At 39.2% G+C, this 57,330-nt stretch carries 59 protein-coding genes, 1 tRNA gene, 1 other RNA gene and 1 pseudogene (1 of these 62 cut by a window edge); 13 read left to right on the top strand and 49 right to left on the bottom strand.

The features are described from left to right. The first annotated feature begins 80 nt into the window (after nucleotides 1-80). Complete coding sequence (locus LAV82_RS22320; protein WP_013085357.1) at nucleotides 81-254, top strand: YozQ family protein; 174 nt, start codon at nucleotides 81-83, stop codon at nucleotides 252-254. Between the two features lie 33 nt (nucleotides 255-287). Here LAV82_RS22320 and LAV82_RS22315 read toward each other — a convergent pair whose 3' ends face one another. Then, on the bottom strand, nucleotides 288-425 hold the full coding sequence (locus LAV82_RS22315; protein ID WP_014457868.1) for a hypothetical protein: 138 nt from the start codon (nucleotides 423-425) through the stop codon (nucleotides 288-290). Between the two features lie 36 nt (nucleotides 426-461). Continuing rightward, on the bottom strand, nucleotides 462-3,572 hold the full coding sequence (locus tag LAV82_RS22310; RefSeq protein ID WP_013059669.1) for an efflux RND transporter permease subunit: 3,111 nt from the start codon (nucleotides 3,570-3,572) through the stop codon (nucleotides 462-464). A 269-nt stretch (nucleotides 3,573-3,841) separates the two neighbouring features. Here LAV82_RS22310 and LAV82_RS22305 point away from each other — a divergent pair, with 269 nt between their 5' ends. Beyond that, nucleotides 3,842-4,714, top strand: a complete 873-nt coding sequence (locus LAV82_RS22305; protein ID WP_029319268.1) for a TetR/AcrR family transcriptional regulator — start codon at nucleotides 3,842-3,844, stop codon at nucleotides 4,712-4,714. Nucleotides 4,715-4,738: 24 nt separating this feature from the next. Here LAV82_RS22305 and LAV82_RS22300 read toward each other — a convergent pair whose 3' ends face one another. Then, complete coding sequence (locus LAV82_RS22300; protein WP_328254193.1) at nucleotides 4,739-5,323, bottom strand: DUF502 domain-containing protein; 585 nt, start codon at nucleotides 5,321-5,323, stop codon at nucleotides 4,739-4,741. Between the two features lie 344 nt (nucleotides 5,324-5,667). Here LAV82_RS22300 and LAV82_RS22295 point away from each other — a divergent pair. Together LAV82_RS22295 and LAV82_RS22290 are read left to right on the top strand one after the other, a co-directional pair. Continuing rightward, a pseudogene (locus tag LAV82_RS22295) lies at nucleotides 5,668-5,826 on the top strand (SDR family oxidoreductase); the annotation flags it as partial. A 129-nt stretch (nucleotides 5,827-5,955) separates the two neighbouring features. Next, complete coding sequence (locus tag LAV82_RS22290) at nucleotides 5,956-7,158, top strand: MFS transporter (RefSeq protein ID WP_499716901.1); 1,203 nt, start codon at nucleotides 5,956-5,958, stop codon at nucleotides 7,156-7,158. A 191-nt stretch (nucleotides 7,159-7,349) separates the two neighbouring features. Here LAV82_RS22290 and LAV82_RS22285 read toward each other — a convergent pair whose 3' ends face one another. From LAV82_RS22285 to LAV82_RS22270, 4 genes are all read right to left on the bottom strand, one after another. Further along, complete coding sequence (locus LAV82_RS22285; RefSeq protein WP_013059674.1) at nucleotides 7,350-7,976, bottom strand: FMN-dependent NADH-azoreductase; 627 nt, start codon at nucleotides 7,974-7,976, stop codon at nucleotides 7,350-7,352. Between the two features lie 142 nt (nucleotides 7,977-8,118). Continuing rightward, nucleotides 8,119-9,474 carry a sensor histidine kinase gene (locus LAV82_RS22280; RefSeq protein ID WP_013059675.1) on the bottom strand — a complete coding sequence of 452 codons (1,356 nt, stop codon included), beginning with the start codon at nucleotides 9,472-9,474 and terminating at the stop codon, nucleotides 8,119-8,121. Further along, nucleotides 9,452-10,177 carry a response regulator transcription factor gene (locus LAV82_RS22275; protein ID WP_013059676.1) on the bottom strand — a complete coding sequence of 242 codons (726 nt, stop codon included), beginning with the start codon at nucleotides 10,175-10,177 and terminating at the stop codon, nucleotides 9,452-9,454. Before LAV82_RS22275 ends, LAV82_RS22280 begins: the two co-directional genes overlap by 23 nt. A gap of 158 nt (nucleotides 10,178-10,335) precedes the next feature. Continuing rightward, on the bottom strand, nucleotides 10,336-11,472 hold the full coding sequence (locus LAV82_RS22270; protein ID WP_223269017.1) for an MGDG synthase family glycosyltransferase: 1,137 nt from the start codon (nucleotides 11,470-11,472) through the stop codon (nucleotides 10,336-10,338). A gap of 153 nt (nucleotides 11,473-11,625) precedes the next feature. On the opposite strand from LAV82_RS22270, the gene LAV82_RS22265 reads away from it, so the two are divergent. The 3 genes from LAV82_RS22265 to LAV82_RS22255 all read left to right on the top strand — a co-directional run bounded on the left by LAV82_RS22265 (nucleotide 11,626) and on the right by LAV82_RS22255 (nucleotide 13,686). Beyond that, entirely contained in the window at nucleotides 11,626-12,252 is a 627-nt protein-coding gene (locus tag LAV82_RS22265) for an undecaprenyl-diphosphatase (protein ID WP_029319284.1), read from the top strand. Between the two features lie 327 nt (nucleotides 12,253-12,579). Continuing rightward, nucleotides 12,580-13,017, top strand: a complete 438-nt coding sequence (locus tag LAV82_RS22260; protein WP_013085370.1) for a MarR family winged helix-turn-helix transcriptional regulator — start codon at nucleotides 12,580-12,582, stop codon at nucleotides 13,015-13,017. A 27-nt stretch (nucleotides 13,018-13,044) separates the two neighbouring features. Next, on the top strand, nucleotides 13,045-13,686 hold the full coding sequence (locus LAV82_RS22255) for a nitroreductase family protein (RefSeq protein ID WP_034648443.1): 642 nt from the start codon (nucleotides 13,045-13,047) through the stop codon (nucleotides 13,684-13,686). Between the two features lie 32 nt (nucleotides 13,687-13,718). On the opposite strand, the gene moaD is transcribed toward LAV82_RS22255, so the two are convergent. Genes moaD through LAV82_RS22230 form a run of 5 tightly spaced genes read right to left on the bottom strand, consistent with a single transcriptional unit; the run spans nucleotide 13,719 to nucleotide 17,230 of the window. Continuing rightward, on the bottom strand, nucleotides 13,719-13,952 hold the full coding sequence (moaD, locus tag LAV82_RS22250) for a molybdopterin converting factor subunit 1 (RefSeq protein ID WP_013085372.1): 234 nt from the start codon (nucleotides 13,950-13,952) through the stop codon (nucleotides 13,719-13,721). A 2-nt stretch (nucleotides 13,953-13,954) separates the two neighbouring features. Next, entirely contained in the window at nucleotides 13,955-14,419 is a 465-nt protein-coding gene (locus LAV82_RS22245; protein ID WP_499716900.1) for a molybdenum cofactor biosynthesis protein MoaE, read from the bottom strand. Beyond that, the gene (mobB, locus tag LAV82_RS22240) at nucleotides 14,416-14,943 is read right to left on the bottom strand and encodes a molybdopterin-guanine dinucleotide biosynthesis protein B (protein ID WP_274157000.1); all 528 of its coding nucleotides are present in this window, start codon (nucleotides 14,941-14,943) and stop codon (nucleotides 14,416-14,418) included. Before mobB ends, LAV82_RS22245 begins: the two co-directional genes overlap by 4 nt. Next, complete coding sequence (locus LAV82_RS22235) at nucleotides 14,931-16,196, bottom strand: molybdopterin molybdotransferase MoeA (protein ID WP_499716899.1); 1,266 nt, start codon at nucleotides 16,194-16,196, stop codon at nucleotides 14,931-14,933. The genes mobB and LAV82_RS22235 overlap by 13 nt, the downstream gene beginning before the upstream one ends. A gap of 17 nt (nucleotides 16,197-16,213) precedes the next feature. After that, nucleotides 16,214-17,230, bottom strand: coding sequence for a molybdopterin-synthase adenylyltransferase MoeB (locus LAV82_RS22230; RefSeq protein WP_274157002.1), 1,017 nt, complete (start codon nucleotides 17,228-17,230; stop codon nucleotides 16,214-16,216). Between the two features lie 161 nt (nucleotides 17,231-17,391). Here LAV82_RS22230 and mobA point away from each other — a divergent pair, with 161 nt between their 5' ends. Continuing rightward, nucleotides 17,392-17,961: a molybdenum cofactor guanylyltransferase gene (gene mobA, locus LAV82_RS22225; RefSeq protein ID WP_211078570.1), complete on the top strand. Its 570-nt coding sequence runs from the start codon at nucleotides 17,392-17,394 to the stop codon at nucleotides 17,959-17,961. A 12-nt stretch (nucleotides 17,962-17,973) separates the two neighbouring features. Here the strand turns inward: mobA and moaA are convergent, their stop codons facing one another. The 3 genes from moaA to LAV82_RS22210 form a co-directional block, all read right to left on the bottom strand. Beyond that, nucleotides 17,974-18,990: a GTP 3',8-cyclase MoaA gene (moaA, locus tag LAV82_RS22220; RefSeq protein WP_499716898.1), complete on the bottom strand. Its 1,017-nt coding sequence runs from the start codon at nucleotides 18,988-18,990 to the stop codon at nucleotides 17,974-17,976. Nucleotides 18,991-19,036: 46 nt separating this feature from the next. Then, entirely contained in the window at nucleotides 19,037-19,783 is a 747-nt protein-coding gene (gene fdhD / locus LAV82_RS22215) for a formate dehydrogenase accessory sulfurtransferase FdhD (RefSeq protein WP_370506938.1), read from the bottom strand. Between the two features lie 66 nt (nucleotides 19,784-19,849). Beyond that, a complete protein-coding gene (locus LAV82_RS22210) occupies nucleotides 19,850-20,194 on the bottom strand; it encodes a Na-translocating system protein MpsC family protein (protein ID WP_013085380.1) in 345 nt (114 codons plus the stop codon). A gap of 367 nt (nucleotides 20,195-20,561) precedes the next feature. Here LAV82_RS22210 and fdhF point away from each other — a divergent pair, with 367 nt between their 5' ends. The 4 genes from fdhF to modB all read left to right on the top strand — a co-directional run bounded on the left by fdhF (nucleotide 20,562) and on the right by modB (nucleotide 25,579). Continuing rightward, a complete protein-coding gene (gene fdhF / locus LAV82_RS22205; RefSeq protein ID WP_499716897.1) occupies nucleotides 20,562-23,501 on the top strand; it encodes a formate dehydrogenase subunit alpha in 2,940 nt (979 codons plus the stop codon). An 11-nt stretch (nucleotides 23,502-23,512) separates the two neighbouring features. Continuing rightward, on the top strand, nucleotides 23,513-23,992 hold the full coding sequence (locus LAV82_RS22200) for a helical membrane plugin domain-containing protein (RefSeq protein WP_013085382.1): 480 nt from the start codon (nucleotides 23,513-23,515) through the stop codon (nucleotides 23,990-23,992). Between the two features lie 125 nt (nucleotides 23,993-24,117). Further along, on the top strand, nucleotides 24,118-24,915 hold the full coding sequence (gene modA, locus LAV82_RS22195) for a molybdate ABC transporter substrate-binding protein (protein ID WP_499716896.1): 798 nt from the start codon (nucleotides 24,118-24,120) through the stop codon (nucleotides 24,913-24,915). Nucleotides 24,916-24,922: 7 nt separating this feature from the next. Further along, the gene (gene modB, locus LAV82_RS22190; protein ID WP_211078574.1) at nucleotides 24,923-25,579 is read left to right on the top strand and encodes a molybdate ABC transporter permease subunit; all 657 of its coding nucleotides are present in this window, start codon (nucleotides 24,923-24,925) and stop codon (nucleotides 25,577-25,579) included. A gap of 155 nt (nucleotides 25,580-25,734) precedes the next feature. Here the strand turns inward: modB and ssrA are convergent. The 15 genes from ssrA to LAV82_RS22115 all read right to left on the bottom strand — a co-directional run bounded on the left by ssrA (nucleotide 25,735) and on the right by LAV82_RS22115 (nucleotide 40,982). Then, nucleotides 25,735-26,096, bottom strand: a transfer-messenger RNA (tmRNA) gene (gene ssrA / locus LAV82_RS22185). Nucleotides 26,097-26,233: 137 nt separating this feature from the next. Then, nucleotides 26,234-26,701 (bottom strand): SsrA-binding protein SmpB, encoded by a 468-nt coding sequence (gene smpB, locus LAV82_RS22180; protein WP_013059694.1) that lies wholly within the window; start codon nucleotides 26,699-26,701, stop codon nucleotides 26,234-26,236. Nucleotides 26,702-26,852: 151 nt separating this feature from the next. Then, the gene (gene rnr, locus LAV82_RS22175) at nucleotides 26,853-29,150 is read right to left on the bottom strand and encodes a ribonuclease R (protein ID WP_155660738.1); all 2,298 of its coding nucleotides are present in this window, start codon (nucleotides 29,148-29,150) and stop codon (nucleotides 26,853-26,855) included. 83 nt (nucleotides 29,151-29,233) lie between these two features. Next, nucleotides 29,234-29,974 (bottom strand): alpha/beta hydrolase, encoded by a 741-nt coding sequence (locus LAV82_RS22170; RefSeq protein ID WP_013059696.1) that lies wholly within the window; start codon nucleotides 29,972-29,974, stop codon nucleotides 29,234-29,236. Nucleotides 29,975-30,241: 267 nt separating this feature from the next. Beyond that, nucleotides 30,242-30,475: a preprotein translocase subunit SecG gene (secG, locus tag LAV82_RS22165; RefSeq protein WP_013059697.1), complete on the bottom strand. Its 234-nt coding sequence runs from the start codon at nucleotides 30,473-30,475 to the stop codon at nucleotides 30,242-30,244. A gap of 208 nt (nucleotides 30,476-30,683) precedes the next feature. Further along, complete coding sequence (gene eno / locus LAV82_RS22160) at nucleotides 30,684-31,979, bottom strand: phosphopyruvate hydratase (RefSeq protein WP_013059698.1); 1,296 nt, start codon at nucleotides 31,977-31,979, stop codon at nucleotides 30,684-30,686. Nucleotides 31,980-32,003: 24 nt separating this feature from the next. Further along, nucleotides 32,004-33,536 (bottom strand): 2,3-bisphosphoglycerate-independent phosphoglycerate mutase, encoded by a 1,533-nt coding sequence (gene gpmI, locus LAV82_RS22155; protein ID WP_013085384.1) that lies wholly within the window; start codon nucleotides 33,534-33,536, stop codon nucleotides 32,004-32,006. Then, nucleotides 33,536-34,291 (bottom strand): triose-phosphate isomerase, encoded by a 756-nt coding sequence (tpiA, locus tag LAV82_RS22150; RefSeq protein WP_211078576.1) that lies wholly within the window; start codon nucleotides 34,289-34,291, stop codon nucleotides 33,536-33,538. Before tpiA ends, gpmI begins: the two co-directional genes overlap by 1 nt. Before the next feature lie 175 nt (nucleotides 34,292-34,466). After that, entirely contained in the window at nucleotides 34,467-35,651 is a 1,185-nt protein-coding gene (locus LAV82_RS22145) for a phosphoglycerate kinase (RefSeq protein ID WP_013059701.1), read from the bottom strand. Between the two features lie 309 nt (nucleotides 35,652-35,960). Then, nucleotides 35,961-36,968, bottom strand: a complete 1,008-nt coding sequence (gap, locus tag LAV82_RS22140; RefSeq protein ID WP_013059702.1) for a type I glyceraldehyde-3-phosphate dehydrogenase — start codon at nucleotides 36,966-36,968, stop codon at nucleotides 35,961-35,963. A gap of 46 nt (nucleotides 36,969-37,014) precedes the next feature. Next, the gene (locus LAV82_RS22135) at nucleotides 37,015-38,043 is read right to left on the bottom strand and encodes a sugar-binding transcriptional regulator (protein WP_013085386.1); all 1,029 of its coding nucleotides are present in this window, start codon (nucleotides 38,041-38,043) and stop codon (nucleotides 37,015-37,017) included. 133 nt (nucleotides 38,044-38,176) lie between these two features. Continuing rightward, nucleotides 38,177-38,425, bottom strand: a complete 249-nt coding sequence (locus LAV82_RS22130) for a glutaredoxin family protein (RefSeq protein ID WP_274157010.1) — start codon at nucleotides 38,423-38,425, stop codon at nucleotides 38,177-38,179. A gap of 12 nt (nucleotides 38,426-38,437) precedes the next feature. Continuing rightward, nucleotides 38,438-39,748 (bottom strand): RNA polymerase factor sigma-54, encoded by a 1,311-nt coding sequence (gene rpoN / locus LAV82_RS22125; RefSeq protein ID WP_013059705.1) that lies wholly within the window; start codon nucleotides 39,746-39,748, stop codon nucleotides 38,438-38,440. A gap of 286 nt (nucleotides 39,749-40,034) precedes the next feature. Further along, the gene (locus LAV82_RS22120; protein WP_499716895.1) at nucleotides 40,035-40,709 is read right to left on the bottom strand and encodes a DUF8580 domain-containing lipoprotein; all 675 of its coding nucleotides are present in this window, start codon (nucleotides 40,707-40,709) and stop codon (nucleotides 40,035-40,037) included. A 201-nt stretch (nucleotides 40,710-40,910) separates the two neighbouring features. Then, nucleotides 40,911-40,982, bottom strand: a tRNA-Arg gene (locus LAV82_RS22115). A 220-nt stretch (nucleotides 40,983-41,202) separates the two neighbouring features. Between LAV82_RS22115 and clpP the strand changes: the two genes are divergently transcribed. Further along, nucleotides 41,203-41,790 carry an ATP-dependent Clp endopeptidase proteolytic subunit ClpP gene (clpP, locus tag LAV82_RS22110; protein WP_013059707.1) on the top strand — a complete coding sequence of 196 codons (588 nt, stop codon included), beginning with the start codon at nucleotides 41,203-41,205 and terminating at the stop codon, nucleotides 41,788-41,790. Between the two features lie 34 nt (nucleotides 41,791-41,824). On the opposite strand, the gene LAV82_RS22105 is transcribed toward clpP, so the two are convergent. From LAV82_RS22105 to hprK, 19 genes are all read right to left on the bottom strand, one after another. Then, nucleotides 41,825-42,079, bottom strand: a complete 255-nt coding sequence (locus LAV82_RS22105) for an HPr family phosphocarrier protein (protein WP_013059708.1) — start codon at nucleotides 42,077-42,079, stop codon at nucleotides 41,825-41,827. Nucleotides 42,080-42,107: 28 nt separating this feature from the next. Further along, nucleotides 42,108-43,052 (bottom strand): DNA-binding protein WhiA, encoded by a 945-nt coding sequence (gene whiA / locus LAV82_RS22100; protein ID WP_406899595.1) that lies wholly within the window; start codon nucleotides 43,050-43,052, stop codon nucleotides 42,108-42,110. A gap of 33 nt (nucleotides 43,053-43,085) precedes the next feature. Then, nucleotides 43,086-44,072 carry a gluconeogenesis morphogenetic factor MgfK gene (gene mgfK, locus LAV82_RS22095; RefSeq protein WP_013059710.1) on the bottom strand — a complete coding sequence of 329 codons (987 nt, stop codon included), beginning with the start codon at nucleotides 44,070-44,072 and terminating at the stop codon, nucleotides 43,086-43,088. After that, nucleotides 44,069-44,962 (bottom strand): RNase adapter RapZ, encoded by an 894-nt coding sequence (gene rapZ, locus LAV82_RS22090; RefSeq protein ID WP_013059711.1) that lies wholly within the window; start codon nucleotides 44,960-44,962, stop codon nucleotides 44,069-44,071. The genes mgfK and rapZ overlap by 4 nt, the downstream gene beginning before the upstream one ends. Nucleotides 44,963-45,003: 41 nt before the next feature. Continuing rightward, a complete protein-coding gene (locus LAV82_RS22085) occupies nucleotides 45,004-45,462 on the bottom strand; it encodes an 8-oxo-dGTP diphosphatase (protein ID WP_013059712.1) in 459 nt (152 codons plus the stop codon). 303 nt (nucleotides 45,463-45,765) lie between these two features. Then, nucleotides 45,766-46,719 (bottom strand): thioredoxin-disulfide reductase, encoded by a 954-nt coding sequence (trxB, locus tag LAV82_RS22080; protein ID WP_211078582.1) that lies wholly within the window; start codon nucleotides 46,717-46,719, stop codon nucleotides 45,766-45,768. A gap of 111 nt (nucleotides 46,720-46,830) precedes the next feature. Then, the gene (locus LAV82_RS22075) at nucleotides 46,831-48,333 is read right to left on the bottom strand and encodes a tetratricopeptide repeat protein (protein ID WP_025601653.1); all 1,503 of its coding nucleotides are present in this window, start codon (nucleotides 48,331-48,333) and stop codon (nucleotides 46,831-46,833) included. A 181-nt stretch (nucleotides 48,334-48,514) separates the two neighbouring features. Then, entirely contained in the window at nucleotides 48,515-49,138 is a 624-nt protein-coding gene (hisIE, locus tag LAV82_RS22070) for a bifunctional phosphoribosyl-AMP cyclohydrolase/phosphoribosyl-ATP diphosphatase HisIE (RefSeq protein ID WP_499716894.1), read from the bottom strand. Continuing rightward, on the bottom strand, nucleotides 49,135-49,893 hold the full coding sequence (gene hisF / locus LAV82_RS22065) for an imidazole glycerol phosphate synthase subunit HisF (RefSeq protein WP_013059716.1): 759 nt from the start codon (nucleotides 49,891-49,893) through the stop codon (nucleotides 49,135-49,137). Before hisF ends, hisIE begins: the two co-directional genes overlap by 4 nt. Next, nucleotides 49,893-50,627 (bottom strand): 1-(5-phosphoribosyl)-5-[(5-phosphoribosylamino)methylideneamino]imidazole-4-carboxamide isomerase, encoded by a 735-nt coding sequence (gene hisA / locus LAV82_RS22060; RefSeq protein ID WP_013059717.1) that lies wholly within the window; start codon nucleotides 50,625-50,627, stop codon nucleotides 49,893-49,895. The genes hisF and hisA overlap by 1 nt, the downstream gene beginning before the upstream one ends. After that, nucleotides 50,614-51,261 carry an imidazole glycerol phosphate synthase subunit HisH gene (gene hisH / locus LAV82_RS22055; protein ID WP_013059718.1) on the bottom strand — a complete coding sequence of 216 codons (648 nt, stop codon included), beginning with the start codon at nucleotides 51,259-51,261 and terminating at the stop codon, nucleotides 50,614-50,616. The genes hisA and hisH overlap by 14 nt, the downstream gene beginning before the upstream one ends. Then, entirely contained in the window at nucleotides 51,262-51,846 is a 585-nt protein-coding gene (hisB, locus tag LAV82_RS22050) for an imidazoleglycerol-phosphate dehydratase HisB (protein ID WP_211078584.1), read from the bottom strand. It abuts the gene before it with no gap. 75 nt (nucleotides 51,847-51,921) lie between these two features. Further along, nucleotides 51,922-53,190 carry a histidinol dehydrogenase gene (hisD, locus tag LAV82_RS22045; protein WP_499716893.1) on the bottom strand — a complete coding sequence of 423 codons (1,269 nt, stop codon included), beginning with the start codon at nucleotides 53,188-53,190 and terminating at the stop codon, nucleotides 51,922-51,924. A 15-nt stretch (nucleotides 53,191-53,205) separates the two neighbouring features. Further along, on the bottom strand, nucleotides 53,206-53,838 hold the full coding sequence (gene hisG / locus LAV82_RS22040) for an ATP phosphoribosyltransferase (protein WP_013059721.1): 633 nt from the start codon (nucleotides 53,836-53,838) through the stop codon (nucleotides 53,206-53,208). Further along, complete coding sequence (locus LAV82_RS22035) at nucleotides 53,838-55,019, bottom strand: ATP phosphoribosyltransferase regulatory subunit (RefSeq protein WP_013059722.1); 1,182 nt, start codon at nucleotides 55,017-55,019, stop codon at nucleotides 53,838-53,840. Before LAV82_RS22035 ends, hisG begins: the two co-directional genes overlap by 1 nt. 183 nt (nucleotides 55,020-55,202) lie before the next feature. After that, nucleotides 55,203-55,730: an acyltransferase gene (locus LAV82_RS22030; RefSeq protein ID WP_499716892.1), complete on the bottom strand. Its 528-nt coding sequence runs from the start codon at nucleotides 55,728-55,730 to the stop codon at nucleotides 55,203-55,205. Continuing rightward, the gene (gene ppaX / locus LAV82_RS22025; RefSeq protein WP_013059724.1) at nucleotides 55,727-56,374 is read right to left on the bottom strand and encodes a pyrophosphatase PpaX; all 648 of its coding nucleotides are present in this window, start codon (nucleotides 56,372-56,374) and stop codon (nucleotides 55,727-55,729) included. Before ppaX ends, LAV82_RS22030 begins: the two co-directional genes overlap by 4 nt. A 60-nt stretch (nucleotides 56,375-56,434) precedes the next feature. Then, the gene (lgt, locus tag LAV82_RS22020) at nucleotides 56,435-57,268 is read right to left on the bottom strand and encodes a prolipoprotein diacylglyceryl transferase (RefSeq protein WP_211078586.1); all 834 of its coding nucleotides are present in this window, start codon (nucleotides 57,266-57,268) and stop codon (nucleotides 56,435-56,437) included. Between the two features lie 16 nt (nucleotides 57,269-57,284). After that, nucleotides 57,285-57,330, bottom strand: partial view of an HPr(Ser) kinase/phosphatase gene (gene hprK, locus LAV82_RS22015; RefSeq protein WP_013059726.1) — the 3' end only. It continues 890 nt past the right edge of the window; the window shows 46 of its 936 coding nt (coding positions 891-936); its start codon lies beyond the right edge, outside the window; the stop codon is at nucleotides 57,285-57,287.

Below are 57,330 nucleotides of genomic sequence, written 5' to 3'. Positions count from 1 at the left end.
AGCTCTTTTTGCATGTATAATGTATTTCCTTTCATCGCACACTAACCGTGGTCTCACTTTATTAAATAGGAGTGGTGAAAATGAATTCAAAAAAACAGCCTAAAAAGCAGCCTGATACAAATGAAATGGCTGACCGTCAGTTCGAAACAGAAGATTATAACCGACAAGATGCACTCTCACAAGGTCTAGCAGAAACACATGAGCAAGTAAGCGATGCCTATCAAGAAGGATCATTTGAAGATACAGATCGTTAATAAAAAAAGAGCTGACTCTAAGTCAGCTCTTTTTTATTTTGAATGCTGCCATGCCGTTTTAGGCAGTGACATGGACATCCACTGCTGGCGCTTTGATTTATCAATCGTTACTTTCTTTGCTTTAATTCCTTGTTGAATCAGCTGTTTCATTAGTTTATCAATTGACTTCATCGCTATTCACCTCAAAAGCGGAAATTTGTTTCACTTCTATTTTTTTACTTTTTTGCGCTTAAACTTCATAAAAAACTCATAGACAATTGGAACGATAATGAGCGTAAGCAGCGTAGAACTTGTTAGTCCTCCGATTACCGTAACCCCTAGCCCTTTTGAAATAAGGCCTCCACCTTCAAATCCAAAAGCTAATGGAAGCAGTGCACCAATCGTTGCAATAGCTGTCATTAAGATCGGGCGAAGACGTGTCATTCCAGCTTCTAGTAACGCTTCACGCGTCGACAGACCCTCTTGCTCTTTATGAATCACGCGGTCAATCAGCACAATTGCATTTGTTACCACAATTCCAATCAGCATAAGAGCTCCAATCATCGAAGATATGCTGATCGTTTCTCCAGAGATTAAAAGCGCCACTAGTGCACCGATGAGTGTAAATGGAAGTGAGAATAAGATAGCAAATGGTGCTAGCCCTCCACCAAATGTCAGTACTAGTACGAAGTACACGATACCGATGGCTGCGAGCATAGCAATTCCTAATTGACTAAATGAGTCATTAATTTGCTCTGATGCTCCGCCAAAGTTAATATCCATATCACTTGGCAAATCAATTTTCTTCACTTCTTTTTGGACGTTAGAAGAAACGCCGCCTACATCGTCACTCTTAATATCGGCACTTACCTCTGCATAAATTTTATTATCACGGCGAGTTACCGTATTCGATGTTTTACCTTTTTTAATATCGACAACTTCATTTAATGTAACTTCCTGTCCAGTTTGAGAGGTCACTTTTGTGCTTGAAAGTTCGGCAAAAGTAGAGAAATCCTCTTTTTCTTTTGGAAGGTATACGTTAATTTCGTTTCCGTCTTTTTGGATAGTCGTTAATACTTCACGCTGTCCAAGGTTCGAAATTTGCATGCCGATTTGACTAGCAGACAAGCCCAGTTCAGCGGCTTTCTTTTGATTCGGTACTAGCGTATATTCATCAAACGTATCTGAAAGCGTAGAATCGACATTTTTCAGTTCTTTATGCTTTTCTAAAACATGCTGAACTTTATCAGCATAAGGTTTGATTTCATCTAAGCTATCTCCGTAAATAAGGACGTTTAATGAATTATTGCTGCCGCTAGACGCCGTATTCATTGAGCCCCATTCACCTTGATTCGCTTGTTTATTAAGAGCTTTTAATACTTTATCCTGCTCTTTATCAAAGTTTTGTGTATCCTCGTCATATTGCACAAATGTTAAAACGTTATTTTTGCTTCCCGGATTAAAAGAGTTACCTTCACCGAACGAATACTGAACCGTTTTGACACCATCTCGCTTCATCAAGTACGCTTCTGCGCGATTTGCTGCTTTTTCTACGTCGCTTTGAGACTGTCCGGCTTTCGGTGTATACGTAAGCGTCAGCGTTTTTTCTTGATCGGATGATAAGAAGCTCACGCCAATAGAAGGAACTAAGAATAAACTTCCTACTAACAGTAGTACGGCTAACCCAAAGGAAATAAGCTTATGGTTTAGCGTCCAGTTCAAAATTCGCTTATATCCGTGCGCTAGTTTGCTTGGTTTTTCTTCTTTTACTTTTACATTTGTTTTAAATAACGAATGAGCAAGCATTGGCACGAGTGTTACCGCTACTAGCAGTGATGCTAACAGTGCAAAAACAACGGTTAACGCAAACGGTAAGAATAGCTCTCCTACCGGTCCTTCTACTAGACCTAACGGTAAGAATACGGCCACGGTTACGATTGTAGAAGAGAAAATTGGAACAAACATCTCTTTCGTCGCCGCGACAATTAAATCTTTTCCTTTAAGCTTTTCTTCCTGATAAGCCATGCGGCGGTAAATATTTTCAATAACGACAATGGAATCATCTACAACCCTTCCGATGGCTACAGTCATCGCTCCAAGCGTCATAATATTTAAAGAGATATCCATTGATTTGAGCGCCAAAATGGCGATTAATAACGAAAGCGGAATCGAAATAACGGCAATAATCGTTGAACGAATATCACGTAAAAATAAAAGAATAATAATAACCGCAAAGACCGCACCGATAATAGCTTTATTTAGCATCGTATGAACAGAATCTTCAATCGGTTTACCTTGATCAAAAATATTGTCAACGTGAAGGTCTTTATTTTTCTTTTCTAGGCTATTCATTTTTTCTTTAATATCATTTACAACATTTACTGTGTTCGCATCCTTCGCTTTGACAACTTGTACAGCAATTGAAGGTTTTCCGTTCGTGCGAGAAATAGATTCTGCTTTCCCCGTCACTTTAATATCCGCAATTTCTTTTAATTTCACAGTTGGAATAGAAGCTGCGGACGGCGCCTGCTGCACGGCTCCTTGTGTCTGCTGCTGGCTCATTCCTTGTTGCTGATCTTGAGCAGCTCCTTGACTAGGAACAGCTGGAATCTCTAAGTTTTCCAAATCTTTTTCTGCTGTCATCTTTCCGTCTACCACAACAGATTTTTGAGATCCATCCATCGTATACGTACCAGCCGGCACTTTTGCATCAGATGCTTGGATAAGCTTTTTCACCGTATCTTCATCGAGTCCCAGCTGCTTGAGCTTGTCTTGTTTGAATACAAGTTCTGCTTCTTCAACTTGTTCTCCTGACACACTGACCGAAGAAATCCCTTGCACTTTTTCAACTTGTGGAACAACGGTATTTTTTACATACTTCGTTAATTCTTCTAATGATTTTTTATCATCTGAAACGCTTAATGAAATAATCGGAAAATCACTAATGCTTTGTCTTGAAACATTTGGTTCCTCTACATCATCTGGCAGATCTACGTTTGAAAGAGCTCGTCTAACTTCGTCTTCTGCCTTCTCCATATCTTTACTAAAGCTATATTCAACTTGAATAGTAGCCATATTTTCATAAGAAGATGAGCTAACTGTCTCAACGCCGCTCAGTCCCTGAAGCTTTTGTTCAATCGGCTTACTCACCTTATCTGCCACTTGTTCCGGAGTGGCTCCCGGATAAGTTGCAGTGACTGTTACAACAGGCGTTGAAATATCAGGAATGGTCTCTAGTTTCATATTAAACCCTGAATACAGCCCTGCAATAATGACAAAGAGTGTTAACAGCCATACTGCAAATTTATTTTTCAATGAAAATTTAATAAACTTCCCCAATGCATATCCTCCTTCAAATATATGTATACTAATAAAATTGACTGATTGGTCACAACAACTTAAAATATAAATGACTAACCGGTCAGTGTCAACCCTAAGCAGGCTCTCTCCTAACATGTTCATAATAAAGACATATTTACGATAAATCGTTTTTTAAAGGAACTGACTCCCGGTTTTAACTTTGATATATACCTTTATCTTTTTTAGTGTATGATACTATTATCTAACGAAATGAATGGCTAAATTGTTCAATAAAGGAGGTAGAATACATGAAAGAAAAAGAAAAGAGAATAATTGAAGCTTCGATTAAGCTTTTTGCCAAAAAAGGATTTAATGCTACCTCTGTGCAAGAAATTGTAGATGAATGCAACATTTCAAAAGGTGCATTTTACCTGCACTTCAAATCTAAGGATGCACTTTTATTATCAATTCTAAACTTTTACTATGAAAAGCTCTTTAGCTCTGTTTATGCTCTCGACGAGGAAGTAAACGATGCCCGCAGCCGCTATATGAATCAGCTCATCTATTTCTATGAATTTATTACGGAGCACAGAGATTTTATTATCATGCAAATTCGTGAAAAATCTATTCCATTTAACAAAGAAGTGGAGACCTTTGTTCATAAAATGCAACGAGAAACGTTTTACTTTCATCGTAAAAGCCTCGTTAGCGTATATGGAGAAGACGTAACTCCTTATATCTCGGATTTAACGAAAATGATTGAAGGTATTCATCATTCCTTTTTAGAAATTATTATCTTCAATCAATTCGAGCTTACCTTTAAAGAAGTAGCACAGTACATAATGGACCGAGTTGATGTATTAGTAGAAGATTTATTAGCTAGAAAACCTCGTCCCCTTATTCCCGCTTCTTTTGGTGAAGATATATATGGAAAGGAACGAACGACTTTTCTAAGTAAAAATGAGCAGGTAAAACAAGCTCTTGAGGAAATTAAACATCTGCTAGACACCAGCGATCATATTTCTGATGAGTACGCAGACAGCTTTCACATTTTACAAACGGAGCTAAAAAAAGATAAGCCTACCGCTGCTATTGTAAAAGGCATGGTTGGAAATTTAACGGAACTTAAATCGTTGGAAGAACCGCTTAATCTTTTAACAGCCTTACTTCAACAAAAATAACAGAAGGCTTCAACAAGCCTTCTGTTATTTTTCTGCTTTTGAACTAGATATTCCCCCAGATAACACGAACTTCATTGCTTCTTCCGGCTTAATATCTAACCATTCAATTTCTTCTTTTGGAATCAAAAAAGTAAAACCAGCTACTTGAAAAGTTTGTGGAACATAGACGGCGAAATGGTCTTTTAACGAGTGAATCACCTCTTCTACTTCTTCAGAGGTCACAAACCCTATGACTTTCATTGACGTGCCGGGCATCGTCACTAAAACTACTTTTGAAAAGGACTTTTTCTCTCCAAGAAAAGATTGAAACGTATCTTTAATGACGGTATATAGCGTTTTAACAAGCGGTATTCTTTCTAACAATCGGTCAATTAAGTTAATGATTTTCCCTGCAAAAAAACGAGTGGATAACCATCCTAAGAACGTAATTAAGACAAGAGTCGCTAAGATCCCAACCCCCGGTATATAATCCTGCTTCATATAGGGCTTCAATACGTTTCCTAAAATGCTGTCTAAAAAATTAAACACTCTTACCAAAATATAAATAACAAGGATAATAGGGACAATCGTTAAGAGTCCGTTAATAAAACTTTTTATGATTGCTTTCATGCAAACACCTCATTTTTTCTGACATACTGCTGTTCATTATACAATGGATTTGTTTTGCTGCGTCTCTTTATTTCTATTCACATATGTATAAACTAGCAACGTTTTATCAAAATAATAGATGGGTACATGAACATACATACTTATATATTTATTTTTTCGGAGGGATACAATTGGGACGTTTAGAATCAAAAATTGCTGTTATTACAGGGTCAAGCTCTGGTATAGGAAAAGCAACCGCTGAAGGTGAAGCATACGCCTACTATATCGATGTAACTGAAGAAGAAAAAGTAAAAGAGTTCGCAGCGGAAATTGAAAAGAAATTTGGAAAAGCTTATGAATGGGTTAATCCGATGGGCCGTCTAGGCAAGCCGGAAGAAGTAGCAGGTGCGGTATTATTTTTAGCATCCGATGATATCTCATATGTAACAGGTGATTGCATTACTGTAGACGGCGGTCATATGGCGTATACATGGCCTGGAAAAATGCTGTACGATAAAATGTAAGAATAAAATTAGCTCTATACAATTAGGTATAGAGCTTTTCCGTTTGAATTTTTTCTTTAAAATAGACGTGACATTATGTCAAGACAGGTGTAAACTTAAAGCAAAATTCTTTGCTTCTAGGAGGAAGACATGAAAACAAAACAATTATCAGAACGTCAGCTTCTTGGCATCGCAGGGCTCGGATGGCTCTTCGATGCAATGGATGTTGGCATTTTGTCTTTTATCATTGCAGCTCTTCACGCTGAATGGGGACTTTCCCCTACTGAAATGAGTTGGATAGGCAGCGTTAACTCGATCGGAATGGCGGTTGGAGCTCTGGTGTTCGGGTTGCTGGCTGATCGAATTGGGCGAAAAACCGTTTTTATTGTAACACTTGTTCTTTTTTCAGTGGCAAGCGGCCTTTCGGCTCTTACTACTACCCTTGCTGCTTTTTTAGTATTTCGATTTTTAATTGGAATGGGTTTAGGAGGAGAGCTGCCTGTTGCTTCTACACTTGTTTCTGAGACCGTGGCGCCGGAAAAACGCGGTAAAGTGGTCGTCTTGTTAGAAAGTTTTTGGGCGTTCGGCTGGCTACTGGCAGCGCTTATTTCTTACTTTGTAATCCCAGCTTACGGGTGGCAGCTAGCGCTTATCCTAACGGCTATTCCAGCGTTTTATGCCATTTATTTGCGCATTAAACTGCCCGATTCTCCTCAGTTTGTGGAAGCCACAAAAGAAAAGAAACCGTCGATTGCGGACAATGTAAGAAGCGTGTGGTCTAAGCCTTATCGTCAATCTACCATTATGCTGTGGGTTCTATGGTTTTGCGTTGTATTTTCATATTACGGCATGTTTTTATGGTTACCTAGCGTCATGGTCATTAAAGGTTTTAGCTTGATCAAAAGCTTTGAATACGTATTGATTATGACATTAGCTCAACTGCCTGGCTATTATACGGCTGCGTGGTTTATTGAACGCATGGGCCGAAAATTCGTATTGGTCACATATCTGTTAGGTACGGCTTCCAGCGCATATATCTTCGGAAATGCGGAGTCACTTTGGCTGCTGCTAACAGCAGGTATGCTGTTGTCTTTCTTCAACTTAGGTGCTTGGGGTGCTTTATACGCGTATACACCTGAGCAATATCCGACATCTATCCGAGGCACAGGAGCTGGAATGGCTGCTTCTTTTGGACGAATTGGAGGAATTTTAGGACCGCTGTTAGTTGGATATATGTCAACGCAAGGTACGTCTTTAACCGTTACGTTCTCAATCTTTTGTGGAGCTATTTTAATCGGTGTTGGTTCGGTTGTTTTTCTAGGAAAAGAAACTAAACAAAAGCAGCTCGCATAAAAAAGACGCTCTTTTAGAGCGTCTTTTTTTGCTTATTATTTATTTCCTACTAAACCTTCTTTATTTACCTCCACTTTGATATCATAATGAGCAGCTATTTCTAATCTCGTTTTACCGGTTATATTTTTAAAAGTATACAATAGAAATATAAAGAAGCCAGACTTTGTAAGCCTGGCTTTTACTACTGTTATTTAAAATGTTTTGGCTGCTTGTACTGCTTGTTCTAGGCCGCTTTTAATAATTTGTTGAGCACGATCTGGAAATTGATTATGCCCTTCAATAATAACAGAGTTCACCTTTGTGATGCCAAAGAATTGAAGTATGCTGCTGACATATTTAACGGCCATTTCGACAGCGGCTGACGGACCTTCTGAATATACTCCACCTCGTGCATTTAATAACATCACCTTTTTATCGCCTAGTAATCCCACAGGACCTTCTGGCGTATACTTAAACGTTTTGCCTGCTTGATTTAAATAATCAAAGTACGTATGAAGCACGGCCGGCACAGTAAAATTCCAAAGCGGAAAAGCAATGACAATTTTATCAGCTTTCACAAATTGTTCTAAGTAATGATTCGCAATTTCTGCTGCTTTATTTTCCGCTGCTGTCACTTCTAATCCTCTTGCTAATTTAAACTGACCGTTTATCATGTCTGCATCTAAATAAGGAAGTTCTTCTTTGAACAGATTCAATTCTATTATTTCTTCACCTGGATGCGATTGTTTGTAGCTTTCTAAAAACGCATCATATAGTTTCACGCTTACGGCTTCACTTGTCGATCTGTCATTTGCTTTTATAAAAAGAGTATAACTCATACTAAAACCTCCACTGATTGTTGATACTCTTATCTTATTCGCTTTTTTCTTGCATTTCGAACGACTTTGTAATGAAATACCTTCATACTTTAGTCGGAGAAAAATCATATAATCACGCAAAAGCCGCCTAACGGCGGCTTTCTCAGTTTGTAGATGAAATGGGAAGATGAATAACAACTTCCGTGCCTTGTTCTTCTTCACTTTTAATAAAAATCTCGCCCTTGTGCTGACGGACAATAGTTTGTGCAATCGATAGTCCAAGCCCCGTTCCTCCCGTAGCTCTGCTTCTAGCTTTATCAACTCGATAGAAGCGTTCAAAAATATGTGCAAGATCTTCTTTTGGAATGCCAATTCCATAGTCTTTTACTTTGATAATGACATCTTCCTGCTCTTTTTCAACGGTCACTTCAATTTTATCCGTACTGTATTTAATTGCATTATCAAGCAAAATAATCAACACTTGCTTCATTTTCAGTTCATCCACTTCAATCATAATGGGCGTTTGATCATAATGAAGAACTAATTCTCTTTTGTATACCTGCTGCAGCTGCTTAACGATTTGTTCAAAAATAAGAACAAGATCTGTTTGCTTCATATCAAGCGTTTGTTCTTTTTCCACACTTGCCAGATCAAGCAGCGTTTCAATCATTTTTTGCATTTTGGTTGCTTCCGCATAGATGGTGTCGATCGCATCCAGCGTAATTTCTTCATTTTTAATCCCTCTTCTTCTTAATAAATTAGAATAACTGCGAATAACGGTTAGAGGGGTTTTTAATTCATGAGAAGCATCGGAAACAAACTGGTTTTGCTTTTCAATATTTTCTCGCAAGCGGTCAATCATATGATTAAAGGTAACGGTCATACCCTGCAGTTCATCTCTCGTTTCCGTTTGAATGAGGACTTTTTTAGGAACACCGCTCTCTTCAATCTCTTTCATCGTTGTGACCATATTTTTAATAGGATGCATAATGACGCGTGATAACCATCTTCCTCCTAAAAGCGACAGTAAAATGGACACAAGCGAACAAAAAATCAAAATTGATAGCAAAATATCCTTACGGGTTTCAAAACCAGTCAGGAGCTCACCAATTTCCAGCGTTTCAACGACTTGATTATTGACTTTGACAGGCATGCGAATAACCAATACTTGCTTTTCTCTGATTTTGCGAAGCTTCACCTTTTTTTTCTTTGAAAATTCGGGCTTAATTTTCACCAGATGAGGATCATTTGATACTTGGTTAATGACCGTAGAATTTTCTGAGACTGTTCGGATAAATGAATGGTTGGTCAAATAAAATTTTAGTAACTCTGGCGAGAGCTCCACGGAATGATCTTGTTGACCTTTTTGAATAATCTCGCGTGCTTTTTCGAATAAAATGTCCTGTTCCATATTCACCGTAGATTTAGTAAAGGAGAAAAAAACAACGATGTTCATGATTAATAAAATAACCACTAGCCATGCTGTTGTCAGCAAATTAATCTTCGTCGTGATCTTCATGTTTCTCCTCTTTCATCATATATCCTACGCCCCGCACCGTATGAATGAGAGAAGTAGAAAAACCTTCATCTACTTTTTTTCTTAAGTGGCGAATATACACATCAATTACGTTTGTTTCTCCTTCATATTCATAGCCCCAAACGTTTGTGAGAATTCCTTCTCTCGTGACAATTTTATTTTTGTTCGTAAGCAAATACACGACTAAATCATACTCTTTCGGTGTCAACGTAATGGATTCATTGTTTCTTAGGACTTCCCTTGTTTCAAGATTAATGGTCAAATCACTGATCGTTAAGAGCTCCGCTTCAGCTTCTTTCGTTCCTGATGCTTCTACGAGCGAACGATAGCGAATACAAGAGCGAACCCGTGCTAACAGTTCTTCAATTTCAAACGGTTTTGTAACATAATCATTAGCTCCTTGGTCTAAGCCCATTACCTTATCCAGCGTCGTATTTCTGGCAGTTAATAAAATAACTGGCGTAAATACTTCCGCTTTCCGAAGTCTTCTTAACACCTCAATACCGCTCAGACTTGGAAGCATCACGTCTAGCAAAATGAGGTCATATTGAGCCGATGTTGCCGTCTCTAACCCCGCTTTCCCGTCGTACTCAACATCTACTTCATAATCTTCAAATTCCAATTCAATCTTTAACACTTTCGCAATTTGCGCTTCATCTTCCACAATTAAAATTTTCTCTTTCATGTTATACACCTCTCACCACATGTCTTAAGTGAAAGAATAGCTTCTTTAGATAAAAAAACAACACCTTTTTCAAAAGATGTTTGTTTTTTTATCTAAACCCTACTTTTTCAACATACTTGTCTTTTAGCTTATCCTTATTGTTTGTAAACATGAATGTTTTACGCATGAAGACCAATCGTTTGCTTTTCACCTAAAATCCAATTGACTACTGCTAAAAGTTCTTCAGGCGTTTGTGCTTCGATTTCTTTATGGTAAGCAGCAATCGCGTTATATAATGTGCTCATTTTATCAGCATCCTGCAGCACTGCCTGCAGCTGACTTTCTAACGATTGATCCGCCTTTAGTTCTTGAACTAAGTTTCGTTCTGTTAAATAGCGTAAATTCACTTCTTCTTGACCTGGTAAAGCAGAATGAACAAAAATCGGTAAATTCTTGCGAAGAGCTTCACTGACCGTTATACCACCTGGCTTTGTTACAATAGCATCCACTCGTTCATACAGTTCATTCATTTCTGTGCGTGATGAAATGTACGGAATTGGTGTAACGTGCTGTAATTCCCATCCCTTGATTTCTTCATATAACTTTTGATTTTTGCCGCATAAGACAAAGTAATGAAAATGGCGCGCATCTTTTAAATCATTGTAGAAATCCATAATATTGCCTAAGCCGCTGCTGCCTCCAGCAATTAAAATATTTCGGTTACCAGGATGCTTAAATGTTCTTGTTTTTGTTATTTCTTCATGTACCGGTATTCCTGTGACCATCATATTTTGAAGTGGAATTTCACTTTGAGCACGAAGTCCTTTTTTTACTTCTTCACTAGGGAGAAAGTGAAAATCAATCTCTTCTTTTCCCCATAAATTATTAATAAAGAAATCCGTGTAGACATTTATAATAGGTACATCGCACTTGCCTTTTGCTTTTAATTGACTGAGCAAATAAGAAGGAAACCCATGTGTGCATATAATTAAATCCGGATTTTCTTCTTTAACTAAGTGCTCCATTTTTTTTGCGAATACGTGATGATACCATTTGAATGAATGAACAGGCGGTTCATAAAAGAGATGTTTGTATGCCATATTGTACGTTTCTGGAGCATAACGAATCCATTTCAAATATGTGCCTGTGACCACTTTTTCTAATAGTTCGTTTGTATAGCTTAATAAATCTATTTTTTTATAACAAATATTTGTTGTTCTTCTTTCCAATATATCCATTAACGCCTCTGCCACTTGATGATGGCCAGAAGGCATTTTTAGAAGAGGTAAAAATAAAACCTTTTTCAACTGTTTCATCTCCTATTCTAAAAGCAGTTTCTTCCTCTCCTTTTTATATCATTAAATGCCCTTAAATTTTGGATTTTAATTGATTTTTAATGTGAAATTCATTGTTTTTTTAGAGTGTCAATCTAAACTAAGAGTGAAAAGTACTGCATAAGGAGAAAACAAATGAACCTTAATTACGAAGTATTTCAATGGATTAACTCGTTTGCTGGTAAATCCAGCGCAATGGATTCTGTAATGATTATCATCACGAATAGCGTTCCTTATTTTATAATGGCTTGTTTGCTTTTGCTTTGGTTTAGCGGAAAAACAGAAAGAACAATTTATCACCGTTATACGGCTTTATACATGTTGTTTACAATTGTACTTTCTCTATGTATCAATGAAGTCATTCACCTGGTGTATTACCACCCGCGTCCGTTTGTGACTCATCACGTTCATAAGCTGATTCCGCACCCGGCTAATTCATCTTTTGTGAGTGATCATTCGATTTTAGTCTTTTCTGCTGCTTGGATCATGTGGTTACGAAAAAACAAATGGAGAAGCATCATTTTTATATGGGCTGTCATTTCGGGCCTTTCACGTATTTACGTAGGCGTTCACTATCCAGCAGATGTACTTGGAGGCATGGTGATTGCGGGAGCTATCGGATGCTTTATTATATACGTTTCAGCTAAAACAGCTCCTCTTATTCAGCGATTATTCTGGATTCACGATTTGATTATCAAGCGTATTCCGTTTCTATCTCCCTATACGCACGAACAAATTAGCAAAAAAAATCATTCAGCTTAAAGAGGCTGAGACAAAAATAGTTTAGCTGAAGTGAAAAACGAACCACTAATCAAACAGTTTGATTAGTGGTTCGTTTTTTTTGTTATGGTGAACGTAGATTTTATCTGTTTCGTTCCTTCCAGCAGTCCAGATTATATATCCAGATTATTCGCCTTTGGATGGGATTCATTTCGTTACGTCTCAGCCTCTTTTTTTATTATTTTTAAAAACCAACGTTCACTTTCTTGACTTTCACTTTTATTTATTTTATATTAGTTGATGTATCAAACATTGATGTATCAAATATTAATCCATCTATAAATATCATAGAAAAAGGGAGCGACTTTCTTGTCACATTCATGTTCTGAAAAAGCAAATGTTCTGTATGCTCTGCAAGAAGTTAATAAACAAATTAATCAAAAGTTTGAGCATTGTACCGGTGTTAGCCAATCACGTCTTGATATTTTACATCAGCTTTATGAAACAGGTGAAATGAGTCAAAAGGCGCTTCAACAGCAAGTAAACATTGACAATGCTGCAATTACAAGGCATTTAAAGCAGCTCGAAGAAAGAGATGTTGTATCACGCCGTAAAAACCCTGATGACAACCGCGTAACATTTGTAAAGCTTACGAAAAGCGGACATGAAAAAATCGGTGCATTTCGAAACGAAAAAGCTCGCTTTATTGATGAAGCATTTAAAGATTTCAGCGAAGAAGAACAGCTGCTGCTTTCCAAAATGCTCGAGCGTTTAAAAGTAAACATTTCGGCCATTGAACGGTCATAACATTTTTAACATAAAGGAGAGTTCATCATGACACAAACAAAAACACTAAACAATGATTTCCAAGATATTATTACAGGGCGCAGATCTATTCGTTATTACGACCCATCTGTCAAAATCAGCCGTGAAGAAATGAAAGAAATTTTAACAGAAGCGACGCTAGCTCCATCTTCTGTTAATGCACAGCCTTGGCGCTTTCTAGTAATTGATAGCCCTGAAGGAAAGGCAACATTAGCTCCGCTTGCTAAATTTAATCAATCACAAGTAGAAACATCAGCAGCTGTTATTGCGATTTTCGGCGATTTAAAAAGTGAAGAAAATTTAGATGAAATTTACGATAAAGCTGTTGAACTAGGCTATATGCCACAAGAAATTAGAGATATGCAAATTCCTAAAATCAAAGCGCACTACGCAGCTGCTTCTGAAGAATTAAATAAAGAAACAGTATTAATTGACAGCGGTTTAGTATCTATGCAGTTAATGCTTGCTGCACGTGCTCACGGTTATGATACAAACGCTATTGGCGGTTATGAAAAAGATCAAATTGCCGAAGCATTCGGTTTAGACAAAGAGCGCTATGCGCCGGTTATGTTACTTTCAATCGGCAAAGCAGCAAATAGCGGTTACCCGTCTGTACGTTTACCAATCGAAAAAGTAGCTCAATTTAGATAATAAAAAAGGTGCTGTATATTCAGCACCTTTTTTTATCCTCCACTAACGGGCGGAATAAATGCGACGGTATCTCCCGTTCCAATGGTTTCTTCATCTGTTACAAACTCTTCGTTGACTGCGGTCATCGTTTGCTTCAGAGAGGACAACTTATACGTTTTTTGCACATATTCCTTTAATTCCTTCACTGTTATATCTTGCTTATCAACTGTTACTTGTTCCACTCCAGCCTCTTCACGTATAGCAGCGAAAAATAAGACGTTAATCATTTTTACATCTCCTTCATTGGCTTTCCTTCAGGATATTCTTTCGTTTCTAACTGATCTCCAATCCATTTTGTTCCGTCTTCCCAAAATTCCTTTTTCCAAATTGGCACAATTTGCTTAATACGTTCAATAGCATACTCGTTTGCTTCATAAGCTGTTTTGCGATGCGGAGAAGAAACGGCAATAACTACTGCGACTTCTGTTATATCAAGCTTCCCGATTCGATGAGTAATAGCTGTCAAAGCATCGGGCCACTTTTCCTGAATTTCGTCACCAATTTGGCTAAGCATTTTCACTGCCATTGGCACATAGGCTTGATATTCAAGAGAGAGCGTCTTCTTGCCTTTTGTAAATTCTCTTACCGTTCCAATAAATGTCGTAATAGCTCCCGCGTCTCTTCTAGAAACTTTTTTAATTATTTCATCTACGGCAATTGACTGATTTACTACTTCAAATAAGTGCTGGTTCATCTTCTTTCCCCCACTTCTTTCAATAAAAAATTAAGATAAAGCTCGTCTTCTTGTAAGCGAAATATTGGATATGCTCGCTGCACTTCTTTTTTAAGCGGAACGTGACTGATCACGCATATAATATTGGTTAGAGAGGAAAGCAGAACAAGATCTTCTTCACTTCGAATCAAGACTACTTTTGGATAGGATTCTTTTTTATATCCTTCAACAAAAATGACATCTGGCGAGAAAAATTGATAAAAATCAATCAGCTTTTTTAGGCTCCAGTCTTTACTATCTGCCGTAAGCTGAAAGATTCCACCTCCCTCTACACCTGCCACATCGGCACCTGCTTGCTGGTGGCGATGACTGTCTTTTAGCTCACTGCTGCTATCTGGAGGTCCGCCGTGTCCATGGTGCTTAATAGAACCTACACATAGATTGAATTGTTTCGCTCTTTTAATGAGCTTTTCCACTAAAGTAGTTTTTCCGCTGTTTTGAAATCCAACTACTTGTAAAACGGTACAACAAGCTACCAAGGCCATTCACTTCCCCGCACGTCATCTAGCAATAAGACGTCAACCAGCATTCCTTCTTTGTATCCTCTCGTCCCTCCAGGAAATATAATTAATGTATCCGCATGAGCTAAAGAAGAAACAGCACTAGATTTTGTAAAGCTTAATGGAGAAGCAATTAGCTGTCCTTCCCTGTATGAAAGCCTGCCAGATACAAATCGCATAAAAGGATTTGGCTTTAAGAAGTCCTTTCCTAACAAAGCTTTTTCTTTCCGAAGATGAGGGGTTCTTTTACCCGCATATGTACTGATTACCGGACGAGCCAGAAGTTCAAAACCGACATAGCACGCTGTAGGATTTCCCGAGAGGCCAAATAAAAGCTTTTCTTTCATACGAGCAACCGTTGTTACACTACCTGGTCTCATTGCTATTTTATTAAAAAGAACTTCGGCTTGTAATTGTTTATACACATCTGGTAGATAATCATAGTCTCCTACTGAAACGCCGCCCGTTGTAATCAGCATGTCCACTTCTGATAGTGCAGCTTTTACCGCATTGTAGCACTGACTTAAATCATCAGGCATAATACCAAAATAGTTCACTTCGCCTCCAGCTTTTTCAATTTGCGCACGCAGCATATGAGCATTGCTATTACGAATTTTGCCCCGTTCAACAGGATCACTCACTTCCACTAGTTCACTTCCAGTTGCAAGTAATCCAACTACAGGTTTTTTGAAGACAGCTACGTTACTATAACCAAATGTGGCTAAAAGAGCTGCTACTCCCGAAGTGATATACGTTCCTTTTGAAGCTAACACAGTGTCTTTTGTTGTTTCTTCTCCTTGAAAAGAAATGTTATCTCCGCTGTTAAACGAACGCTTGATTTGAACGATCGGCTGATTGTCTTTTGTATATTCTTTTGTTACTTCAAGCATCGCAACCGCATCGCAGCCTTTAGGAATAGGAGCTCCTGTCATAATACGCACAGCCTGCATCGCGTTGACTGTATGTTCAAAAACAGAACCCGCTCCTATTTCTCCTCGAACAGCCAGTTCTACTGGATGAAGTGATGATGCTTCTTTCGTATCTTGCGACCGAACGGCAAAACCATCATATGGAGAACGATCAAAAGCAGGAATATCATGATCTGCTATTAAATCTTCAGCTAAAAATCTGCCGTGAGCTTCTTCAAGCGCAATGATTTCTTGCTTTCTGTTTTTTGCATACTGCATCACTCGTCCAACGCATTCTCCGACAGGGATAGGAGTTCGCTTTTCTCTCATTCTTTTCACTCCTTTACTCATCCTAGTAAACGATAATATAAGCTTCTCGCAAATTGAATATCATTCGTTCCATGAATAAATACACGGCCATCTTGAAAAATTACAAAGCGCTGCTCTAGAAGCTGACATGACAGAAGATATGGATTGCGGTCCACTTTCCCCTGTTTTTTTAACCGTTTTTCCAATTCATCGAAGTTGTACAAATGGTGCTGCGAGGGTCTGATTTGAACCGTCTCTCTGCCGCACAGAACTTCTGTTTTAAGCTGATTTTCATACGCTAAGTAAGGATATGTTTGGGTCGATCCGCAAGAAGAACATTTATCACTTTTCATTTTGCCCGTCTTAAATTCAGCATGCTGATTATTCCAGACGTCAAAGGTTAGAAATGTGTGGCGCAAAGCTTCAACATCTTCGACTAAAATTTTTAATGCTTCGGTTATTTGATAGGCTGCCACAATTTGAACAGCGGGACTAATAATTCCTGCTGTCTCACAGGTTGCCCCTCCGACAGGCACTTTTTTCAATATGCAGTGCAGACAAGGGGTTACATTTGGGATAACGGTATAAGTGGCGCCATAACTCCCTACACATGAGCCGTATATCCAAGGAACTTCATACTTATGTGACAAATCATTTAAAATAAAACGGATGTCGAAGTTGTCTGTCGCATCGATGATCAAATCGGCTGTTTGGACGATACTTTCTAAATTAGCAGGCTGAGCATCCATCACCAGCGCTTCAATCTTCACTTCCGTGTTTATTTGACGCAAACGATTTTTTGCTGCTACAGCTTTAGGTAGTTTGTTTTGCGCATCTTGTTCTGTATAAAGCTGCTGACGCTGTAGATTACTCCATTCTACATAATCACGATCTACAAGAGTCAACTTTCCAATTCCAGCACGCACGAGGGCTTCTGCGCTAGCGCTGCCTAGAGCCCCTGCACCTACAACTAAAACATGCTTACTTCTAATTTGCTGCTGCCCTTTGTTTCCAACGGGCTGGAAAAGCTGCTGACGTGAATAACGTTCTGTCACTCTTTTCTCTCCCTTTCTCATTCAATCTCTGACTTCACTATCTATTCCTTCGTCAAAGATATTTCTTTAGAAACATGCTATTATACACATAAAGCTACGCTGCTTTATGGAGACTTTTTTGCATAAATATACAAATATATTTTGATGGAGGTATTTAATAAATGTCCATTGCAGGCATTGTATTAGCAGGAGGAAAATCTTCTCGCTACGGTCAACCAAAAATGTTTGAAACCTATAACAAGAAATCATTTTACGAATATAGTATAGATGCATTAAAAGAAAATCACGTCACACCTATACTTGTGTCTACCAACCAAGATTTACTCCCTTATTTTCAAAGAAAGGATGTTGCATTTGCAGTTGAAAAATGCCCTTATCAAGGTCCTTTGTATGCAATTCATCACGCTTTAACTGCGATCGATTGCTGCGCTGAATGGTTCTTTATTCTTTCTTGCGATATTCCTTTTATTAATGCTGAGTTTGTTCATCACATGGTCACACTGACTCAAACGGACTCACCTGACATTGTTCTTCCTGTTCAGCCTGATCACATTCACCCGCTTCTAGCACTCTATCACCGTAGAACGCTTCCTCTTATTGAGCAACTCGTTACACAAGGTGAAAGAAGGCTTACGCAATTGTTGAATCAGACAAACGTCCTTCGCGTGCCTTTTTCAGCAGAAGATCCCACTTTTATAAATGTGAATCATCGCAGTGATTGGGATGTATAAAGCTTCTTTGAATTATCCACCAATATGAGACATTTCCACTTTTTCAGCGCCTTGGACCTGTCTTCCATTAGCTCGTTCGTCTGAGTAACGATCTTTCCGATGATTCCAGATATCAGAAATGGTGTCACAAACAGTATGATCAGAGGCTTCTGACCGTATCAGTGTGCGGAGGTCATATCCTTTTGACGCGAACAAACAGGTATAGAGCTTTCCTTCAGCCGATACTCTTGCGCGTGAACAAGTGGTACAGAATGAATCTGTGACAGATGAAATGATACCAATTTCCTCTTCTGTCCCGACGTATCGATACCTGGTGGCTACTTCTCCCGTATAATGAGGTGTAATTTCTTCAAGAGGCATTTCTTGTCCAACTATATCAAGAATTTGTTTCTTTGTTATAACCTCATCCATTTTCCATCCGTTTGAATTTCCAACATCCATATATTCAATAAAACGCAGCGTATGTTTTTTGTCTTTAAAATAGTGAGCCATCGGAAGAATATCCTGCTCATTCTTGCCTTTTTGGACAACCATGTTTATTTTGACTGAAATCCCCGCAAGAGCTGCTGCTTCTATTCCTTCTAATACTCGTTTTACGCTTCCTCGGTTTCCATTCAACTCTTGAAATCTCACTTCATCAAGCGAGTCTAAGCTAACGGTTACTCTTGATAATCCCGCTTTTGATAAGGCTTCTGCATGCTTCTTTAACAGTGAGCCGTTTGTTGTTATGGCAATATCATCTATACCCTCAATTTGCTTCAGACGATTGATTAGATCCGGCAAGCCTTTTCTTAGCAGCGGCTCTCCTCCCGTTATACGCACTTTTTTTACTCCTAGCGATGCGAATAATCTAGTGAGTCTCTCTAATTCATCAAACGAAAGAATTTTTTCGGCAGGTAAAAATGGATAGTCTGCCCCAAAAATTTCTTCAGGCATACAATATCGACAGCGAAAGTTACAGCGATCTGTTACTGACAAACGCAAGTCTCGTAAAGGACGCTTTAAAGTATCAACTATAGTGTATGACATCTGCCTCATCTCTCCTCTCTCTAGCTGTCAGCTTCTCCACAGCAGATTAACTCTCTCTTAAAATTCTTTCCGGGCATGTATAAATATTCAACGAATCATTTCGAATAAACCCTACCGTTGTAATTCCCAATTCTTCTGCTAGATTTAAAGCAAGTTCAGTCGGGGCGGATTTTGAAAGAACCACTTCACACCCGATCTTCGCTACTTTCAACAAAATTTCTGAAGAAATACGGCCGCTGAAAACGACTACTTTATCTCTAATTGAAATATGGTGTTTTAAGCAATACCCGTATAGTTTATCTAGAGCATTATGCCTACCAATGTCCATTCTGCTAAGCATAAAGCCATTTTTATCACAAATAGCAGCGTTATGAACGCCACCCGTTTCTTGAAACGTAGCAGCAGATTGCTGCAGCTTATTCATCAATTGAAAACAATCCTTAATTGAAAGTTCTACCGATATATCGTTCATTTTTTTAGCAGTCAGTGCATCATTTATAAAGACAAACCCTTGTCTGCTCGCCCCGCAGCAAGACGTGATATATCGTTTATTTTGAAGGTTTTGAAAATACGGGTTTAATTTATCTATTGTAACATGAACATACCCTTCTTTTTCTTGAACCCATATGTTTTTAATGTCTGTGTATGCTCGAATAACCCCTTCAGATGCTAAATAGCCAATTACCATATCTTCAATGTATTGCGGGCTACATACCATCGTGACAAACTCTTCTTCATTAATTTTCACAGTCACAGGAAACTCCGTTACAATTTTATCTTCCACGCTTTCCATTTGACCATTTTTAAATCTAAGAACTGTACGCTTCTTAACGGTCGAGTTCATGTGATGTCTCCTTTTTTAAATAATATTTTTATCAAAAACGAATACGGAAACCGCTATATTTTCTTTTATTTTCATATCTGAAAATAAATTAACCAACTTTGCTCCTACCAATTCTTCTAGCCCTTCGGGCGGATTCGATGCATATACATCTTGGATCATTTTTGTTCGAGCTAGATGAACCATGTCACATCCTTCAGCAGTGCTTGCAATAAATGTTTCTGTCGGAGTTAAATTTCCATACAGTGTTGAGACAGCCATATTTTCAACAAAAACCGTATGTATTCTTTCCGGTCCTTTTCCAAATAAATCTTTTCGAAGCTTCCGAATAATATCATTAAATTCATGAATAGTTTTTGACATAATCAACGCTCTCCCACCGATTAAAATTAAATTGTGCATTTTATTCCTACAGTTTTTTTATCATAAATCAACACTTCAAAAAATAAAAGCCTAAAATCTTTGCAGCAAAACTTTTGAATAGAGTTGGGTATTTAAAAAAGTTGTGCATTTAAAAACGTAGCGATATAATTATAAATAACCGAGATGGAATAATAATAATAATGAATTGTTATTACTCTATCACTTTTTCTTAACGATATAAATGGGCCGGATTGGCATATTAGTAAGACCTGCTAGTAAACTATTCCACCATGATTGCACTTCCCTTATTTAATTAGGCGTGTGTATTCATGGTGGTTTTTTGTTTTTATATAAAGGAGGAAAACAAATGAGTCGTGAAACCATCACTGTTCATATAAATGGTAACGAATACAAGGCAGCTTCAGGCTCTACCATACTCGAAATTATTAACCAGCAAAGCATTGAGCACCCTCAGATTTGTTATGTGCCTGAAGTAGACCCTATTCAAACTTGTGACACATGTATCGTTGAAATGAATGGCGAGTTAGTTCGTTCTTGTTCTACAAAAGCTGAAAACGGCATGAAGATTGAATTACAATCAGCACCCGCAAAAGCGGCACAGACGGAAGCAATGGATCGTTTATTAGAGAATCATTTGCTATACTGCACCGTTTGCGATAATAACAACGGAAACTGTAAATTACATAACACGGCTGAAATGATGGAGATTGAACATCAAAAATACCCCTATACGCCAAAGGCCTCAGAGAATGAAGTCGATATGTCTCATCCGTTCTACCGTTATGAACCTAATCAATGCATTGCTTGTGGACAATGCGTAGAGGTTTGTCAAAATCTTCAAGTTAATGAAACACTCTCTATCGACTGGGAAGCGAAACGTCCCCGCGTTCTCTGGGATGACGGTGTAGCAATCAATGAATCTTCTTGTGTGAGCTGCGGTCAATGTGTAACCGTATGCCCTTGTAATGCCTTGATGGAAAAATCCATGCTTGGAGAAGCTGGATTTATGACTGGGCTTCCAAAAGACGTTTTAAATCCAATGATTGATTTAGTTAAAGAAGTAGAACCTGGATACAGCGGAATTTTTGCTGTTTCAGAAGTGGAAGCCGCTATGCGCGAAACACGCACGAAAAAAACAAAAACTGTCTGTACATTTTGCGGAGTTGGATGTTCATTTGAAGTATGGACAAAAGGCCGTGAAATCCTTAAAGTTCAGCCTAGCTCTGATGCTCCCGCAAATGCCATTTCAACCTGTGTGAAAGGAAAATTCGGCTGGGATTTTGTAAACTCTGAAAAACGTATTACTAAGCCTTTAATCCGAAAAAATGGTGCATTTGTAGAGTCGTCATGGGAAGAAGCCCTCGACTTAGTAGCAAGCAGGTTAAGCTCTATTAATCAGCAGTATGGACATGGATCAGTTGGTTTTATTTCTTCTTCTAAGATTACAAACGAAGAAAACTATGTTATTCAAAAGCTGGCTCGCCAAATGTTTGAAACAAATGACGTAGACAACTGCTCTCGCTACTGTCAGTCTCCTGCAACTGATGGATTATTTCGAACAGTGGGAATGGGAGGCGATGCCGGCACGATAAAAGACATCGCAAAAGCTGGACTGGTTATCATCGTTGGAGCTAACCCTGCTGAAGGTCATCCTGTATTAGCAACTCGCATCAAACGCGCGCATAAGCTTCATGACCAAAAACTAATCGTCGCAGATTTGCGCAAAAACGAAATGGCTGAACGCTCTGACATTTTTATCAGTCCAAAACAAGGTACGGACCAAGTATGGCTAATGGCTGTAACAAAATACATGATTGACCAAGGATGGCACAATGAAAAGTTCATCCAAGAAAACGTCAACTATTTTGAAGACTTTCACTCTTTGCTTGAAAAGTACACGCTTGAATATGCTGAACAAATTACGGGTATTCCAGCAGCAACGCTCATTCAAATAGCTGAAATGATTCGAGACGCCGATGGAACCTGTGTGCTGTGGGGCATGGGCGTAACGCAAAATACGGGAGGCTCTGATACATCAGCGGCTATCTCAAACCTGTTGCTTGCTACTGGAAACTATCGACGCCCTGGAGCAGGCGCTTATCCGCTCCGAGGCCACAATAACGTCCAAGGAGCATGTGATATGGGAACTCTTCCTGCTTGGCTTCCAGGCTATCAGCACGTCACAGACTCAGTCGCCCGAGCAAAATTTGAAAAAGCATACGGTGTAAAAATTAAAGATAAGCCAGGGCTTGATAATATTCAAATGCTGCATTCAATTGGTGAAGGAAAAATGAAGGCCATGTACCTTGTCGGAGAAGATATGGCTCTTGTTGATTCAAATGCTAACCATGTACACGAAATATTATCAAATTTAGATTTTTTTGTCGTCCAAGACATTTTCCTTTCGAGAACGGCTCAATATGCTGATGTTGTACTTCCTGCTGTTCCTTCTCTTGAAAAAGACGGAACGTTTACCAATACGGAGCGACGTGTCCAAAGATTGTATCAAGCATTACCAACGCTCGGTGATTCAAAGCCGGATTGGTGGATTGTTCAAGAGATTGCCAACCGCTTAGGTGCGAACTGGACGTATACACATCCTGGTGATATCTTTGCAGAAATGGCTAGTCTATCACCTCTATTCGGCCAAGCCAGCTACGAAAATCTTGAAGGCTGGAATAGCTTCTTATGGGGGAGCTTAGAGGGAAAAAGCACGCCGTTACTTTATGTCGATGGGTTTAATTTCCCAGATAAAAAAGCGCGCTTTGCTTTATCACATTGGGTACTTCCTGCCGAATTCCCAGAAGAATATGATCTACACATTAATAATGGAAGAATGTTAGAACATTTTCATGAAGGGAATATGACCAATAAATCAAGCGGCATCCAATCAAAAGTACCGGAAGTATTTGTAGAAATTTCACCTCAGCTTGCCAAGGAGCGTGAAATTGAAGAAGGTTCGCTTGTCAGATTAATCTCACCGTTTGGAGCAGTAAAAGTACAGGCATTAATTACAGAGCGAGTAAAAGCAAATGAGCTGTATCTTCCAATGCACTCTGTTCATAAAGATTCGGCTATTAACTTCTTGACGGGACCTGCAGTCGACCAACGAACAAATACGCCGGCTTACAAACAAACAAAAGTACGGATGGAAGTATTAAGTAAAGGTGGAAAAACGCCTTTACCGTCTACAAATCCGCGTAACAAAAAACGTCATCCTCAAAATGGGGTCGAGGTTCAGCGTAAATGGAACCGTCCTGGCTACGTCCATTTAACAAGTAAATAGGAGGAGAAAAGATGGCACAACCTATTACAGAAATTAAGAAACCTCTTCTAAGCGAGGAAGAAGAAAAACAACAAAAATTAGAAGATTTAACTTCTCTGCTGGCAGATAATGAAGAAGCGTTGAACCGTATTCTCGGTATTGTTGGCGAACTTAACGACATGGGTGTTCTTGAAGCTGCTGATTCAATGATTCAAGCGAAAGAAAAAATCTCAAAAATTGCGCTTCATCAAATTTCCAGAGAACCGGTAACCAATTTAATTAATACTCTTATGGGTGCAAGCAGCGGTTTGATGAAGGCAGATCCAGAGGTAACTGCTAAACTTGTAAATAGCGCAACAGCTGGTATGAACGAAGCGAATGAATATGTAAAAACAGGAAAAAAAGTAAGTGCATTAGCTCTTATAAAAGCGCTAAACGATCCAGATGTCAATCGTGCAATTGGATTTGGGCTTCACTTTTTAAAAGGAATGGGCAAAGCGTTGGAAGAATAAATGAAGCAGCGACTTGAAAGTTTTCCCCCTTTCAAGTCGCTGTTTTCTTTTTAGGAAGTCAAATTTTAAATGAACGTGATATAGTTATACTAAATTGCTTTACTACAACTAACTGAGGTGACACGATGCAACAATACTTTAAACCCTTATTCGCACTATTATTTTTAATTATGTTTACTGCTGCTTGTTCGAACGAAACAAATACCGATCAATCCGCAGCTCAGCACAAAAACATCAGCTTAACGATATCCGCTGCGGCCAGCTTAAAAGATGCGCTCACTGATATTCAAAAGCAATATGAAAAAAAGCATCCAAATATAGACTTGAAATTTAATTTTGGAGCTTCAGGCTCGCTGCAACAGCAAATTACAAACGGCGCACCTGTTGATTTATTTTTTTCAGCAGCGGAAGACAAGTTTGATGCACTAGTAAAAGCAGGAGCTATCTCCAAAGAGAATGGTGCTGACTTGGTTGGCAATGACCTTGTGCTTATCGTGCCAAAGAATAATACGTCTGCTATCACAAATTTTGAAGATCTATCAAAGCCGACTGTTCAAAAAATTGCAATTGGAATACCAGAATCCGTTCCTGCCGGACAGTATGCGAAGGAGACTTTTGAACACATGAACCTCTGGAAAAACATTGAGCCAAAAACCGTCTATGCGAAAGACGTACGCCAGGTGCTTTCCTATGTAGAGACAGGAAACGTTGAAGCTGGGGTGGTTTATAAAACCGATGCCTTGATTTCAAAAAAGGTGAAGATTGTCGCTACTGCAGATAATAGCACTCACAAACCAATTGTATATCCTGTAGGCGTTATTAAGGATTCGAAACATCCACAAGAAGCAAAAGCTTTTTATCAATTTTTACAAAGTAAGACGGCTCTTGACACTTTAAAGAAATACGGTTTCACTGCAAATTGAGGCCGCTATGATTCAAGAATTTTTATCTCCTCTTCAGCTATCGCTTAAAATTGCATTAGTAGCAGGATTTGTCGTTATTATTTTAGGCACTGTTATAGGAAAACTGTTATCCAGGAAACACTTTAAGGGAAAAGTGATGATTGAAACGGCGTTAATGCTCCCGTTGGTGCTCCCTCCGTCCGTTGTTGGATTTTTATTGATTGTCATATTCGGGAAACGCAGCCTGCTCGGCCGGGCAATTGAATGGGTCTTTCAACAACCCGTTATTTTCACATGGTGGGCAGCTGTTATTGCCTCCGTTGTCGTTGCGTTTCCGCTTATGTATCAATCTGCCAAAACAGGCTTTCAAGGCGTAGATTACGAAATTGAAGACGCAGCTCGAGTAGATGGCGCAAGCGAATGGAAAGTCTTTTTCTTTATTTCTATCCCTTTAGCTTCTAAAGCCATCGTAACAGGAGGAGTGCTAAGTCTGGCAAGAGCACTCGGAGAGTTTGGAGCCACTTTGATGTTTGCCGGCAATATTCCAGGTGAAACTCAAACTGTGCCTACCGCTATCTACGTAGCGATTGACTCTGGAAACATGAATCTCGCTTGGCTATGGGTTATTTCAATCGTCTTTCTTTCCTTTCTTATGCTGCTTTTTGTTCAGCTTAAACAAAAGTAAAAGGATGCCTCTTTGTGTAAGAGGCATCCTTTTATTTCTTTCCTGCTTTTTTCAATTTTACATAAATCATAAATTAAAAAGGAGCTAATCAAATGAAGAGCATACATTTGATTAACTCCTGTTATAAGTAAGGTAAGCCACCATACAATATGTATTGGTGGAGACGGTGGGAGTCGAACCCACGTCCAGAAATATCGCCACTTAAGCGTCTACGAGTGTAGTTGGCATATTGATCATTCGCGAGCTGTTCTGCCTACCAACAGGCGTCCCAGTCGCTAGTCTGATTATTCTCTTCCTTCGTCCTCAGACGGCGAACTCCGGCGTAGCCCACTTAAAGTGAGTCCCTTACCCTACCACATGGGCGATGGAGGGAGGAACCGCTAAGCTACTATTATGCAGCTAAAGCGAAGTTATTGTTAGATTTGCCAGTTATTATTGGCGTTGATGTTTTAACGAGGCCATCTCCTCGACTCGCAACCTAAGCTCGAACTACCCCTGTCGAATCCGTAACGTCCCCATATAAAAGGGAGTCGGAATGTGTAAGAAAAAATCTTACATCAGATAGCGACTTCAGTGTGCAAAATGAAATCTAACTGATAACAATACTTATTATATCACAAAATGAGCATTTTGCAATTGTAAGATTTTGTAATGTTACATCTTTTGACGATCACGAAATGCTCGCTCGATATCGCGCTTCGCTTCTTTTCGCTTTAAGTCTTCACGCTTGTCATATTTCTTTTTACCCTTACCAAGCCCTAGTAAAACCTTTGCGTATCCATTTTTTAAATACACTTTTAAAGGAACTAATGAATAACCCGTTTCTTTTGAATAGCCAATTAGCTTGCTGATTTCACGCTTATGCAGCAATAGCTTTCGTGTACGCAACGGCTCATGATTGTATCGATTTCCTTGTTCGTAAGGACTAACGTGCATATTGTGTAGAAATACTTCTCCGTTTTGCACACGAGCAAAAGAGTCCTTTAAATTTACACGCCCATTACGAATTGATTTGATTTCCGTTCCTTGTAGAACAATACCCGTCTCATATGTTTCTTCAATAAAAAAGTCGTGGCGGGCTTTTTTGTTTTGTGCAATTAATTTCCCTTCACCTTTTGGCATAAAACGTTCCTTCCCTTCAGCCGTACTTACGTATATGTATGATATTATGTATCATTTTACTGTATGGAAATCTAAACAACAACTAAAACGTTTAATGGAGCTGTTTTGAAGCAGAAGGAATACCCTTCTGCTTCACTGCTGTCGATTTCGATTATTTACGCTTTTTCTTTTTGCGCTTAACATTTGGAGCACCCTCGAAGAATCTCTTTTTCTTTTTCTTCTTTGGCTTTTGAGTAGACCACTCTTCATTTTTGCTTCGGCTGCCCTCGCGACCTTTTCCTTTATCATCTTTGCGTGACTTTTGTTTTGCTTTAATCACCTTAGGACGGTCTTTAGATAAGCGTTTGCGACTTTCTTTCATTCCTACAATAATAAAGTCAACCGAACGCTCGTCTTTATTCACATCGGCGACTTTCACTTCAATTTCGTCTCCAATTCGGAAGACATTGCCCGTTTTTTCTCCAATCATCGCATAGTGACGTTCGTCGTAACGATAATAGTCATCTGTTAAGTCACTGACGTGAACTAAACCTTCAATCGTATTTTCTAGCTCCACGAACATTCCAAAGTTAGTAACAGAGCTAATAATACCATTAAATACTTCCCCAACTTTATCAGCCATAAACTCAGCTTTTTTCATATCGTCCGTTTCCCGCTCAGCGTCAACTGAACGACGTTCCATATTAGAAGAATGCTCAGCAACATCAGGCAGAAGCTCGCGCCATTTTTCTTGCGTTTGCTGATCTGTTTTTCCTTCAATCAAATACGTGCGAATGAGACGATGAACGATTAAATCCGGATAACGACGGATTGGAGACGTAAAATGCGTATAGAACTCAGCTGATAAACCAAAGTGGCCTAAACTTTCTGCTTCATATTTCGCTTGTTTCATCGAACGAAGCATAACAGTTGAAATAACCATCTCTTCAGGCGTGCCTTTTACTTCTTCTAAAATATCCTGTAGCGCACGCGGATGAATATCGTTTCCTGTTCCTTTCACCGTGTAACCAAAGTTTGTAATGAACTCTAAGAAACGAGTAAGCTTCTCTGCATCTGGATCTTCATGAATACGATAAATGAACGGTACGTTCATCCAGTGAAAATGTTCTGCTACTGTTTCATTCGCCGCTAGCATAAATTCTTCGATTAGCTTTTCAGCAACCGAACGTTCACGCAAAATAACATCGTGAGGATGGCCATCATCGTCTACTAATACTTTTGCTTCTTTGAAATCAAAATCAATGGCCCCGCGATCCATTCTCTTTTTACGAAGAATAGCTGCCAGCTTTTCCATACGCTCAAACATCGGAACAATTGGCTCGTAGCGTTCTAACACTTCTTCATCTTTATCCACTAAGATTTTGTTAACGTCTGAATACGTCATTCGTTCTGTCGTTTTGATGACACTTTCAAAAATCTCATGTTTCACTACTTCACCCTGTGGATCGATTTCCATCTCACAAGAAAGCGTAAAACGGTTAACTTTTGGATTTAATGAGCAAATTCCATTAGATAAACGGTGAGGAATCATCGGAATAACTCGGTCTACTAAATAGACGCTTGTTCCGCGCTCTGCTGCTTCTACATCAATCGGAGAACCTTCTTTAACGTAGTGACTTACATCTGCAATATGGACGCCTAATTTGTAGTTTCCATTTTCAAGCTCTGTAACCGTTACGGCGTCATCCAAATCTTTTGCATCTGCTCCGTCAATGGTTACAATAACTTGATCACGAAGATCGCGGCGGTTGCCGATATCTTTTTCGTCAATCGTTTCAGGTGTATCAATTGCTTGTGTTAAAGCATCAGCAGGAAATTCTTGAGGAAGACCGTGCTTATGGATAACAGAAATGATATCGATCCCCGGATCGTTTTTATGTCCAAGAATTTGAACAACTTTTCCTTCTGCGTTCATGCGGCCTTCCGGATAGGTTGTCAGTTCTACTACTACTTTATGGCCTTCAACCGCACCGTTTCTTGCTGCTTTGGGAATAAAAATATCACCTGCAATTTTTTTGTCATCCGCAATCACAAAGCCAAAATTTTTACTTTGCGTATACGTACCTACAATTTGCTGGGTACCTCGTTCTAAGATTTTTACAATGGTTCCTTCACGACGAGCACCTGATGATTCTGATGACACTCTTGCAAGCACAATATCTCCGTGCATAGCATTGTTTGTTTCAGTAGGGGGAATAAATACATCACCCGCATCTTTTTCTTCAGGAACTACGAACGCAAACCCTTTTGCATGTCCGCTTACTTTCCCTTTGACAAAATTCATTTGTTCCGGCAGCCCGTAGCGATCGTTTCTTGCTCGGATAATTAAACCCTTCTCTTCCATAATAACAAGTGCCTTCACAAACTCTTTGAATGACTCTGCATCCTCAGTATTAAATTCTTTTGCAAGCTCTTGGACAGTCAAAGGTTTGTAATTATCCCTTTTCATAAAATCCAATATTTCATTTATATAGGGCTGATTTTCTTCTTTCACATCATGTCCCTCCTTTTTCTTTATTCGTATTATCTCTATCACCAATCAAGTGATTCCAAAAATGCATATACATCCTCGTGAAGCTGATCACGCTCTTTATCAAAGGTAATGGTATGACCAGATTCTTCGTACCATTTTATATCTTTTGTAGGAGACTCGACGCTATTATAAATAATATTGGCGCTGTCTGTATTAATCATATGATCATGACGACCTTGTACAACAAATGTCGGTGCATAAATCATATCAACTGAATTTCGCACTTCAGCGATTAATTCCTGTAAAGACTTTAATGTGTTCATTGGTGTTTGCTTGAACTCTTCCATTTCTTGTTCAATCTGTTCAGACGATTTACCTTCACGCTTTTTATATTCGCGTGCATACGCTAAAACACCTTCATACATGACTTCTTCACTCTTTATATACATAGGGGCGCACATAGGCACAATACCCTTTATAGGTACAGTGTAACCTAATTTCAGTGAAAATACGCCACCTAGTGAAAGACCTACAGCGGCAATACTTTCATGACCTTTGCTTTTCAAAAACTCATAGCCGTCCATGACATCTTTCCACCAATCTTTTGGACCAGTATGAACAAGTTCTTCAGGCGCTACGCCATGTCCTTTGTAATGAGGTGCGTGGCATGTGTATCCTTTTTTCTCTAAAAAACGACCTAACATACGAACATCAGCAGAATTTCCGGTAAAACCATGAAGTAATAAAACAGCTTTTTCGCCGCCTTCAAATGTAAATGGCTTTGGTTGTGCAATTTTCATATATCATTTAACTCCTTTTAGTTATAATATCTGCAGTCCTAATAGAAAAAAACATGTATTTATGTGACGGTCATCACATAACAAGAGATGTGGCCATCCACTTTTACGCTTTTATACTATATTTAGTACTTTTTTCTAAAGCTATATTATATCATTACTTAAAAATGAAATTAAAGTATTCAACACGCCCATTAAAAAACCACCTAATACATAAGTTGGTATACACCAAGTACATATGCATTAGGTGGCAGTCTATCCAGTAACATATTAAAGTTTGAAATAAGATACAGCAAGTGTTAACACAAAGAATAAGATAGATAACACTACTGTCAAACGGTGTAAAACTAAGTCAATTCCACGTGCTTTTTGTTTCCCAAATAACGTTTCAGCTCCACCGGAAATAGCTCCAGATAATCCAGTAGTTTTACTTGATTGTAAAACGACCACAACAATCAAAGCAATTGAAACAATCACTAGCAAAGTAATCAGCAATGTATGCACTAAGACACACCTCCTACACCAAGTAATAGTCAATCAGCGGGGTTTCTTCATCCCTTCTGATTGGCATTACCGGGGATAAAGTACGCGCACTACGCTAAGGTTAATTTATCATAAAAAACCCTCTCGTACAAGTAATGGCAGTGAAATACACCGGATTTTAACGTAAAAAAACGGATGACAATCGTCATCCGTTTTTTATACTTTCAACTTATTTTTTTAAGTTGTAGAAAGATTTAGCGCCATCGTATACAGCTAGAACACCTAGCTCGTCTTCGATGCGTAGTAATTGGTTGTATTTCGCAATACGATCTGTACGGCTCATAGAACCAGTTTTGATTTGACCAGCGTTTGTTGCAACAGCGATATCAGCGATTGTTGCATCTTCAGTTTCACCAGAACGGTGAGAAACTACTGCTGTGTAACCAGCACGTTTAGCCATTTCGATAGCTTCGAACGTTTCAGTTAATGTACCGATTTGGTTAACTTTGATAAGGATAGAGTTACCTACGCCTTGTTCGATACCTTGAGCAAGTTTTTTCGTGTTTGTTACGAATAGATCGTCACCAACAAGCTGTACTTTTCCGCCAATGCGCTCAGTTAATAGCTTGTGACCATCCCAGTCATTTTCGTCTAAACCGTCTTCGATTGAAACGATTGGGAATTCGTTAACTAACTGCTCGTAGAAATCTACCATTTCAGCAGAAGTTACGCCTGTACGGCCTTCGCCTGCTAAATCATATTTACCAGTTTCTTTGTTGAAGAACTCAGAAGAAGCTACGTCCATACCTAATTGGATGTCTTTACCAGCTTCGTAACCAGCTTTTGTGATTGCTTCTACGATTACTTCTAATGCTTCACGGTTAGAACCTAAGTTAGGAGCGAAACCACCTTCGTCACCTACAGCTGTGTTTAAGCCTTTAGCAGATAAAACAGATTTTAACGCGTGGAATACTTCAGCACCCATACGGATTGCTTCTTTAAATGTAGGAGCTCCTACAGGTAAGATCATGAATTCTTGGAAGTCAACGTTGTTATCAGCATGAGAACCACCGTTGATGATGTTCATCATTGGAGTCGGTAATTGCTTAGCGTTGAATCCACCAAGGTAACGGTATAATGGAAGACCTACGAAATCAGCTGCTGCGTGAGCTACTGCCATAGATACACCAAGAATAGCGTTGGCACCTAATTTACCTTTGTTTTCAGTACCGTCTAACTCGATCATAAGGCGGTCAATACCGATTTGATCAGTTACGTCCATACCTACTAATTCAGGAGCGATAATTTCGTTTACGTTTTCTACTGCTTTTAATACACCTTTACCTAGGTAGCGAGATTTGTCACCATCGCGTAATTCTACTGCTTCGTATTCACCAGTAGAAGCACCACTTGGTACTAAAGCGCGTCCGAAAGCGCCTGATTCAGTATATACTTCAACTTCAACTGTTGGGTTACCGCGAGAATCTAATACTTCGCGTGCATAAATGTCAAGAATTGCTGGCATTTTAAAACTCTCCTTTATAATTAATTATTTAATTAATGTTTTACCTGTCATTTCTTTTGGCTGTGCCACATCTAGAAGAGTAAGCATCGTAGGAGCTAGATCCCCTAGAATACCGTCTTCACGAAGCTCTAAGCCTTGTTTGGTTACGATTACTGGAACAGGATTCGTTGTATGAGCCGTCATTGGATTACCTTCAAGCGTAATCACTTCATCAGCATTACCATGGTCTGCTGTGATGATTGCTGTACCGCCTTTAGCTAAAATTGCATCTACGATTTTGCCTAAGCACTCATCTACTGTTTCAATCGCTTTTACCGTTGGTTCTAACATACCTGAATGGCCAACCATATCAGGATTTGCAAAGTTTAATAAAATAGCGTCTTGCTTATCTCCTTCGATTTCTGCAAGCAACGCGTCCGTCACTTCATAAGCACTCATCTCAGGTTTCAAGTCATATGTTGCTACTTTTGGTGAATCGATTAAGATACGTGTTTCACCAGGAAACTCTGCTTCACGTCCACCGCTCATAAAGAACGTTACGTGAGGATATTTTTCTGTCTCGGCAATACGAAGCTGCTTTAAGTTATTTTGAGATAATACTTCACCAAGCGTGTTATCTAAGTTATTTGGCTTAAAGGCTACATATCCGTCAACTGTTTCGCTGAAGTGAGTTAAACATACAAAATGTAAGTTTTTCGGATGTTTTTCACCGCGATCAAATGAACGGAAATCTTCGTTTGCGAACGTATTTGAAATTTGAATTGCGCGATCTGGACGGAAGTTGTAGAAAATAACTGCATCTTCATCTTGAATTGTCGCAACTGGCGATCCGTCTTCTTTTGTAATAACAGAAGGTAAAACGAATTCGTCATAGATTCCATTTTCATACGAATCTTTTACGCACTCTTCAGCGCTTGTATATGATGGACCTTCGCCGTACACCATTGCGCGGTATGATTTCTCTACGCGCTCCCAGCGTTTGTCGCGGTCCATTGAGTAGTAACGTCCTGAAAGTGTTGCAATTTCACCAACGCCGTACTCTTCAATTTTTTCATTAAGTTCTTTTAAATACGTTTCAGCAGATTGAGGTGCTACGTCACGACCATCTAAGAAGCCATGAATGTAGACTTTTTCTAAGCCTTCACTCTTAGCTAGACGCAATAATGCATATAGATGTTCGATATGACTGTGTACACCGCCATCAGATAAAAGCCCGAAAAGATGAAGGTTTGTACCCTTTTCTTTTGCGTGCTTTACAGCTGCTAGAAGCGTTTCGTTTTGTTCAAACTCGCCTTCACGAATTGCTACGTTTACACGAGTTAAGCTTTGGTACACAATTCGGCCTGCGCCGATGTTTAAGTGACCTACTTCAGAGTTACCCATTTGGCCTTCTGGTAAGCCTACAGCTTCTCCAGACGCCTGAAGTGTAGCATGAGGATACTCGTTCCAGAAACGGTCGAAGTTTGGTTTTTTTGCATGTGTTACCGCATTACCTTTATCTTCATCGCGTAATGCAAAACCATCTAAGATGATTAATGCTACTGGCTTTTTACTCATTACTTACCAGCCTCCAAAAGCTGTAAGAAAGAATCTGCTTCTAAGCTTGCTCCACCTACTAAAGCTCCGTCAATGTCTGATTGAGACATATATTCTTTGATATTAGCAGGTTTTACGCTACCGCCGTATTGAATACGTACAGCATCTGCAACATCTTGAGAGAATTGTTTTGCAACAACGCTACGGATGTATGCACAAACTTCGTTTGCACCTTCAGCAGTTGAAGATTTACCTGTACCGATTGCCCAGATTGGCTCATATGCGATAACTGTTTGTTTTACTTGCTCATCAGTTAGACCAGCTAATGCTTTTTGTACTTGATTAGCTACAACTGTTTTTGTTTGATCTTGTTCGTACTCTTCGTTTGTTTCACCGCAGCAAACGATTGGTGTTAAACCATGTTTGAATGCAGCAATTGTTTTTTGGTTTACTGTTTCGTCCGTTTCAGCAAACATTTCACGACGCTCAGAGTGTCCTAAAATGACATAGTTCACACCTAAGTCTGCTAAAGCAACAGGGCTCACTTCTCCAGTGAACGCACCGTTTTCTTCAAAGTGCATGTTTTGTGCACCAATTTTTAAGTCTGTGCCTTTAGTCGCTTCTACTAAACGATCTAAAAATAGTGCAGGTGCACATACTACTGATTCTACGCTTTCAGGAGATGGTACTGCTCCTTTTACTTCTTCAACAAAGCTAGTTGCTTCAGAAAGTACTTTGTTCATTTTCCAGTTTCCTGCAATAATTGGTTTACGCATGTATAACACCGTCCTTTGTTTATTGTGGGTTTTCCCTTCACGCGTTAGATGTCCAAGAGGGTGCTGTTAAAAGTGATTCGGTCCCTTTTATCTCTTGGTCATCCATCTTCGCTGCTTGATAATTTTTTATATTATCAGTCGTCAGGTCGGTCCTCCGTCTTACTGAAACATAAACTTACTTATCGTTTAATGCAACTACGCCTGGAAGTTCTTTACCTTCCATAAACTCTAGTGACGCACCGCCACCTGTAGAAATATGGCTCATTTTATCAGCTAAGTTGAATTTTTCAACAGCTGCTGCAGAGTCTCCTCCGCCGATTACTGAATATGTGTCAGTTGCTTCTGCTAAAGCTTCTGCTACTGCTTTTGTTCCATTAGCAAATGCGTCTAATTCAAATACACCCATTGGTCCATTCCAAATAACTAACTTAGAGTTTTTGATTACGTCAGCATAGATTTCACGCGTTTTCGGTCCTGCGTCTAAGCCTTCCCAATCGCTTGGAATATCTTCAATTGATACAACTTGAATATTAGCATCATTTGAGAAGTCATCTGCTACTACCACGTCCACTGGCATGTAGAAGTTTACTCCGTTTTTCTTAGCTTTTTCCATGAAAGATTTTGCAAGTTCAATCTTGTCTTCTTCAAGAAGTGATTTACCTACTTCATGGCCTAGTGCCTTAATAAATGTGTAAGAAAGTCCTCCACCGATGATTAAGTTATCTACTTTATCAAGCAAGTGGTCAATTACACCGATTTTGTCTTTAACTTTTGCTCCACCAACGATTGCAGTAAATGGACGTTCTGGGTTTGATAATGCTTTTGAAAGCACATCAAGCTCTTTTTCCATTAAGAAACCTGCTACTGCTGGAATATGTTGTGCAATTCCTTCTGTTGAAGCATGCGCACGGTGAGCTGCACCGAATGCATCGTTTACGTACACGTCTGCTAATTCAGCAAATGCTTTTGCTAATTCAGGATCGTTTTTCTCTTCACCTGGGTAAAAACGTACGTTTTCAAGTACTAAAACATCGCCTTCGCTCATGCCGTCGATTGTTTTCTTTACTTCTTCGCCAAAAGCTTCGTCAGCTTTTGCAACGTCTTTACCAAGAAGAGCTTGTAAACGTTCTGCAACAGCATTTAGACGTAACTCTTCAACAACTTCGCCTTTTGGACGTCCAAGATGGCTAGCTAAAATTACTTTTGCACCTTGTTCTACTAAATATTGAATAGTAGGAATAGCTGCACGAATACGAGTTTCGTCTGTTACTTTTCCGTCTTTCATTGGTACGTTAAAGTCTACGCGACAAAATACTCGCTTTCCTTTTACATCGATGTCTTTCAACGTTTTTTTGTTCATCGTTAAAAGGCCTCCTTAAGTATTTATGGTACTAAGCAAGTAGGCTTCTATGTATTCATCAATCCACAAACCACCGTACATTTCATTTTATATATTGGCGCCTTTCTATATAAAGTGAAACTCCAGTTAGCTGCTTATGACGCTTTTTCATGTAGAAGCCAATACATAAATCAAGGAAGAGGGGGTATGCCCCTCTCTTCCTTAGCAAGTCTTATTATAGTCGTTCTATTTTCAGATATCCAATAAAAAAGGAAAGTCTAGTCGATTTCTGTCTTATTGAATAAAATAGAAGCGAATTTCAAGTTATTCTTATAGTCCTTTAGCAGCGATGTATTGAGCAAGGTCTACTACACGGTTAGAATATCCGCTCTCGTTATCGTACCAAGAGATAACTTTAACCATGTTACCTTCCATTACCATTGTAGATAATGCATCGATTGTAGAAGAGTTGATGTTACCATTGTAGTCACCAGATACTAGTGGCTCTTCGCTGTAACCAAGGATGCCTTTAAGATCGCCTTCAGCAGCTTCTTTAAGAGCGTTGTTTACATCTTCAACAGTTACTTCTTTGTCAAGTTCAGCAACTAAGTCTACTAAAGAAACGTTTGGAGTTGGAACACGCATAGCTCCACCGTTTAATTTACCTTTTAATTCAGGTAATACTAGAGATACAGCTTTAGCAGCACCAGTTGAAGTTGGGATGATGTTTTCAGCAGCTGCACGAGCACGACGGTAATCTTTGTGTGGTAAGTCTAAGATTTGTTGGTCATTTGTGTAAGAGTGAACTGTTGTCATCATTCCGCGTTTAAGACCGAACTTGTCATTTAACACTTTAGCAAATGGCGCTAAGCAGTTAGTTGTACAAGAAGCGTTTGAAATTACGTTGTGGTTAGCCGCATCGTATTTGTCTTCGTTAACACCCATTACGATTGTGATATCTTCGTCAGATGCTGGAGCAGAGATGATTACTTTTTTAGCTCCTGCTTCTAAGTGTTTCGCAGCGTCAGCGCGTTTTGTGAAGAATCCAGTAGATTCAACAACGATTTCTACGCCTTGTTTGCCCCAAGATAATTGAGCTGGGTCACGTTCAGCAGAGATTTCGATTGTTTTACCGTTTACTACTAAGTTGCTACCATCTACTACTACTTCTGCATCTAATTTTCCGTGTACAGAATCATATTTTAAAAGGTGAGCAAGCATGTTAGCATCTGTTAAGTCGTTGATTGCTACTACTTCAACGTTATCATTTTTTAAAGCTGCGCGGAATACATTACGGCCGATACGACCAAATCCGTTAATACCAATTTTTACTGCCATGGGTATTTCCTCCTTGAATGTAAAAAGTATTTTTTTATATGAGGGATTAATTAAAATCCCTTACTAACTCTTTTGCGGCGCCTTCATCTGTAATGAGAATCGAATCATGCGCTTGTTGCATAAACGCTTTAATTGCCTTTGCTTTTGATGAACCTCCTGCAACAGCAATAACACATTTATTGTTCTTTAAATCATCGAGTTGTATGCCAACTGTTTTAACTTTATGAACAACTTCGCCTTGATGATTAAAATAGTATCCAAATGCCTCACCTACAGCATGTCCATTTTTCACTTTTTCTAAGTCTGCTTGTGGTGTTTTACGGCGTTCTGCCATTGTCATAGCGTCTCCTATTCCGTGAACAACCATACCAGCGGACTTAATTAAATGAAGCATGTCTTTAATAGATGGTTCACCGATAATAGATCGGTATGCTTCATCACTAAGCTGATCTGGAACATGAAGCAAGCGATAGTGACTCATGGACTTTTCAGCCATCTTAGCACAAATCGTATTTGCTTGGTTTTGTACATTTTCACCTAGCCCTCCGCGAGCAGGTACAAAAAGTACATCAGGGTGTTTTAAATCAGGTGTCATCATTTCAGCAACGGCGGCAAGCGTGGTACCACCTGTAACAGCAACGGTATTTTTTTTACCAACAAGGCGCTCCTTGATACACGAAACAGATGCTCGACCCATTTCATTTTTGACCCAAGGAGACTGATCACTATCTCCAGATACAACAACAACTTCTGATAAAGAAAACGCCTCTTTTAATGTTGTTTCCAATAATCGAAGTCCCGAAACTTCCTTCATTACTTCTTCTAATTCAGCCAGAAGGAGTTCTCCCTCATTTGTAAGCGTCATTCCACTAGGGTAAATGTCAATCAAATCTTGTTCTTTTAAGAATGTTACTTCGCTTCGTAACACACGCTCTGTTAGCCCAAGGCTTACAGCTAAGTTTCTGCGGCCAATCGGCTGCATTAAACGTATGTATTGCAAGATTTGATAGCGCTTTTGCATAACTGAGAGAAGTTCAGGTAATAATTTTCGTTGTACTTCTATTAAAGAACGCATGTTAAAATCCCCTTAAGGCATAAACTCGCTGGACATATTTTGTCCCGTATAGACATATTATGTCCCACCTTGCGCAAAAAAAATTCACCCTGCTACAAAATCTATTCTAACAGGAGTGAATCCTTTATTCAACTCATGTGTTGCCTATTTTTAAAAGTAAGCGTTTTCTTAATGGAATACCTGTTATTTTTCCATATTCTACTTCTTCTCCATCCATTTCTATTACAGGAATGGCAAGATGATACTTTTCCAGCCACTCATCGTTTTTGTAAATATCTCGTTCAATAAGCTGAAAGAGAAACTCCGACTGCAGCTCTGCAAGCAGCTCCTTTGCATCATCGCATAAGTGACAGCCATTTTTGGTATACAGTACGACTTCCACATTCCCACTCCTTTACTGCGTGACAAAAAGTTTTCGTTGACTGGATGGTAGAACGTTTAATTGATCTCGATATTTGGCTACCGTTCTTCTTGAAATAGTAACGTTATAATTGCTTTGCAAAACGTTAGCTAACTGCTGATCTGAAAGCGGACGCTGTTTGTTTTCTTCTGCTACTAGCTTTTTAAGCAGTTCTTTTACGTGAGTTGTAGAAGTCGCTTCGTTGTTGCCCAGTTGAATACTAGTTGAGAAAAAAGATTTCATTGAAAAGGTGCCAAAAGGCGTTTGAATATATTTGTGCCGAGTAGCACGACTAATCGTTGATTCATGCACAGATGTTTGTTCCGCTACTTCCTTCATTGTTAACGGCTTCAAATACGAAGGACCCTTTTTAAAAAATGCTTCTTGTTCAACGAGTAAGGTATTCATTAATGCGTTTAATGTATCTTTGCGTGTGTGTAAACTTTTCATAATCCATTGGAATTCACGATATTTCTCTTGCAAATAAGAAAACATTTCTTGGTTCTGCCTATTTTTCAGCTGAAGTTTGTATTGTTCATTCACTGAAAGTCGAGGTTCCAAATCCTCATTTGCATAAGCAACAACATTTCCATCTTCAATTTTCACAATAAAATCCGGTACAATGAATCGTTCATTGGACTTCATATAAAACGATCCAGGACGAGGATTTAATTTCTTAATCTGTTCATGTAATTGTTGAAGAGCCTCAAGTGAGATTTGACATAACTTTGAGATTTTCATCCATTTTTTATACGCAAATTCCTCAAAGTGATGTGTCAAAATTTGCTCTATTTTTTCTGTCCATTGATTATTCCTTTTTAATTGAAGCATTAAGCACTCTTGTAAACTTCTTGCCCCTACTCCTGCCGGGTCCATCTGCTGCACAAGCTGGAGAGCCTTTTCAACCTGCTCTTGACCTTGACCAAGCTGGTTAGCAAGTATAATTAACTCATCGTGCAAATAGCCAGCATCATCCAGACTATGAATAACAAACTCAACGGCTGCCTGCTCACATTCATCTAATTTTAATAATGCGGATTGATTCATTAAATGTTCGTACAGCGTTTCTTTAGGAGCTGGTATACTGCTCATATAATCTGTTGAATCAGAAGTTGCATGATTTTTTTGATTGTGAGATGTATAGACGGGCAGCTCTGAAAAATCTATAAGCGGATTTTGAAGCGCCTGCTCATGTAAAAACGCTACAATATCCATCGATGAATATTGTAAAAGAGAAATAGCTTGTGATAATTCTTTTGACATCGTCAGCTTTAACGACTGCTGCTGAAATAATCCAATCTCCATTATTTCTCCCCTCCCCTTCATCTATTTTACTATAAAAACGCTTTCAAGGAGCATGTAACTATTTTTTATATGTAATTTTTTCATCAAAAAACCTCCGTCAACCTTTGTTAACGAAGCGGTTCATCCTATTTTTAATTACTAACCATCAAAAAAGTAATAGAGTTATGCAACTTTATAACTTTTCATTATAATTCGCACCAACCACATGATCCGAGTAATAATCCGACATGACGTTTTCTTCGTCATGTCGAATTTTCTGCATGTGTATAATATATAGAAAAATTACTTATTGAATGGTTTGTGCCATTTGCATAAACTTGTCCAAGTTTTCTTCGTCATTTTTCGTGAAGATGGTTAGCTTCATTGGTTTCTTTCCTTTAACCAACACAGCGTTTACCGTATGATCGCCAGATGTGGCTTCATACCAAACAGAATCTTTGAAGATTCCATTCTCTTCAAGATTCTTTTTCTCTGCTGCATTTTTATTAACTGCTGTTGCCGTTTGTTTAACAGATTGAGTAGCGTCGTCCATCGATGCTTTTGATGAAAGCATTTCGATACGCATAAATTGAGAATCATCTGAAGTTAATACTAACGCATCTTTTCCTGGTTCTTCACCCGTTAGTTTATAACCATCCATTACTTGAATAGAATAATCTTGTTCTGGGCTTTTTGTTAGTTTTGTTTCTGAAGAAGACGTTGACTGTTCATCATCCGCTGTTTCGCTAGTTGATGATTGACTTCCTGAAGGTTTGGCTGAGACCTCGGAAGAATCCGCATCTTTTTTCGAATCTTCTTTTGCAGCGCCTGATGTTTGATCAGATTTAGAAGCTGTGTCCTGCTGAACATTTTCTGCTTGATCATTAGACTTCGGCTGAGCAGAATCTTCGTTCGTCCCGCATGCAGACAGCAATAGTGCTACCGATGCACTGACAATGAAAAGTTTGTTCATATATTTCATATTTATTCCTCCTCCGTGTTTCTTTTCCTTATATACTGTTTTATAGTATTCTGACAAATTCCGCAACCGGTACAATGGAATTAATTTCTTGCTTCCTTACGCGTATAAAGGGTTATAGGAGGAAAATAAATATTATTTTTTGAGAAGATGAGCCTTTTTACTCAAAATAAAAAACGTTGCGTAATCCGCAACGTTTTAAGACGCCCTCGACAGGATTCGAACCCACCCTAAGAGAACCGGAATCTCTTGTGCTATCCACTACACTACGAGGGCATATTTGTCACAACTTCCATTATAGGAGAGAAAACTTCTCTTTTCAATAGAATACTACGTTTATTTTTTTTAGAAGGGGGAAAAATTTTAATAATGTCAAAGAGGAATACATAGTCTTTTAAGCGAATATGTGTAGTAGAGGTTCTTTTGTTTGACCTTTATTGACCATACGTGTATTATAGGTACATAACAAATTATTCTTGTTAAGGAGGAATTTAATATGAACTTAATTCCTACAGTTATTGAACAAACAAACCGTGGTGAACGTGCTTATGACATTTATTCACGTTTATTAAAAGACCGCATTATTATTTTAGGTAGTGCTATTGACGATAATGTAGCTAACTCAATCGTTTCTCAGCTTCTATTCTTAGCTGCTGAAGACCCAGAAAAAGATATCTCACTTTATATCAACAGTCCAGGTGGCTCTATTACAGCTGGAATGGCTATCTACGATACGATGCAATTCATTAAGCCAAAAGTTTCTACAATTTGTATTGGTATGGCTGCATCAATGGGTGCTTTCTTACTGGCTGCTGGTGAAAAGGGCAAACGTTTTGCTCTTCCAAACAGCGAAGTAATGATTCATCAACCTCTTGGTGGTGCTCAAGGACAAGCTACTGAAATCGAAATTGCGGCAAAACGTATTCTATTCTTACGCGAAAAACTAAATTCAATTTTAGCTGAGCGTACAGGTCAACCGTTAGAAGTGCTACAACGTGATACAGATCGTGATAATTTCATGACTGCTGAACGCGCTTTAGAATACGGTCTAATTGACAAAGTATTAGAAAACGACCCTAAATAAGAAAAAAGCCTTTCCCGCAGCGGGAAAGGCTTTTTTATGCATCGTTCTCTACGTAAGCTACTAACGCATCCATTGCTTCTTTTTCATCTACCCCTTCAACAATGAGCGTAATAAGAGACCCATTATTAATCGCTAAGCTCATTAACCCCATGATACTTTTAGCGTTGACTACTTTCTCATCTTTCTTCAAGTACACATCAGATGTAAAACGAGTTGCTTCTTGCACAAATAGTGCCGCAACACGAGCCTGTAATCCCGTTTTTAATTTTACTTCTACTTGTTTTTCCATGATAAAATCCTCCCCCTTGCAATTCCCCTTATGTGACTGGCTGACCGGCGCGAAGCTTGTCTGCTATTTGGTCAATTTTACGCAACCGATGGTTAATGCCCGATTTGCTAATTTGACCTCCAGATACCATCTCACCAAGCTCCTTTAACGTAACGTCTTGGTATTCCACACGCAAACGAGCAATTTCTCTTAGCTTTTCTGGTAAGATGTCTAATCCAGCTGTTTCATCAATATAACGAATGTTTTCCACTTGACGAATAGCCGCTCCGATCGTTTTATTTAAGTTAGCTGTTTCACAATTAACTAAGCGATTAACGGAATTTCGCATATCTCGGACGATTCTTACATCCTCAAACCGTAACAGAGCATTATGGGCTCCAATGATATTTAGAAACTCCGTAATTTTTTCAGCTTCTTTTAAATAGTTAATATAGCCTTTTTTCCGTTCTAATGTTTTACTATTCAATTGAAATTCGTTCATTAAATTGCATAAAGCTTCGTTGTGCTCTTCATACAATGAAAAGATTTCAAGGTGGTACGATGATGTCTCTGGGTTATTAATAGAACCGCCGGCTAAAAATGCGCCTCTTAAGTAGGATCGCTTACAGCATTTTTTTTGTACTAGCTCTGGTGAAATACGATGTGTAAACGTGAATCCTTCTTCTACAATTTTTAAGTCTTCCAAAAGCATTCTCGTTTTCTCTACTAATCGAACAATATACACATTGTTTTTTTTCAACCGCATTTTCTTACGCACAAGCAGTTCTACTGAAACATCATAATTTTTCTTAAGCAGGACATAAATGCGTCGAGCAATCGCTGCGTTTTCTGTTTGAACATCAACCGTGAATTTTTTATTCGAAAAAGAAAGTGAACCATTCATTCGAATTAATGCAGAAAGCTCTGCTTTTGCACAGCAATCTTTGATTTCTAAATTCGTTAACTCTTTTTTTGTTTCTGATGCAAATGACATAACTTCACCTCCAATCTACATACGGAAATAGTGTTAAACACCCGTATTCGTTTTACCTTGCAGCGATGTCAGCATAGAATACACAAGCTTTGCTACTTTTTTTGTATCATGCCTAATTACGCTGCCGTCATACTGAATAATTTGATCTTCAATCACTTCTAACCCTAATTTTAGCAATACTTCACGATCATATTCTACAGGCTGAGCCTGCTCTACTTGGTATTTCTTTTTCAAAGGTGCTGGAATAGGTGCATTATTGACGATAATCGCATCTAAAAATGCACAAGGCATATGATTGTAAAGCGCTTTAATATGATCACTTGCCTTAAAGCCCAATGTCTCACCCGGCTGCGTCATCACGTTGCATACGTACACTTTCTTTGCTTTTGTCGAACAAAGCTCGTTACAAATATCCTGCACCAGTAAATTCGGCAAAATACTTGTATAAAGACTTCCGGGCCCCAACACAATTAAATCAGCTCGTCGAATCGCTTTTATTGTCTCGACAAGCGGTTTCACATCGGCGGGCGATAAAAATACTTTATTAATTTTTTTATTAACTTCTGGAATTTTAGATTCACCTGTTACGATGGATCCATCTTGCATCTCCGCATGCAGCACAACACTTTGATTAGCTGCTGGAAGTACTTTCCCTCTGACGTTTAGTACTTTGCTCATTTCTCGTATAGCATGCACAAAATCGCCAGTAATAGACGTCATAGCTGCAAGCAACAAATTGCCAAGAGAATGGCCTGTAAGCTCATTTCCTGTATCAAATCGATGCTGAAAAAGCTCTTCAACTAGTGGCTCTACATCAGATAAAGCAACTAGCACATTTCGAATATCACCAGGAGCAGGGATTTCAAGTTCATCGCGCAATCGGCCAGAACTTCCCCCGTCGTCTGCTACGGTTACGATGGCTGTAAGATCAAGAGGGTATTCCTTCAACCCTCTTAACAGCACTGGTAAACCCGTTCCTCCCCCAATGACGACAACTTTTGGAAGCTGTTCACTGCTCATCTATGATTTTCCTTTCTCCTCTCAATGTCACGATGAGAAATATGAGTTTTGTATTCATTCTGGAAATGGTGACCTAAATATTCAGCTAATGTGACGGAGCGATGCTGTCCGCCTGTGCATCCTATAGCAATGACCAGCTGGCTTTTACCTTCTCGCTTGTACTGTGGAAGCATAAACGAAAGTAAGTCTACTACTTTTTCAATGAACTTTTGAGTTTCCGTCCATTTTAATACGTAAGAAGAAACCTCTTCTTCAAGCCCTGTTTTAGGACGCATATGGTCAATGTAGTGAGGGTTTGGCAAAAAGCGCACATCAAAGACTAAATCAGCGTCAATAGGTACACCATATTTAAAACCAAACGACATCACATTAACAGTAAAAACCTGTGAAGCGTGCGACGAAAACTGAGTTAAAATCTTTTCTCTAAGCTCTCTTGGTTTTAACTCTGACGTCTCATAAATAAGCTGAGCTCTTCCCTTTAACTCCTCAAGAAGCTCACGTTCCATACCAATTCCTTCTAAAGGTAAACCCGAAGGAGCTAGCGGATGTGAACGTCTCGTTTCTTTATAGCGCGTCACCAATACAGAATCTTTTGCATCTAAAAATAAAATTTGTGGCGTGACCCACGTTGTTTCACTCATGTTATCTAATGCTTCAAACAGGCTTTCAAAAAACTCTCTGCCTCGCAAGTCCATAACAAGAGCAACTTTATTCATTTTATTCCCTGACTCTTTCATGAGTTCTAAAAATTTCGGTAGCAATGTAGGGGGTAAATTATCTACACAAAAGAACCCTAAATCTTCAAAACTCTGAATTGCTACTGTTTTTCCTGCACCTGACATTCCAGTAATAATCACTAATTGAATATCGCTTACAGACCCAGTACTCATTTTCCATCCCCCTCAATCTATGCATACATGTCTATTTATCATTAACAAGGATCAATTCGATAAGATAATAACTCGAAATCCGTTGTATACGTAAAGTTGCCATAAATAACACCCGACCCTTTTGCTACATAATCGATAATGTGATGATCTCCCGGTGCCATCGGCAATTCACTTACTTCACTCAAATTATGCCAACCGAGTTTGCCTTCTTCTGATTCTAGCACATTTGTCCCATCAAAATCTGTAGCAAAAAAAGTAAACATCATCCATTCAGATGAAATTTGATCGTTTTCTTTCATCGTAAAAGTAAAGATACCTTTTACAGTGGGATTTTTCAAATAAATTCCCGTTTCTTCACGAAATTCTCTCACAACAGAGTCTTTTACAGATTCTCCTTGCTCCATTTTCCCACCCGGGGCCACCCACCAGTTTCTTCGTGGCTTTTGAAGCAACAATACTTTATCGTCTTTCATTAATACACAATTTGTGACCCTTTGCATGTTTTCCACCTCATCATATGTATACTGACATTTTCTTTTATTATACTACGAAACAAACTTCTCTCACAACGGAGATGAACTAACTATTACTAAATTTTCTGAAAATAATCCATTGCTGTTATATACGGAAATTCAATCTGTTATAGTCACAAAAAAGAGGCATAGGAACACGTCCTATGCCCGACATACATATATTTTATAAAAGGGGGTCAATTACTATCTATATAGTACCCCATCAATGTTTCACAGGTGTTACAGAACAGTTAAAACCGAATTACGTTTTGTAAAAGATTGATTTCAGCCTTATTGCTGAATAGCTTTTAACTTTTCTTTTAACTCTTCTACATAGTGCTGAGCCGCTTGAGCAGCAATGCTGCCATCACCTGTAGCTGTTACAATTTGACGAAGAGCCTTTTCACGAACGTCTCCAGCTGCGAACACACCTGGTACTTTTGTTTCCATTTGCTCGTTCGTTTCAATATATCCTTCTTTATTCGTGATGTTTAGGCTTTCGAATGGTTTTGTTAGTGGAACCATTCCAACATAAATGAATACGCCGTCCGCACCGAACTCGCGCTCTTCACCTGTTTTTGTGTCTACTAACGTTACGCTGCCTACTTTACCGTCTTTTTCATTTACTTCTTTGACCGTTGTATTCCAAATAAAATCAACTTTTTTGTTGTCAAATGCACGCTGCTGTAGGATTTTCTGCGCGCGAAGCTCATCGCGTCGGTGAATAATTGTTACTTTTGTTGCAAAGCGTGTTAAATATACGCCTTCTTCAACCGCAGAGTCTCCACCGCCTACAACGACTAGCTCTTTACCTTTAAAAAATGCGCCGTCACATACAGCACAATAAGATACGCCGCGGCCGCCTAGTTCTTTTTCTCCTGGCGCGCCTAATTTTTTATATTCTGCACCAGTAGCAACGATTACTGAACGTGTTTTATATTCTTTGCTGCCTGCACGAACTGTCTTGTATTCTTCTCCATCGATGATTTCTTTAATATCACCGTACGCATATTCCGCACCGAATTTTTTTGCATGCTCAAACATTTTGTTAGAAAGGTCTGGGCCAAGGATATGATCATAACCTGGATAGTTTTCTACATCTTCTGTATTAGCCATTTGACCGCCTGGAATTCCGCGTTCAATCATTAGTGTTGATAAATCTGCACGAGATGTATATACAGCAGCAGTCATACCTGCTGGACCTGCCCCAATAATAATGACATCATAAATTTTTTCTTCTGTCATTGCTTTACACTCCTTTTAGGAAATTCCTTCGTAGTTGATTCCAAATTTATGGATAATTATTTCGTTACCACTATCCTAATATGTTCTTCCTATTACCGTCTATTTTTTTGCTCAATTTAATAACGTATTCACAATTTTACTGTACTTTCTAACTGTTGCAGCGGAAATGGAATATTGTTTTGCCGCATCGGCTTGAGTAATAGCCTGCCTTTTTTCTTTCGCCCATATATATGTGACGGCTGCGGCCCATGCATTTACGTTCACATGCTGAAAATCATAGGATTGTTTATATACCTGTACATATACATAAAACCAAAAGCTTAAAAGATCCTGGGTATCACTTTCATTCTGCGATTCCATCTCCAGTTCAATAACATCTGCCACCTCAAAAATCACATGTTGTTTATCCTGCCATACATACGTATATACTTCATCCAAAAGTGTACTCATATGTATGGACGACTTGATTTCTTCTAAAAGAAGCAGACGCTGCTGTTCAGGAAGCTTTTTTGCCATATACAAGCTGTAAAGCTGATCGTGAACATTTTTTGTTGCACACTTCTTTTTCGCTGTAACATCCACTTTCGATTGAAAAACCTTCGCAGCTTTTTGACTGATGCGCCAAGGCTCCTCTCCTTCTTTATCAGGAACGTCTTCCAATGCCAGCTTCCACATTTCTTTAGCGAACGCTTCACGTCCGGTATAGTAAGAGGCATATGAGAGCCAATAATGAAATGAGTTGTCTCCTTGAAATCCTTGTGTATAAAGCTTTTTTAACCATCTGTATGATAGTTTGTATTGACCAATCAATGCAAATGTTGCTCCAAGCTTATAGCGGTGTTCAAATGACATTGGATAAACGCGGCTAAGCCCGTCTGTAAGCTCCTCAACTTCTTTATGCTTATGGCAATAATAATAGAAAATCAGCTGATTGCATAACGCATGAAGATTTCCAGGGTTTTTCTCCAATACTTCATTCAGCAAATCCATTGCCTCATCAATTTTATTTAAATAAAAATAAGCTAACGCTAAATTATTATATGCAGACCAGAATTCTGGATACTCATCAATTATTTCAGTTAACAAATCCACTGCTTCTTCAAAATTCGTTGCTTCAAGCAGTCGTTTTGCTTGTTCTTGTTTTATAATCAGCATGTCGCCTAGCTGATTTTTAGGCTCTTCATCTTCTTCATCCACATCAATTGATAGTAAATCTAACAGATCTGTAGCCGATCGAAAGAGGTCACCATTTGGAAAATGCTCAATGTAATACATCGCGTATTTTTTTGATTCTTCAAACAGTCCAAGATGCGCATAGCTGTTGGCTATATAGTAGTAACAGCTTCCTAATTTATCGTCCATATGATGAATCACATGGAGAAAAAGCTCGTTGGCATCTTGATAATCTCCCTGCTCCGTTAAAGCTACTCCAACGTTTGTAAGAAGCTGTGGATTACGGGCATTCTCTTTGTTTGCACGCGTTAAATACTTGAGCGCTTTATCCGACTCCTCTTCTTCAAACGCCTGCAGCGCTTTTTCGAAATAGAAGTCACCCGTTTGCGAAAATGGAATTACTTGTGCCATTTTTTGAATTACTTTTGAGTGTTTTTCCATTAAGCCCTCCAAATAAGTTGATAATTTCGACGTTCGTAGTATATCACATTTGCCAAGAAGTTTAATACCTCTATTCAAAAAAGGAGCCTGTAAGCAGTCGTTTCTTGACACAAATAAGAGAAGGTTTTGCCTCTTTTATCTAAAATGAGACAACTCCTTCTCTCCTTTCACTATGTAGCTATTAGCTAGAGTGACGCTCTTTTAATACTGATAGGACATCGTCTAAAGGCAGCTTTTGCTCACGAAGTAAAACAAGTACGTGGTACAATAAATCTGCAACTTCCCACTTCAGCTCATCATGGTCACGATTTTTTGCTGCAATAATCACTTCACCAGCTTCTTCTCCTACTTTTTTGAGGATTTTATCTACGCCTTTATCGAATAAGTACGTCGTATAAGCTCCTTCTGGCATTTCAGCTTCACGCTTAGCGATTACTTCTTCTAGCTCATTAATAATAGCAAACCGATTATCGTTTTGTTTATTTTCGCCAAGAATTGTTTCATTAAAGCAGCTGTAAGCGCCCGTATGACAAGCAGGACCTTGAGGCTCCACTTTTACAACAAGAGAATCGGCATCACAGTCATATGCCATGCTCACAATTTTTTGTTTGTTTCCAGAGGTTGCGCCCTTGTGCCACAACTCTTGTCGAGAACGGCTGTAAAACCATGTTTCACGTGTATCAATTGATTTTTGAAGTGATTCTTCGTTCATATAAGCCAATGTTAAAACTTCTTTGCTCACAGCATCTTGTACAATAGCTGGCACAAGTCCATCACTGTTGAATTTAATGTTTTCAATCGTCATCGAATGCTCACTCCTTGTTGTTTTGCATAGCTTTTAATTTCTTTTACAGATGTTTCTTTATAGTGAAAGATCGAAGCCGCCAAAGCCGCGTCAGCTTCCCCTTTTTCAAACGCATCGACAAAATCTTGACCATTTCCTGCGCCGCCAGAAGCAATAACAGGAACGCTCACCGCTTGGCTGACTGCTTTGGTTAATGCTAAATCAAACCCTGACTTTTCACCGTCTTTATCCATACTCGTTAACAAGATCTCACCCGCACCGCGCTTCACTGCTTCTCTTGCCCAGTCGATTACTTCCCAGTTCGTTGCGTTGCGGCCTCCGTGTGTATAGACTCGCCATGATTGTAAGCTTTCATCGTACTTAGCATCGATGGCTACCACAATACACTGAGCTCCAAAAAAATCGGACCCTTCTGTAATCAGTGTTGGATTGAGTACGGCCGCTGTATTTAATGACACTTTGTCTGCACCAGCACGAAGCATTCTTTTCATATCTTCTAATGCATTAATTCCTCCGCCCACCGTAAAAGGAATCGCTAGCTGAGATGCTACTTCTTCTACAACATGTACCATCGTTTTGCGTCCTTCATGAGAAGCAGAAATGTCTAAAAAGACTAATTCGTCTGCGCCTTCTTCATCGTAAAATTTCGCCAACTCTACAGGATCTCCTGCATCTCGAAGTTCCACAAACTGAACTCCTTTTACCACACGGCCGTCCTTTACATCTAAACAAGGAATGATTCGTTTTGTAATCATTACGCTTTCACCTCTTGAAGTGCTTCAGCTACTGTAAACTTATTTGTATAAAGTGCTTTCCCTACAATCGCACCAATAACGCCGTCAGCTTCATATTTCTTTAGTGCATCTAGATCAGCAAGTTTACTAACTCCCCCTGATGCAATCACACCTTTTCCAGTAGCCTTAGCCATTTCAACAATTCCTTCCACATTAGGACCAGACAGCATACCATCAGTAGAAATATCCGTGAAAATAAATGTTTCCGCACCAGCATTAGCCAATTCTTTTCCTAGTTCTGTCGCTTTGATTGTAGATGTTTCCACCCAGCCTTCCGTTGCAACATAGCCATCACGTGCATCAATACCAATAGCAATACGCGCACCATATTCCTTCAGCATTTTTTTCACAAATTCAGGATTAGAAATAGCTGCACTTCCTAAAATAACGCGGTCAATTCCGTTTTCTAAATAGTAAGCAACGTCAGCTTCTGAGCGAATGCCTCCTCCAATTTGCACACGTACATCTAATTTCTTTTTCACGCCTAGCACAAATTCATCATTCACACGCTTGGCCGCTTTTGCACCGTCCAGATCAACCATGTGAATCCACTGAGCGCCTTCACTTGCGAATTGTGTGGCCATATCTACCGGAGAATCTCCGTACACTGTTTCTTTTGTGTAATCTCCTTGAAGCAAACGGACGCACTTTCCTCCGCGCATATCAATGGCTGGATATATTTCAAATTTGCTCATACGATGGGCTCCTTTTCTCTAAGAAGTTTGCATAATTTTGCAGCATTTGCATTCCGATTGCACTGCTTTTTTCAGGGTGGAATTGAGTGCCAAATACGTGTTCTTTTCCAACAACTGCTGGAACTTCAACATCGTAAGGACTTGTTGCTAAAAGCACGTCTTGATCATTTGTTTTTACGTAATAAGAGTGAACAAAGTACACGTGACCTTCACTGATTCCATCAAGCAGAGCAGACTGCTGATGAAAATCTAAAGAGTTCCAGCCCATATGCGGAACTTTATATGTCTGTCCTTCGGCAGTAATGCCGGGAATACGCTCCACTCTCCCTTTTAACAGTTCCAGTCCTTTTGTTACGCCGTTCTCATCGCTTTCTTCAAATAAAAGCTGCATACCTAAACAAATTCCAAGCAAAGGCATTCCTTTTGCTACTTCTTCTTTAATAAAGTCCGTCAGCTTTGTTTGATTCAGCTGTTCCATCGCATCTTTGAATGCTCCAACTCCAGGAAGAATCAGCCCTTTTGCCTTTCTTAGTTCTGCAGGATCTGCGGAGATAATATAGTCATAGTTTAATCGTTCAAGAGCTTTACTTACGCTGTATAAGTTGCCCATCCCATAGTCGATAATGCCAATCATTTACAACATCCCTTTCGTCGAAGGCACACCTTTGACACGCGGATCAATCGTTGTCGCTTCGTCCAAAGCACGTGCTAATGCCTTAAATACCGCTTCAATAATGTGGTGTGTATTTTTACCGTAGTGTACAATTACATGTACATTCATGCGAGATTCTAATGCAAATTTCCATAAAAATTCATACACAAGCTCTGTATCAAATGTACCGACGCGCGACGCGGGAATGTCACCTTTAAATTCAAAATGAGGACGATTGCTTAAATCCACTACGACTTGAGCCAAAGCGTCATCCATTGGTACAAAAGAATTTCCATAGCGTTTAATTCCTTTTTTATCACCGAGCGCTTCTTTGAACGTTTGACCAAGGCAAATACCGATATCTTCCGTTGTATGGTGATCATCAATCTCCGTGTCTCCATCTGCTTTTACATCAAGGTTAAACTGTCCGTGTTTGGTAAATAAATCGAGCATATGATTTAAAAAAGGAACGCCTGTATCAATGTTCGCTTTTCCTTCTCCATCGATTCCAATGGCTAATGCAATATCCGTTTCGTTTGTTGTACGTTTAATACTTGACTCTCTCATTGTGAAACTCCTTTCAACTGTGCATGTAATAAGTAAAGAAAAGAACATTTCTACTCTTTTCTTTTAATCTCCACCTTATTTTTTAAAGCGTTCTTCAACCGCCCTTGCATGAGCTTCTAGCCCTTCTAAACGAGCAAACGCTGCGATTTTCGAGACATTTTTCTGCAGAGCTTGTTGGCTGTATGAAATGATACTAGACTTTTTCACAAATGAATCAACTGATAAAGGACTTGAGAATTTTGCTGTCCCATTTGTTGGAAGAACATGGTTTGGTCCCGCGAAATAATCGCCAACAGGTTCTGAGCTGTATCTTCCTAGAAAAATAGCACCGGCATGACGAATGGAACCTAAAAGTTCAAGCGGACTTTCAGTCATAATTTCTAAATGCTCAGGAGCTAATTGATTAACAACTTCAATCGCTTCTTCTAATGACCCAGTCACATAAATAGCGCCATGGTTATCAATAGAAGGTTTCGCAATTTCTTTACGAGGTAAAGATTCCACTTGTCTTTCCACTTCTTCTTTAACAGCTTCGGCTAATTTCATAGAAGGTGTAACTAAAATGCTTGAAGCTAATTTGTCATGTTCTGCTTGAGACAATAAATCAGCGGCCACTTCGTTCGGCTTGGCCGTATCGTCTGCTAGTACGACAATTTCACTAGGTCCAGCAATTGAGTCAATGTCTACTAAGCCATATACTTCTCTTTTCGCTAATGCAACAAAGATATTACCTGGCCCTACAATTTTATCGACGGATTGAATTGTTTCTGTTCCATAGGCAAGTGCTCCTACTGCCTGAGCTCCCCCTACTTTATAAATCTCTTTGACCCCAAGCTCACTCGCTGCTACCACTACTCCAGCAGGAAGCGCGCCGTCTTTTCCTGGAGGTGAAACCATCACGATACGTTTTACACCTGCCACTTGAGCAGGAATGACATTCATTAAAACGGAAGAAGGATAAGCCGCAAGGCCTCCCGGTACATAAACACCTACTGCATCTAAAGGCGTTACTTTCTGCCCTAAAATGGTGCCGTCTTCTTTTGTTGTCATCCAAGACTGCTCGACCATTCTTTCGTGGTAATCACGAATGTTGTCAGCAGCTTCACGAATGGTTGACAGCATATCTGCATCAACCAGCTCATAAGCACGCTTCTTTTCTTGTTCTGTCACAAGCAAAGAAGAAAGCTCAACGCCGTCAAATTGGGCTGTATACCGTTTTAAAGCTTCGTCTTTTTGCTCTTGCACCTGCTTTAAAATATTTACGACAATTTCTCTTTGAGCACTTGTCCCTTGATCAATCGTACGCTTTAAGCTCACTTGTTCTGTTACACGTGTAATTTTCAATGTATGTCACCTCTTTTATACAGGTTGAACCACTTGGGCTAAACGATTCACTAAATCATCAATTCGTTCGTCTTTTAAACGATAGCTCACAGGGTTCACAATCAAACGCGATGTAATATCTTCAATGTGCTCCAATTCAACAAGTCCGTTCTCTTTTAGTGTTTGTCCCGTTGATACAATATCAACAATCCGATCAGCCAGGCCGATTAAAGGCGCTAATTCAATCGAACCATTCAATTTTATAATTTCTACTTGCTCTCCTTGCTCCCTGAAATAAGTAGATGCTACATTTGGATATTTAGTTGCCACTTTTTGAGCAATTTCTGATTTTTTAGCATTAGGCAAACCGGCAACGGCCAGATGACATTTACTAATATTTAAATCCAACAGCTCATAGACATCTCGTTCTTCTTCTAACATTACGTCTTTACCTGCAATACCAAGATCCGCTACTCCGTATTCTACATAAGTAGTAACATCCATTGGTTTTGCTAAAATAAAGCGCATGTTCTCTTCAGGAATATCTACAATCAGCTTGCGCGAATCGTCAAATTCTGGCGGCAATTGAAAGTCTGCTTGACGCAAAAGTTCAGCTGCTTCTTCAAAAATACGTCCTTTTGGCATTGCAATTGTTAATAGTTCACTCATTATTGTCCCCCCTTGCCTCGTTTTCCAATTAGAAACGTGACTTCTTCAAACTGTGCAGTAAATACATCAACATCATCAACGCCTGCAATTTCCTGAGTCACTACCCGGTATCCTTGCTTGCGCTGTTCAGCAGCTAAAGCTAATGCCTCATCCAAACGCTCCTGGCTATATAATATGCCGTATACTGCTGAAGGCTCATATACTTCTTCGCCCAGCGCTTCAATTAAGCGGTCCAGCTGAATTCCAAATCCTGTAGCTGGTGTTTTAGACGCAAATTTTTCAAGAAGCTGGTCATAACGTCCTCCATTACCGATATGGAAACCAACGTTTTCAGCAAAGACTTCAAATAAAATACCTGTGTAATAGCTCATATGACTGACTAAGTTAAAATCAATTTTAATTTCATCCGTTACACCGTATGCATCAAGCATATTCCATAGCTTTTTCAAATCGCCGGCTGCTTTTTTACCAGCTTCGTTTTCAACTAGTTCAACCGCTTCTTCAATCTTCTTTTCATCTCCGCGCAGGTTAAGCAGCTGAAGGAGACGCTGTTTATCAATAGAAGATAGATTCAAATCTTTTACATGATTACGATAGCCCACGTAATTTTTCTCATATAAAAAGCGGCGAAGCACGTTAGCACGTTCTTCATTTCCGACAATTTCTAAAAAAAGCGAATTAACAAACCCGATGTGGCCAATTGCCACTTTAAATGATTTAAGTCCCGCTCTTTTTAATGCGCCGATCATGAGAGCAATCACTTCAGCATCGCTGCTCATCGTAGCGTCTCCAATTAGCTCAACGCCTATTTGTTCAAACTCCGCCGGGCGGCCACCCTCACGCTGCTGAGCTCGGAATACATTTGCTTCATAAGCTAAGCGCAAAGGAGAATTATTTAAAAGTTTTGAAGCGGCCACACGTGCAAATGGTGTTGTTACATCCGGTCGCAGCACAAGCGTATGCCCTTCTTTATCTAAAAGTTTAAACAATTGTTGATCTAAAATAGCTGATGCGCTTCCTACCGTCTCGTAGTATTCCACAGTAGGCGTTGCCATATATTGATAGCCCCAGCTGCCGATTTCATCTGCCAGCTGATTGCGAACTTGTTTTTTTCTTTCAAAAAGAGCTGGCAGGGTATCCCTCATTCCAAGAGGTTTTTCAAACATAAATAACTTTGACATTCCGACACGTCCTTTAAGCTTGATTTTATCTATTAAGGAACCATTGATAGGTTGTTTTTACTTTATTACGCTAATGTATTAGCGAAATAACAAATTAAAGTTATTGATAGTTTACACCCGATAAAGTCAGCCGTCAACCGCCAGCTGTTCAAATTTACAAAAAAAACCACAGCTTAGTTCTTGCTAAGTTGTGGTTTTAGGTTCTGCTTCCCTGCGCTTTTCCATTTCTTCTTTTGTATAGATGACACGCATAGGGTTACCTCCAACAAAGAAACCGGGTGCTACATCTTTATGAACCACCGTTCCAGCCGCTACAACCGCTTCGTTGCCGATTGTTACGCCTGGAAGGATGGTGCTATTTGCTCCAATCATCACTTCATCCCCAATGATGACATCTCCAAGACGATATTCCTTTATCAGATATTCATGAGCGAGAATAGTTGTATTGTATCCGATAACCGTATTGCGTCCTACTTGTATTTTTTCAGGAAACATAATATCGAGCATCACCATAAGGGCAAAGGATGTTTGAGGTCCTACTTTCATCCCTAAGCACGCTTTGTACAGCCAGTTTTTCATCGAAAGAAAAGGCGTATAGCGAGCGCATTGAATGATTAGGAAGTTGCGCACTACTTTCCAAAAAGGCACGGTCTTATAGACATGCCAAAGGGAATTAGCTCCTTTAACCGGATAGCGCGTCGTTTTTCTCACTGACGTTCTCCTTTTAATATATCAATTAAATCCGTCATATTTTCTAAAATAATATCAGGATTATAAGAAGCGATATGATCTCTTCCTTTTGCACTCCAAGCAACTCCAGCTGTTTTCGTATAAGCTCTTTGGCCAGAAACGATGTCATGATGGTTATCTCCCACCATCAGCGCTTCTTCAGGTTTAGCATTAAGCAGCTTCAGTGCTTTTTCTACTGGCTCAGGATGCGGCTTTGCATTTGTCACGTCTTCAATTGCGACAATCGTATCAAAGAACTGATCTAACTTTGTTAACTTAAGCCCCATCATGACCGTATTTCTTTGCTTTGTTGTGACAATACCTAATTTATAATCCTGCTCGTGCAGCCATTTAACTGTTTCAAGTACGCCTTCAAATTCTTTAACAAGCAAATCATGATTGGCTAGATTATGCGTGCGATACATCTCAATCATTTCGTTTACTTTCGTTTTATCCATTTCTACAAACGTGTCGTATAAAGGAGGTCCCATAAACTGTAAAATATCTTCACGAGTATATTGTTCAGGATAATAGTGATTAAGCGTATGAGTAAAAGAGGCAATAATTAATTCATTTGTATCAATTAGCGTACCGTCTAAATCAAACAAAACCGTATTAATCGTCATTATTCATTTCCTTCCCTTGCGTCAAATCAAGTTTGTGTAAACCTTGTAGCTTTTCTTCATTTACGCCTTAGATTGTTCTTCTTCATTCTCTAAGTATTTCTGTTTACTCATTCCCGTCACGCGGCGGATAATAATTAAAATAATGGCTATTACAATCAGTGCAAGTGAAACAACTTGAGCGATTCTGAGTGTATGCGTCAGCATTAAGCTATCCGTGCGAAGCCCTTCTACAAAGAAGCGTCCAACTGAGTACCAGATTAAATAAGATAAGAAAATTTCTCCTTTTCGCAGACTGGTGCGGCGAAGTACCATCAACAGGATAAATCCAGCAAAATCCCATAATGATTCGTATAAAAACGTAGGATGATAATATGTACCGTTAATATACATTTGGTTAATAATGAAATTTGGAAGGTGCAACCCTTCTAAAAAAGCACGGGTAACCGGCCCCCCATGTGCCTCTTGATTCATAAAGTTGCCCCAGCGCCCAATGGCTTGGCCAAGGATTAAACTAGGCGCAGCAATATCAGCCAACTTCCAAAATGAAATCTTTTTTATTTTCGAATACACAATGGCAGTTAATACGCCTCCGATTAAGCCTCCATGAATGGCAATCCCACCTTGCCAAACCTGAGGTATTTCATTTAAATGCTTTGAATAGTATCCCCATTCAAAGGATACATAATAAATTCGCGCACAAATAATAGCTATTGGCACAGCAAATAAGATAAGATCAACAAATGTATCTTTTGATAAGCCTCTTCTTACGCTTTCTCTTGTCGCAATATAAAGACCTAATAGAACACCTGCACCGATAATTACGCCGTACCAGTAGACCGTTAGAGGGCCAATTTCAAGGAAAACGCGATCTAACGGCTGAATAGTTGCTTCCACAAGTTAACACCCTTTCTTATAAATCTTCACGATCTCCTTCTTCAATTACATCTGTTAGGCGT

It is taken from the genome of Bacillus sp. ILBB4 (genome assembly GCF_035064545.1).
Classification (GTDB): Bacteria; Bacillota; Bacilli; order Bacillales; family Bacillaceae_H; genus Priestia.
This window is presented reverse-complemented; position numbering and strand designations above follow the sequence as displayed.

Coding starts and splice junctions, on each gene's coding strand:
- LAV82_RS22320 (WP_013085357.1), top strand. CDS start 81: ATGAATTCAAAAAAACAGCCTAAAAAGCAGCCTGATACAAATGAAATG.
- LAV82_RS22315 (WP_014457868.1), bottom strand. CDS start 425: ATGAAGTCAATTGATAAACTAATGAAACAGCTGATTCAACAAGGAATT.
- LAV82_RS22305 (WP_029319268.1), top strand. CDS start 3,842: ATGAAAGAAAAAGAAAAGAGAATAATTGAAGCTTCGATTAAGCTTTTT.
- LAV82_RS22300 (WP_328254193.1), bottom strand. CDS start 5,323: ATGAAAGCAATCATAAAAAGTTTTATTAACGGACTCTTAACGATTGTC.
- LAV82_RS22290 (WP_499716901.1), top strand. CDS start 5,956: ATGAAAACAAAACAATTATCAGAACGTCAGCTTCTTGGCATCGCAGGG.
- LAV82_RS22285 (WP_013059674.1), bottom strand. CDS start 7,976: ATGAGTTATACTCTTTTTATAAAAGCAAATGACAGATCGACAAGTGAA.
- LAV82_RS22280 (WP_013059675.1), bottom strand. CDS start 9,474: ATGAAGATCACGACGAAGATTAATTTGCTGACAACAGCATGGCTAGTG.
- LAV82_RS22275 (WP_013059676.1), bottom strand. CDS start 10,177: ATGAAAGAGAAAATTTTAATTGTGGAAGATGAAGCGCAAATTGCGAAA.
- LAV82_RS22270 (WP_223269017.1), bottom strand. CDS start 11,472: ATGAAACAGTTGAAAAAGGTTTTATTTTTACCTCTTCTAAAAATGCCT.
- LAV82_RS22265 (WP_029319284.1), top strand. CDS start 11,626: ATGAACCTTAATTACGAAGTATTTCAATGGATTAACTCGTTTGCTGGT.
- LAV82_RS22255 (WP_034648443.1), top strand. CDS start 13,045: ATGACACAAACAAAAACACTAAACAATGATTTCCAAGATATTATTACA.
- moaD (WP_013085372.1), bottom strand. CDS start 13,952: ATGATTAACGTCTTATTTTTCGCTGCTATACGTGAAGAGGCTGGAGTG.
- LAV82_RS22245 (WP_499716900.1), bottom strand. CDS start 14,419: ATGAACCAGCACTTATTTGAAGTAGTAAATCAGTCAATTGCCGTAGAT.
- mobB (WP_274157000.1), bottom strand. CDS start 14,943: ATGGCCTTGGTAGCTTGTTGTACCGTTTTACAAGTAGTTGGATTTCAA.
- LAV82_RS22235 (WP_499716899.1), bottom strand. CDS start 16,196: ATGAGAGAAAAGCGAACTCCTATCCCTGTCGGAGAATGCGTTGGACGA.
- mobA (WP_211078570.1), top strand. CDS start 17,392: ATGTCCATTGCAGGCATTGTATTAGCAGGAGGAAAATCTTCTCGCTAC.
- moaA (WP_499716898.1), bottom strand. CDS start 18,990: ATGTCATACACTATAGTTGATACTTTAAAGCGTCCTTTACGAGACTTG.
- fdhD (WP_370506938.1), bottom strand. CDS start 19,783: ATGGAAAGCGTGGAAGATAAAATTGTAACGGAGTTTCCTGTGACTGTG.
- LAV82_RS22210 (WP_013085380.1), bottom strand. CDS start 20,194: ATGTCAAAAACTATTCATGAATTTAATGATATTATTCGGAAGCTTCGA.
- fdhF (WP_499716897.1), top strand. CDS start 20,562: ATGAGTCGTGAAACCATCACTGTTCATATAAATGGTAACGAATACAAG.
- LAV82_RS22200 (WP_013085382.1), top strand. CDS start 23,513: ATGGCACAACCTATTACAGAAATTAAGAAACCTCTTCTAAGCGAGGAA.
- modA (WP_499716896.1), top strand. CDS start 24,118: ATGCAACAATACTTTAAACCCTTATTCGCACTATTATTTTTAATTATG.
- modB (WP_211078574.1), top strand. CDS start 24,923: ATGATTCAAGAATTTTTATCTCCTCTTCAGCTATCGCTTAAAATTGCA.
- smpB (WP_013059694.1), bottom strand. CDS start 26,701: ATGCCAAAAGGTGAAGGGAAATTAATTGCACAAAACAAAAAAGCCCGC.
- rnr (WP_155660738.1), bottom strand. CDS start 29,150: ATGAAAAGGGATAATTACAAACCTTTGACTGTCCAAGAGCTTGCAAAA.
- LAV82_RS22170 (WP_013059696.1), bottom strand. CDS start 29,974: ATGAAAATTGCACAACCAAAGCCATTTACATTTGAAGGCGGCGAAAAA.
- eno (WP_013059698.1), bottom strand. CDS start 31,979: ATGCCAGCAATTCTTGACATTTATGCACGCGAAGTATTAGATTCTCGC.
- gpmI (WP_013085384.1), bottom strand. CDS start 33,536: ATGAGTAAAAAGCCAGTAGCATTAATCATCTTAGATGGTTTTGCATTA.
- tpiA (WP_211078576.1), bottom strand. CDS start 34,291: ATGCGTAAACCAATTATTGCAGGAAACTGGAAAATGAACAAAGTACTT.
- LAV82_RS22145 (WP_013059701.1), bottom strand. CDS start 35,651: ATGAACAAAAAAACGTTGAAAGACATCGATGTAAAAGGAAAGCGAGTA.
- gap (WP_013059702.1), bottom strand. CDS start 36,968: ATGGCAGTAAAAATTGGTATTAACGGATTTGGTCGTATCGGCCGTAAT.
- LAV82_RS22135 (WP_013085386.1), bottom strand. CDS start 38,043: ATGCGTTCTTTAATAGAAGTACAACGAAAATTATTACCTGAACTTCTC.
- rpoN (WP_013059705.1), bottom strand. CDS start 39,748: ATGGAGATTGGATTATTTCAGCAGCAGTCGTTAAAGCTGACGATGTCA.
- LAV82_RS22120 (WP_499716895.1), bottom strand. CDS start 40,709: ATGAAATATATGAACAAACTTTTCATTGTCAGTGCATCGGTAGCACTA.
- clpP (WP_013059707.1), top strand. CDS start 41,203: ATGAACTTAATTCCTACAGTTATTGAACAAACAAACCGTGGTGAACGT.
- LAV82_RS22105 (WP_013059708.1), bottom strand. CDS start 42,079: ATGGAAAAACAAGTAGAAGTAAAATTAAAAACGGGATTACAGGCTCGT.
- whiA (WP_406899595.1), bottom strand. CDS start 43,052: ATGTCATTTGCATCAGAAACAAAAAAAGAGTTAACGAATTTAGAAATC.
- mgfK (WP_013059710.1), bottom strand. CDS start 44,072: ATGAGCAGTGAACAGCTTCCAAAAGTTGTCGTCATTGGGGGAGGAACG.
- rapZ (WP_013059711.1), bottom strand. CDS start 44,962: ATGAGTACTGGGTCTGTAAGCGATATTCAATTAGTGATTATTACTGGA.
- LAV82_RS22085 (WP_013059712.1), bottom strand. CDS start 45,462: ATGCAAAGGGTCACAAATTGTGTATTAATGAAAGACGATAAAGTATTG.
- trxB (WP_211078582.1), bottom strand. CDS start 46,719: ATGACAGAAGAAAAAATTTATGATGTCATTATTATTGGGGCAGGTCCA.
- LAV82_RS22075 (WP_025601653.1), bottom strand. CDS start 48,333: ATGGAAAAACACTCAAAAGTAATTCAAAAAATGGCACAAGTAATTCCA.
- hisIE (WP_499716894.1), bottom strand. CDS start 49,138: ATGACGATTGAAAACATTAAATTCAACAGTGATGGACTTGTGCCAGCT.
- hisF (WP_013059716.1), bottom strand. CDS start 49,893: ATGATTACAAAACGAATCATTCCTTGTTTAGATGTAAAGGACGGCCGT.
- hisA (WP_013059717.1), bottom strand. CDS start 50,627: ATGAGCAAATTTGAAATATATCCAGCCATTGATATGCGCGGAGGAAAG.
- hisH (WP_013059718.1), bottom strand. CDS start 51,261: ATGATTGGCATTATCGACTATGGGATGGGCAACTTATACAGCGTAAGT.
- hisB (WP_211078584.1), bottom strand. CDS start 51,846: ATGAGAGAGTCAAGTATTAAACGTACAACAAACGAAACGGATATTGCA.
- hisG (WP_013059721.1), bottom strand. CDS start 53,838: ATGAGTGAACTATTAACAATTGCAATGCCAAAAGGACGTATTTTTGAA.
- LAV82_RS22035 (WP_013059722.1), bottom strand. CDS start 55,019: ATGTCAAAGTTATTTATGTTTGAAAAACCTCTTGGAATGAGGGATACC.
- ppaX (WP_013059724.1), bottom strand. CDS start 56,374: ATGACGATTAATACGGTTTTGTTTGATTTAGACGGTACGCTAATTGAT.